Annotated in this window: 51 protein-coding genes (2 of these 51 running past the window's edge); 48 read left to right on the forward strand and 3 right to left on the reverse strand. The window is 30.0% G+C overall.

Annotated features, from left to right (window positions below):
• The 21 genes from LQE93_RS06270 to LQE93_RS06370 form a co-directional block, all read left to right on the forward strand.
• Positions 1–143, forward strand: partial view of a glycoside hydrolase family 25 protein gene (locus LQE93_RS06270; RefSeq protein WP_055264455.1) — the end only. 799 nt of this gene lie to the left of the window's left edge; 143 of the gene's 942 nt are visible here — the last part of the coding sequence; its start codon lies beyond the left edge, outside the window; it ends in the stop codon at positions 141–143.
• 325 nt (positions 144–468) lie between these two features.
• The gene (locus tag LQE93_RS06275; protein ID WP_442870536.1) at positions 469–1,947 is read left to right on the forward strand and encodes a VanW family protein; all 1,479 of its coding nucleotides are present in this window, start codon (positions 469–471) and stop codon (positions 1,945–1,947) included.
• A 137-nt stretch (positions 1,948–2,084) separates the two neighbouring features.
• Positions 2,085–2,927 carry a Cof-type HAD-IIB family hydrolase gene (locus LQE93_RS06280; protein ID WP_186838589.1) on the forward strand — a complete coding sequence of 281 codons (843 nt, stop codon included), beginning with the start codon at positions 2,085–2,087 and terminating at the stop codon, positions 2,925–2,927.
• A 65-nt stretch (positions 2,928–2,992) separates the two neighbouring features.
• Positions 2,993–4,018, forward strand: coding sequence for a spore photoproduct lyase (gene splB, locus LQE93_RS06285; protein WP_055264449.1), 1,026 nt, complete (start codon positions 2,993–2,995; stop codon positions 4,016–4,018).
• Positions 4,019–4,129: 111 nt separating this feature from the next.
• Complete coding sequence (locus LQE93_RS06290; RefSeq protein WP_055264447.1) at positions 4,130–4,591, forward strand: tRNA (cytidine(34)-2'-O)-methyltransferase; 462 nt, start codon at positions 4,130–4,132, stop codon at positions 4,589–4,591.
• 19 nt (positions 4,592–4,610) lie between these two features.
• Positions 4,611–5,447 carry a DegV family protein gene (locus LQE93_RS06295; protein WP_231072656.1) on the forward strand — a complete coding sequence of 279 codons (837 nt, stop codon included), beginning with the start codon at positions 4,611–4,613 and terminating at the stop codon, positions 5,445–5,447.
• Between the two features lie 139 nt (positions 5,448–5,586).
• Positions 5,587–6,960: an RNA polymerase factor sigma-54 gene (rpoN, locus tag LQE93_RS06300; protein ID WP_231072658.1), complete on the forward strand. Its 1,374-nt coding sequence runs from the start codon at positions 5,587–5,589 to the stop codon at positions 6,958–6,960.
• Positions 6,961–7,142: 182 nt separating this feature from the next.
• On the forward strand, positions 7,143–8,189 hold the full coding sequence (locus LQE93_RS06305; RefSeq protein WP_055264441.1) for a sugar-binding transcriptional regulator: 1,047 nt from the start codon (positions 7,143–7,145) through the stop codon (positions 8,187–8,189).
• Between the two features lie 45 nt (positions 8,190–8,234).
• Positions 8,235–9,254, forward strand: a complete 1,020-nt coding sequence (gene gap / locus LQE93_RS06310; RefSeq protein WP_055264439.1) for a type I glyceraldehyde-3-phosphate dehydrogenase — start codon at positions 8,235–8,237, stop codon at positions 9,252–9,254.
• Between the two features lie 141 nt (positions 9,255–9,395).
• A complete protein-coding gene (locus LQE93_RS06315; RefSeq protein ID WP_055264437.1) occupies positions 9,396–10,574 on the forward strand; it encodes a phosphoglycerate kinase in 1,179 nt (392 codons plus the stop codon).
• A gap of 325 nt (positions 10,575–10,899) precedes the next feature.
• Complete coding sequence (gene tpiA, locus LQE93_RS06320) at positions 10,900–11,646, forward strand: triose-phosphate isomerase (protein ID WP_055264435.1); 747 nt, start codon at positions 10,900–10,902, stop codon at positions 11,644–11,646.
• Between the two features lie 494 nt (positions 11,647–12,140).
• Positions 12,141–13,679, forward strand: a complete 1,539-nt coding sequence (gene gpmI / locus LQE93_RS06325; RefSeq protein WP_055264433.1) for a 2,3-bisphosphoglycerate-independent phosphoglycerate mutase — start codon at positions 12,141–12,143, stop codon at positions 13,677–13,679.
• 279 nt (positions 13,680–13,958) lie between these two features.
• Positions 13,959–16,148, forward strand: coding sequence for an alpha-galactosidase (locus LQE93_RS06330; protein WP_231072659.1), 2,190 nt, complete (start codon positions 13,959–13,961; stop codon positions 16,146–16,148).
• 231 nt (positions 16,149–16,379) lie between these two features.
• Positions 16,380–18,284 carry an ABC transporter substrate-binding protein gene (locus LQE93_RS06335; protein WP_231072661.1) on the forward strand — a complete coding sequence of 635 codons (1,905 nt, stop codon included), beginning with the start codon at positions 16,380–16,382 and terminating at the stop codon, positions 18,282–18,284.
• Positions 18,285–18,359: 75 nt separating this feature from the next.
• Positions 18,360–19,334 carry an ABC transporter permease gene (locus tag LQE93_RS06340; RefSeq protein WP_055264427.1) on the forward strand — a complete coding sequence of 325 codons (975 nt, stop codon included), beginning with the start codon at positions 18,360–18,362 and terminating at the stop codon, positions 19,332–19,334.
• Between the two features lie 3 nt (positions 19,335–19,337).
• Positions 19,338–20,246: an ABC transporter permease gene (locus LQE93_RS06345; protein WP_231072663.1), complete on the forward strand. Its 909-nt coding sequence runs from the start codon at positions 19,338–19,340 to the stop codon at positions 20,244–20,246.
• Positions 20,247–20,258: 12 nt separating this feature from the next.
• Positions 20,259–21,281, forward strand: coding sequence for an ABC transporter ATP-binding protein (locus LQE93_RS06350; protein ID WP_055264423.1), 1,023 nt, complete (start codon positions 20,259–20,261; stop codon positions 21,279–21,281).
• A 1-nt stretch (position 21,282) separates the two neighbouring features.
• A complete protein-coding gene (locus tag LQE93_RS06355) occupies positions 21,283–22,296 on the forward strand; it encodes an ABC transporter ATP-binding protein (protein ID WP_055264421.1) in 1,014 nt (337 codons plus the stop codon).
• Entirely contained in the window at positions 22,239–22,505 is a 267-nt protein-coding gene (locus LQE93_RS06360; protein ID WP_055264419.1) for a hypothetical protein, read from the forward strand. The genes LQE93_RS06355 and LQE93_RS06360 overlap by 58 nt, the downstream gene beginning before the upstream one ends.
• Complete coding sequence (locus tag LQE93_RS06365) at positions 22,502–23,509, forward strand: glycosyl hydrolase (protein WP_084758953.1); 1,008 nt, start codon at positions 22,502–22,504, stop codon at positions 23,507–23,509. The genes LQE93_RS06360 and LQE93_RS06365 overlap by 4 nt, the downstream gene beginning before the upstream one ends.
• A gap of 28 nt (positions 23,510–23,537) precedes the next feature.
• A complete protein-coding gene (locus tag LQE93_RS06370; protein WP_055264415.1) occupies positions 23,538–23,729 on the forward strand; it encodes a hypothetical protein in 192 nt (63 codons plus the stop codon).
• A gap of 56 nt (positions 23,730–23,785) precedes the next feature.
• On the opposite strand, the gene LQE93_RS06375 is transcribed toward LQE93_RS06370, so the two are convergent.
• Positions 23,786–25,549, reverse strand: a complete 1,764-nt coding sequence (locus LQE93_RS06375; RefSeq protein WP_231072665.1) for a sensor histidine kinase — start codon at positions 25,547–25,549, stop codon at positions 23,786–23,788.
• 175 nt (positions 25,550–25,724) lie between these two features.
• Between LQE93_RS06375 and LQE93_RS06380 the strand changes: the two genes are divergently transcribed.
• The 22 genes from LQE93_RS06380 (at position 25,725) to LQE93_RS06485 (ending at position 49,188) form a co-directional block, all read left to right on the forward strand.
• A complete protein-coding gene (locus tag LQE93_RS06380) occupies positions 25,725–26,507 on the forward strand; it encodes a response regulator (RefSeq protein ID WP_231072667.1) in 783 nt (260 codons plus the stop codon).
• Positions 26,508–26,603: 96 nt separating this feature from the next.
• Positions 26,604–26,966: a helix-turn-helix domain-containing protein gene (locus LQE93_RS06385; protein ID WP_231072668.1), complete on the forward strand. Its 363-nt coding sequence runs from the start codon at positions 26,604–26,606 to the stop codon at positions 26,964–26,966.
• 40 nt (positions 26,967–27,006) lie between these two features.
• On the forward strand, positions 27,007–28,311 hold the full coding sequence (locus LQE93_RS06390) for an ABC transporter substrate-binding protein (protein WP_231072670.1): 1,305 nt from the start codon (positions 27,007–27,009) through the stop codon (positions 28,309–28,311).
• 131 nt (positions 28,312–28,442) lie between these two features.
• The gene (locus LQE93_RS06395) at positions 28,443–29,348 is read left to right on the forward strand and encodes an ROK family protein (RefSeq protein ID WP_055264405.1); all 906 of its coding nucleotides are present in this window, start codon (positions 28,443–28,445) and stop codon (positions 29,346–29,348) included.
• A gap of 199 nt (positions 29,349–29,547) precedes the next feature.
• Positions 29,548–30,147 carry a serine/threonine-protein kinase gene (locus LQE93_RS06400; RefSeq protein ID WP_055264403.1) on the forward strand — a complete coding sequence of 200 codons (600 nt, stop codon included), beginning with the start codon at positions 29,548–29,550 and terminating at the stop codon, positions 30,145–30,147.
• Positions 30,148–30,558: 411 nt separating this feature from the next.
• Complete coding sequence (eno, locus tag LQE93_RS06405) at positions 30,559–31,854, forward strand: phosphopyruvate hydratase (RefSeq protein WP_186838469.1); 1,296 nt, start codon at positions 30,559–30,561, stop codon at positions 31,852–31,854.
• A 204-nt stretch (positions 31,855–32,058) separates the two neighbouring features.
• On the forward strand, positions 32,059–33,165 hold the full coding sequence (locus LQE93_RS06410) for an SGNH/GDSL hydrolase family protein (RefSeq protein WP_231072671.1): 1,107 nt from the start codon (positions 32,059–32,061) through the stop codon (positions 33,163–33,165).
• Positions 33,166–33,178: 13 nt separating this feature from the next.
• Positions 33,179–34,261, forward strand: a complete 1,083-nt coding sequence (locus tag LQE93_RS06415; protein WP_231072672.1) for an electron transporter RnfD — start codon at positions 33,179–33,181, stop codon at positions 34,259–34,261.
• 155 nt (positions 34,262–34,416) lie between these two features.
• Positions 34,417–35,430, forward strand: coding sequence for a glycoside hydrolase family 130 protein (locus LQE93_RS06420; protein ID WP_231072674.1), 1,014 nt, complete (start codon positions 34,417–34,419; stop codon positions 35,428–35,430).
• A gap of 230 nt (positions 35,431–35,660) precedes the next feature.
• On the forward strand, positions 35,661–35,891 hold the full coding sequence (gene secG / locus LQE93_RS06425; protein ID WP_055264393.1) for a preprotein translocase subunit SecG: 231 nt from the start codon (positions 35,661–35,663) through the stop codon (positions 35,889–35,891).
• A 178-nt stretch (positions 35,892–36,069) separates the two neighbouring features.
• Entirely contained in the window at positions 36,070–38,295 is a 2,226-nt protein-coding gene (gene rnr / locus LQE93_RS06430; protein ID WP_231072675.1) for a ribonuclease R, read from the forward strand.
• Between the two features lie 158 nt (positions 38,296–38,453).
• Positions 38,454–38,924 (forward strand): SsrA-binding protein SmpB, encoded by a 471-nt coding sequence (gene smpB, locus LQE93_RS06435; RefSeq protein ID WP_055264389.1) that lies wholly within the window; start codon positions 38,454–38,456, stop codon positions 38,922–38,924.
• 267 nt (positions 38,925–39,191) lie between these two features.
• Positions 39,192–39,779, forward strand: coding sequence for an RDD family protein (locus LQE93_RS06440; protein ID WP_186838474.1), 588 nt, complete (start codon positions 39,192–39,194; stop codon positions 39,777–39,779).
• A 63-nt stretch (positions 39,780–39,842) separates the two neighbouring features.
• A complete protein-coding gene (locus LQE93_RS06445) occupies positions 39,843–40,175 on the forward strand; it encodes a PTS sugar transporter subunit IIB (RefSeq protein ID WP_186838475.1) in 333 nt (110 codons plus the stop codon).
• A gap of 33 nt (positions 40,176–40,208) precedes the next feature.
• Entirely contained in the window at positions 40,209–41,552 is a 1,344-nt protein-coding gene (locus tag LQE93_RS06450; RefSeq protein ID WP_231072676.1) for a PTS sugar transporter subunit IIC, read from the forward strand.
• Positions 41,553–41,564: 12 nt separating this feature from the next.
• The gene (locus tag LQE93_RS06455) at positions 41,565–42,086 is read left to right on the forward strand and encodes a GrdB-related putative oxidoreductase (RefSeq protein WP_186838477.1); all 522 of its coding nucleotides are present in this window, start codon (positions 41,565–41,567) and stop codon (positions 42,084–42,086) included.
• Positions 42,087–42,169: 83 nt separating this feature from the next.
• The gene (locus tag LQE93_RS06460) at positions 42,170–43,294 is read left to right on the forward strand and encodes a Sapep family Mn(2+)-dependent dipeptidase (RefSeq protein ID WP_186838478.1); all 1,125 of its coding nucleotides are present in this window, start codon (positions 42,170–42,172) and stop codon (positions 43,292–43,294) included.
• A gap of 23 nt (positions 43,295–43,317) precedes the next feature.
• Entirely contained in the window at positions 43,318–44,388 is a 1,071-nt protein-coding gene (locus LQE93_RS06465) for a M42 family metallopeptidase (protein WP_231072682.1), read from the forward strand.
• 37 nt (positions 44,389–44,425) lie between these two features.
• The gene (locus tag LQE93_RS06470; RefSeq protein WP_231072684.1) at positions 44,426–45,532 is read left to right on the forward strand and encodes a M42 family metallopeptidase; all 1,107 of its coding nucleotides are present in this window, start codon (positions 44,426–44,428) and stop codon (positions 45,530–45,532) included.
• 388 nt (positions 45,533–45,920) lie between these two features.
• The gene (locus LQE93_RS06475) at positions 45,921–46,763 is read left to right on the forward strand and encodes a fumarate hydratase (protein WP_055264372.1); all 843 of its coding nucleotides are present in this window, start codon (positions 45,921–45,923) and stop codon (positions 46,761–46,763) included.
• 2 nt (positions 46,764–46,765) lie between these two features.
• On the forward strand, positions 46,766–47,323 hold the full coding sequence (locus tag LQE93_RS06480) for a Fe-S-containing hydro-lyase (protein WP_231072686.1): 558 nt from the start codon (positions 46,766–46,768) through the stop codon (positions 47,321–47,323).
• A 482-nt stretch (positions 47,324–47,805) separates the two neighbouring features.
• Positions 47,806–49,188 carry an aspartate ammonia-lyase gene (locus tag LQE93_RS06485; RefSeq protein WP_231072688.1) on the forward strand — a complete coding sequence of 461 codons (1,383 nt, stop codon included), beginning with the start codon at positions 47,806–47,808 and terminating at the stop codon, positions 49,186–49,188.
• A 139-nt stretch (positions 49,189–49,327) separates the two neighbouring features.
• Here LQE93_RS06485 and LQE93_RS06490 read toward each other — a convergent pair whose 3' ends face one another.
• Complete coding sequence (locus LQE93_RS06490; protein ID WP_231072694.1) at positions 49,328–50,914, reverse strand: sigma 54-interacting transcriptional regulator; 1,587 nt, start codon at positions 50,912–50,914, stop codon at positions 49,328–49,330.
• A 213-nt stretch (positions 50,915–51,127) separates the two neighbouring features.
• Here LQE93_RS06490 and LQE93_RS06495 point away from each other — a divergent pair, with 213 nt between their 5' ends.
• The 3 genes from LQE93_RS06495 (at position 51,128) to LQE93_RS06505 (ending at position 53,974) form a co-directional block, all read left to right on the forward strand.
• A complete protein-coding gene (locus LQE93_RS06495) occupies positions 51,128–52,090 on the forward strand; it encodes a N(4)-(beta-N-acetylglucosaminyl)-L-asparaginase (RefSeq protein WP_186838480.1) in 963 nt (320 codons plus the stop codon).
• Between the two features lie 75 nt (positions 52,091–52,165).
• Positions 52,166–52,774, forward strand: a complete 609-nt coding sequence (locus LQE93_RS06500) for a copper homeostasis protein CutC (RefSeq protein ID WP_055264362.1) — start codon at positions 52,166–52,168, stop codon at positions 52,772–52,774.
• 24 nt (positions 52,775–52,798) lie between these two features.
• Positions 52,799–53,974 (forward strand): NAD(P)-dependent malic enzyme, encoded by a 1,176-nt coding sequence (locus LQE93_RS06505; protein WP_231072696.1) that lies wholly within the window; start codon positions 52,799–52,801, stop codon positions 53,972–53,974.
• Between the two features lie 123 nt (positions 53,975–54,097).
• On the opposite strand, the gene LQE93_RS06510 is transcribed toward LQE93_RS06505, so the two are convergent.
• On the reverse strand, positions 54,098–54,964 hold the full coding sequence (locus LQE93_RS06510; protein WP_186838482.1) for an amidase domain-containing protein: 867 nt from the start codon (positions 54,962–54,964) through the stop codon (positions 54,098–54,100).
• 617 nt (positions 54,965–55,581) lie between these two features.
• On the opposite strand from LQE93_RS06510, the gene LQE93_RS06515 reads away from it, so the two are divergent.
• Both LQE93_RS06515 and LQE93_RS06520 read left to right on the forward strand, forming a co-directional pair.
• A complete protein-coding gene (locus LQE93_RS06515; protein WP_186838483.1) occupies positions 55,582–56,568 on the forward strand; it encodes a Gfo/Idh/MocA family protein in 987 nt (328 codons plus the stop codon).
• Positions 56,569–56,690: 122 nt separating this feature from the next.
• A protein-coding gene (locus LQE93_RS06520; protein ID WP_231072698.1) for a LacI family DNA-binding transcriptional regulator crosses the window boundary here: on the forward strand, positions 56,691–57,671 show its 5' portion. The gene runs 18 nt beyond the window's last position; the window shows 981 of its 999 coding nt (coding positions 1–981); it begins with the start codon at positions 56,691–56,693; its stop codon lies off the right edge, out of view.

Consider the following 57,671-nt stretch of genomic DNA (forward strand, 5'->3'; position numbering starts at 1 on the left):
GAACAGTAGATGCTAATGATACAGAGTTTACTATTCCAGTGTCTTCATTGCCATTTACTCAAAGTGGACCAATAAAAATAAGTATTGAAGCATTTGATTTAGATGGTGAAACATCAAGAGTAAGAACCACAGTAACAGTTTAAAATAAAGCACGAAACACCTTTTAAATTAAGAGTTAAGAGTTAAAAGTGAAAAATTAAGAATAAAATTGATACTCAGTTTCTAAATTTATAGGTATTTAAAGTCATCTAAGGTGACTTTATTACTAAACTCTTAACTCTATACTCTTAATGTTCAACTAAGAAAATATTATTTGTAATATTTTTCGGTATGGGAAATAATTGTAAGGGTTTTGTAATTGTAATAAGAGGGAGAATAGTCTATAATTATAATAGATATTGTAAAAATATCTGTTTTTATATTGTACTAATAGCATAATTTTATATTTTATGTAAAAAGTGGGGAGGAATGAAGCTTTTGAGCAATAATAATTCTAATGGAACTAAAGACTTTTTTACTAAACATAAGAAAGTTATTGCAATTTCAGGAGTAGCAGTTTTAGCAGTAGCTGCAACTGTTGGAGGAGTAATGGCTAACATCAATAATAAAGTAAAGTCTTGGGAAGATAAAGTTTATCCTGGGGTACATGCTTATGGAGTAGATTTAAGTGGTAAGACTAAGGATGAGGCAGTTGCAATTTTAAATGATCAATTAGCTACATTAGTTAATGATAAAAGTATAACAGTAACTGTTGGTGACAAAAGTTTTAATATCAAGTACGCAGATATAGGTTCAACTATAAATGCGGATAAAACTGCAGAAGAAGCTTTAGCTTATGGAAAAGAAGAAGGGATGTTTAAAAAGAACTCTTACATAAAAGATGGAGTTGATACTGAAGTTAATACTGAACTAACTTATGATGAAGCTAAGCTTAAAGAATTCGAAGATAAGATAAATACAGAGGTAGAAATTCCTGCTGTAGATGCTTCGATAACTATAAATTATGGAGAGAAGTATATAACTCCAGAAGTTATAGGTAAGAAAATAAATGCAGAAGAATTACATACAAAATTAGTTGACTGTATAGATCCTGATCCAAATAAAATAGAAACTGTTTCTTTAGAGTTACAAGATTATAGTCCTAGAATAACTGCAGAAGAATTAAATAAAATTGATGGAATAATAGGAAGTTTTAGTGGCTCTTACACTAATGATGGAACTGGAAGAGTTACTAATATGCAATTAGCCACAGGATATATAAACGGAACTCTTTTAATGCCAGGAGATGAATTTAGTTATAATAAGACTATATTAGATACAACTCCGGAAAATGGATATAAGGAAGCTAATACATATGTAGGAAGTGAAGTAGTTCCTAATTATGGAGGAGGAGTATGTCAAATATCTACTTTCCTTTATAGAGCAGTAATAACATCTAACATAAGATCTACAATAAGATATAACCATTCAATGATGGTTGGTTATTCAGAGCCAAGCCTAGATGCTACAGTTTTCGAAGGAGATATAGATTACAGATTTATAAATACGTATAATTCTCCAATATATATAGAAGGCTATATGGGTGGAAGCACAATTACATTCAATGTATATGGAAATACTTCTGAAAAAGGCAATAAGACTTATGAGCTTGTCAATAATGTAATAGAAAAGTATGACTATACTACAGAATATGTAGATGATCCTACTTTAGAAGAGGGTAAGACTAGAACAAAGCTTAATGGAGCTCCAGGATATAAATCAGAAGGATATTTAATTACTTATGAAAATGGTGTGGAAGTTAATAGAGAATTAATATCTACAGATGTATATCAACCTATGAATGCAATAGTTTTAAGAGGAACTAAAAAGGTTGAAGCACCAAAACCAGAGGAAAAACCAGAAGAGAAGCCAACTGAAAATACAGAAGGACAAACACCAGCACAATAATAGAAAAAAGGAGCTTTTTAGCTCCTTTTTTTAAATTTTTGCTATATTCTTAGTAAAAATTTAGAATATTTTATGTAATTCTTAAGAGTTAGATGGTATTATATATTATAGCTAGTATTTGAACAAAGGAGTTAAGTATGAAATACAAAATGGTTTGCATTGATATGGATGGAACTTTACTTGGAAAGAGAAAAAAGATTTCGGAATTTAGTAAAGACATTATAAAAAAGGCGCATGATATGGGTGTAGAAATTGTTGTTACAACAGGAAGGCTATATAATAATGCAGCATATTTTTCACAGCTTTTAGGTGTGGACTCTCCAGTGATTGCAGCCAATGGGGCAATTGTTATAGATCAAAAGACTAATGATATTATATATGAAAGCGCAATACCAGAAGTAGAGTGTATGAAGGTGTTAAAAATATTAAATAAATATAAAGTACCGTTTCATTTTCATACTACCGACACTATATATTGTAATAACTGGTTCAGTAAACTGGGCACTCAAGTTTATATGACAAAACAAGTTTATTATGAACATTTAAATATAAATTACTATACTGTAAAGACTGAAAAAGAATGGGCTGAAATTTTTAAAAAAGAAAATGGACGAATGGCTAAATGTATAGCATTTTCACCAAGTAGTAAAGATATTTTAAAAGTAAGAAAAGAATTAGATAGCTTAGAAAATATAGTTTATTTTGGTTCAGGTAACCATAGTACAGAGATAAATTTTAAGGGTGTATCTAAAGGAAATTCAGTAAAAGTTTTAAGTGAAAAATATGGAATAAAAAGAGAAGAAATTATTTGCATTGGTGATAATGAAAATGATATATCCATGATTAAGTATGCTGGTCTTGGTATTGCTATGGCAAATGCTATTGATGAAGTAAAGTCAGCAGCTCAATATATTACAGATTCAAATAAAAATGATGGAGTAGCTAAAGCTATTAAAAAGTTTATATTAGATAAAGAATAGAAAATCACATTCCTAAGAATTATATTTTTAAATATACAGAAAATAATTCTAAGGAGTGTGATTTTATGTTTATTCCCAAAAGAATTATATTTGAAAAAGGCTCATTAGATTATGAAATAGGACAGAATGTATACAATTATTTTAAAGATAATACTAAAGTAGAGAAAATAATACTCACATCTAATAAAGTTAAACAAAACATTCCTTATAATGATTATTTGCCTGAATTCTACAAAGAAGGAAAGAGAACATTAGTAGTAGGAGTAAAGAAAGGACTGAAATTTCAATCTTGTAAACCGTCAGCTCATTATCAGTTACCTTTATATTCAGGATGCATGGGACAATGCCAATATTGTTATTTAAATACCAATTTAGGAGATAAACCATATGCTAAAATAAATTCAAATATTGATGATATATTAAAGCAAGCTCAAAAATATATTGATGAGAGGTTGCCTAGTATTACCATATTTGAAGGATCAGCTACATCTGACCCACTACCAATGGAACCTTATGCTGGATCGTTAAAAAAGACTATAGAATTTTTTGCTAACAATACTAATGGCCGATTTAGATTTGTAAGTAAATTTAATGATGTGGATACTTTGTTAGATATAAAACATAACGGCAAAACAGAGGTGAGGTTTACTTTAAATACAGATAAAGTTATTAATGAGTATGAAAATGCTACTGCATCTATCACTTTACGATTAGAAGCGTGTGAAAAAATAGCTAATGCCTGTTATCCTTTAGGGTTTATAATTGCACCGGTATTTTTATATAATAACTATAAAGAAGATTATAAAAAACTTTTATTAGACTTAAGAGAGAAATTACCGAAGAGTATGAAAAATCCACCATCATTTGAGGTAATATCTCATAGATATACAACAAGAGCAAAAAATGTAATAATGGAAGTTTTTCCAGAAAATACATTACCGATGAATGATGATGAGCGTAAATATAAATATGGACAATTTGGTTATGGAAAATATGTATATAAGACGGAAGAACTTGATGATATGAAGGAGTTTTTCAAAAAAGAGATAAGTGAAATTTTTCCGGAAAGTGAAATAAAATATATTATTTAACAATCTGTAAAAAACTTTGACTATTAAAATTGGATATAGTATTATTATTTTTATAAGAGATTATAGAGTAAGGTGTTTATCATCTTGCTTTTTGTTTTGGAGGGAAATTCCTTGAATTTGAATATTGTATTATATCAACCAGAAATTCCACAAAATACTGGAAATATAGCAAGAACATGTGTGTTAACTAATTCAACATTACACTTAATAAAGCCGTTAGGATTTAGTATTGATGATAAGGCAGTAAAAAGATCAGGATTAGATTACTGGAGTGAGTTAAAGTTAGAAGTTCATGAGTCATATGAAGATTTTATAAATAAGTATGGAGATAGAAGAATATTTTTAGCATCTACTCATGGTGGTAATTACTATAATGAGGAAAGTTATAAGCCGGGTGACTTCATAATGTTTGGAAGAGAGTCAAAAGGTGTACCACAAGAAGTACATGAAGCTCATACAAATATAAGAGTGCCGATGATTAAGACAAGTACTAGAAGTCTAAACCTTTCTAATACAGTTGCAATTATAGCATATGAAGCATTAAGACAAATGGACTTTCCGGATATGAAATAATGGATGGGGAGGAATTGTTATGCAAAAGATTAAGATAATAACTGATAGTACTCTTGATATACCAGTAGATTTAATAAAGAAGAATGACATAGAAGTTATGCCTTTATTAATTAATTTTGGTGAAGATAGTTATTTAGATGGAGTTGATATTACTCCAACTGAAATGATTGAAAGAATAAACAGAGAAAATGTTTTACCAACTACAGCACAAATTACTCCAACTAGATTTGAAGAAACTTTTAAAAAGTATTTAGATCAAGGATATAAAATAGTAACTTTAGTGCTTTCTTCAGAAATGAGCGGAACATATCAATCAGCTTGTATAGCTAAAGATATGCTGGAAACAGAAGATATAGTTGTAATAGATTCTAGAAATGTTACATCAGGACTTGGAATATTAGTATTAAAAGCATGTAGATTAAGAGATAATGGAGCTTCTATACATGAAATAGAAGAAGAAATTTTAAATACAAGAGATAAGGTTAAATGTACTCTTAATTTTGAATCATTAGATAACCTTGTAAGAGGTGGAAGGCTTCCAAAGGTTGCTGGTGCTATAGGAACAGCATTAGGATTAAGACTTATATTAGAAATAAAAGATGGTAAGATGGCTGTTAAGGATAAAGTAAGAGGAAGTAAAAAAGCTTTTAAGAAATTAATATCTGATTTTGAAAGTGCAGATGTTGATTTTAAAGAACCAGTTATATTAACAGACTTATTAAATGAAGATGTATATTTTGAATTAAAGAAATACTTAGAAGAAAAAGATATAGAATACGTAGATGCAAAGGTTGGATGTACAGTTGGTATACACTCTGGAATTAAACCTTGTGGATTATTCTTTATTGTGAAATAATAAAAGGCTTGTGCTTATGCACGAGCTTTTTTTATAATTTTTCCAGTAAACTTTTACAAAGAATATATTGGAATATATTAAAAATAAAGGTATACTAAAAGTGTGGTATTTATAAAAGAAAACAAAAGAGGGATGTTATATGAAGTTAGATTTTAATCTGAATTTATCTCAGCAGCAAAAACTTGTAATGACACAAAATATGCAATTATCAATAAATATTTTACAGATGTCAGCTTGTGAGTTAAGAGAATTTATCAATAAAGAATTAGAAGAAAATCCTATTATTGATAGTGATTTTAATTTGAAGAAGAATACTGAAATCGAGCAATATAAAAAGATGATAGAATCTATGGAGTATGATAATAGTATTTACAATTCATATTCTAAAGGAGAGTATGATGAAGAGGGAGTATCGCCTTTAAATTTTGTGTCTGAGAAAAAGACTTTGAAAAGTTATTTGTATGAGCAATTACATACTAATAAAGAAGTAAAGAACTTAAGAATTATTATAGATTACATGATTGAATCTTTAGATAGTAGAGGATACCTTGACGAAACTGTAGAGAACATATGTAATAAATTTAATATTTCGGAAGAAAAATGTGTACAAGCGCTAGAGATATTACAAGATTTAGAACCAGCAGGTATTGGGGGAAGAAATCTAAAGGAAAGTCTTTTAATCCAATTAAAAAGAAAAAAGAAATTAGATTTAAATCTGGAGAATATAATAAATAATTATTTAGATTTAGTGGCTGATAATAAATTTAAAGATATAGCAAAATATTTAAATATATCTCAAATAGAAGCTCAAAATTATGGAGATATAATAAGAGAATTGGAACCCAAGCCATCTAGAGGGTATTATACAGGTGATGACGTGAAATTTATAACTCCTGATGCTTATATAAAAAAGATAGATAAAGAGTATATAGTTATTATGAATAATGATATAGTACCCCAATTATCTATTAATGGAGTATATAAAAATTTACTTCTTCATGGAAGTGATAAAGAAGTTGAAAGTTATATTAAAGAGAAAATTGGAAGTGCTATGTTTTTAATAAAAAGTATTAATAATAGAGAAAATACTTTAAGAATAATCTTAGAAGATATAATAAAAAGGCAAAAAGAATATTTAGACAAAGGAAAAAAATATTTAAAGCCAATGATGCTTAAAGATATAGCAGAGGATATAAACATGCATGAATCTACTGTAAGTAGAGCTATTAAGGATAAATATATTTTAACTAGTTACGGAACTGTTAAGATAAAGGATTTATTCACAGTGGGATATAGTACAAAAAGTTCTTCTGATGGTAAAAATGTATCTGCAAAGAATATAAAAGATATCATAAAAGAGATTATTGATAGTGAAGATAAGAAAAAGCCTTTTTCCGATGAAATGATATGTACAGAACTTTCTAAAAAAAATCTGAATATATCAAGAAGGACAGTGGCAAAATATAGAGAGGAAATGGGAATAAAATCTTCTAGCAAGAGAAAAAGGATATAGCAGACGTAGGGAAGACAGGATTTTGGAGAAGAATATTCCTATTTCTATTTTTCTCAATTATAAAAATATTATAAAAAATTTACAGAAAGCCTTTTAAATTTAGTAAAGATGCTTTATAATGAAATAGGTGGGACATGAAAAGATAGTAGTGGGACATAAATGGTCCAAAAGGAGGGTTAATAGTGCAGGAAATATTAAGCTTACAAAAAAAGATAGTTCCTGAGCTAGTTGAAGTTCTTGAAAAAAGATATAATATTTTAAGAACTATATATTATAACCAACCAATTGGAAGAAGAGTTTTAGCAAGTGAACTTAATTTAGGTGAGAGAATAGTAAGAACTGAAATAAGTTTTTTAAAATCTCAAGGCTTAATAGAAGTGAATACTCCAGGTATGAGTGTTACTGAAGATGGGAAAGTAATAGTCAAAAGACTAAAAGAGTTTATACATGAACTTAAAGGTCTTGCTGATGTTGAAGAGTGTTTAAGATCTTGTTTAGGATTAAAAGATGTTATAATAGTCCCGGGAGATGTAGATAGTAATCCTACTGTTTTAAAAGATTTAGGAAAAGCAGCGGCAACTTATGTTAAGAAAATTTTAAAAGATAATAACATAATTGCTATAACTGGTGGATCTACGATTAAAGAGGTTGTAGAAGCATTTCCTAAAATCAACAATGTTTCCAATGTATTAGTAGTACCAGCTCGTGGTGGTATGGGGCGAAAAGTAGAGAGCCAAGCTAATACGCTAGCAGCTTCTTTAGCTAAAAAAATTAATGCATCATATAAACTTCTACATATTCCAGAGAATGTTAGTGCAGAAGTTCTTGATGGTTTACTTAAAGAAAGTCAAGTTAAGGATGTAATTGAGTCAATTCAAAAGGCAGATATACTTATCTATGGAATTGGTAATGCAATCCATATGGCTAAAAAAAGAGAAGCATCCGATGAGTTTATAAAAAAACTTGAGGACATGGGAGCTATAGGAGAGGCTTATGGATGTTATTTTAATAAAGATTGTCAGATGATATCTGAAAATAACTCTATAGGAATAAATTTAAACAATGCTAAAAAAATTAGAACACATATTGCAGTTGCTGCTGGGAAGAATAAGATTGATGCGATAATTGCAACAGAAATGTATAATCGTAATGCTGTATTGGTTACAGACGAAAATACAGGAAAAGAAATATGTGAGATAATAAAAAGCAACAATTTAAACAAGCTTTAAAATTTAATTTTAAATATAAATATCTAATTTTAGGAGGTAACTTTAATGGCAAATGTTAGAGTAGCAATTAATGGTTTTGGACGTATTGGACGTCTTGCATTTAGACAAATGTTCGGTGCAGAAGGGTATGAAGTTGTAGCAATCAACGACTTAACAAGCCCAAAAATGTTAGCACACTTATTAAAATATGATTCAGCTCAAGGTAGATACGAATTAGGTGATACAGTTGTTGCTGGTGAAGATTCTATCACTGTTGATGGAAAAGAAATCAGAATCTACGCTGAAGCTGATGCTAATAAACTTCCTTGGGGAGAAATCGGAGTAGACGTAGTATTAGAATGTACTGGATTCTACGTATCAAAAGCTAAGTCTCAAGCTCACATCAATGCAGGTGCTAAGAAAGTTGTTATATCAGCTCCAGCTGGAAACGACCTTCCAACAGTTGTATTCAACGTAAACCAAGATATATTAACAGCTGAAGATACTATAATCTCTGCTGCATCTTGTACAACAAACTGTTTAGCTCCAATGGCTAAAGCTTTAAATGACTATGCACCAATTCAATCTGGTATAATGTCAACTATCCACGCTTACACTGGAGATCAAATGATCTTAGACGGACCTCAAAGAAAAGGTGATTTAAGAAGAGCTAGAGCTGGTGCTGTTAACATAGTTCCAAACTCTACAGGAGCTGCTAAAGCTATCGGATTAGTTATTCCAGAATTAAACGGAAAATTAATCGGTTCTGCACAAAGAGTTCCAGTTCCAACAGGATCATCTACAATTTTAGTTGCTGTAGTTAAGGGTGAAAATGTAACTGTTGAAGGAATCAACGCTGCTATGAAAGCTGCTTCAAACGAATCATTCGGTTACACTGAAGAAGAATTAGTTTCTTCAGATATCATCGGAATCAAGTACGGTTCATTATTCGATGCAACTCAAACTATGGTTTCTGAATTAGGAAATGGTTTATACCAAGTTCAAGTTGTTTCTTGGTACGACAACGAAAACTCATACACTAGCCAAATGGTTAGAACTATTAAATACTTCTCTGAATTAGCTTAATATTTAATAGTTAATTAAATACGGATTAGATGCCTATAAAGGCACTTTTATAAGATCCTAAAAAACGGGTCCGGTCTCTAAGGTATACCTATAGGACCGGGCTCATTTTAAAATTATTTATAAAATTATGAGGTGAAGAGAATGAACTTTAATAAGAAGACTATCGAAGACGTTCAAGTAAACGGTAAAAGAGTTTTAGTTAGATGTGACTTTAACGTTCCACTAAAAGATGGAGTTATAACTGATGAAAATAGATTAGTTGGAGCTCTTCCAACAATCAAATATTTAGTAGAAAATGGAGCAAAAGTTATACTTTGCTCACACTTAGGAAAAGATGCTTCTAAGACTTTAGCACCAGTAGCTGTAAGATTAAGCGAAATGTTAGGTAAAGAAGTAGTATTCGCTAGAGACGAAGAAGTTGTTGGCGAAAACGCTAGAAAAGCTGTTGCTGATATGAAAGACGGAGACGTTGTATTATTAGAAAACACTAGATGCAGAAAAGAAGAAACTAAAAACGGAGAAGAATTATCTAAAGAATTAGCTTCTTTATGTGATATCTACGTTAATGATGCTTTCGGAACTGCTCACAGAGCTCACTCTTCAACAGAAGGTGTTACAAAATTTGTTGACACTGCTGTTTGTGGATACTTAATTCAAAAAGAATTAAAGTTCTTAGGAGAAGCTGTAAATGCTCCAGTTAGACCTTTCGTTGCTATATTAGGTGGATCAAAGGTTTCTGATAAGATAGCTGTTATCAACAACTTATTAGAAAAAGTTGATACAATAATCATCGGTGGAGGAATGGCTTACACATTCTTAAAAGCTCAAGGATACGAAATCGGAACTTCTTTATGTGAAGACGATAGAATGGACTACGCTAAAGAAATGATAGCTAAAGCTGAAGCTAACGGAGTTAAATTCTTATTACCAGTAGACCACAGAATTGCTGATGGATTCAAGGATGTTGAAGCTACAGTTACTGAAGATCAAAACATTCCAGCAGGATTCATGGGATTAGATATCGGACCAAAGACAGAAGCTTTATATGCTGATGCTATAAAAGATGCTAAGACTGTTATCTGGAACGGACCAATGGGAGTATTCGAATTCGAAAACTTCAACAAAGGAACAATAGCTGTTGCTAAGGCTATGGCTGATGCAGATGCTACAACAGTTATCGGTGGAGGAGACTCAGCTGCTGCTGTTAACATCTTAGGATTTGGAGATAAGATGACTCACATCTCTACAGGTGGTGGAGCTTCATTAGAATTCTTAGAAGGTAAAGTATTACCAGGAATCGCTGCTTTAAACGATAAGTAAGAGCCAAAATCTTCGATTTTGTAGCTCGCACTTATGCAGGGCTAAGTAAGAGTCCAAATTTTAATTTGGGTACTCGAACTTACACCTACGAACATATGTGAGTAGGTGTTTCCTTAAGCCACTAAATCTCTGATTTAGTGAGGCGAACTTAACTGATAATCAAAATTTTATGTTTTGTTATTGGAAGTTATACAAGTGTGTACACCTACACACGTATGTGAGTAGTGTGCTACCTTAAGTGAAAATCCAAATTTTAATTTGGTTATTTGAACTTACTCCTCCGATAGGAGGAGTTTCATTAAAAAAATTGTATGAGGTGATTATAATGAGAAAAGCTATTATTGCTGGAAACTGGAAAATGCACTACACTCCAGAAGAAGCTGTTAAATTAGTAAATGAATTAAAGCCATTAGTAAAGGATGCTACTTGTGATGTAGTAGTTTGTCCTACTTTTGTTTGCTTAGATGCTGTATTAAAAGCTGTAGAAGGATCAAACATCAAAGTTGCTGCTCAAAACATGCACTTTGAAGAAAAAGGAGCTTTCACTGGTGAAATCGCTCCAAGAATGTTAGAAGCTATGGGTGTTGACTATGTTGTTTTAGGACACAGCGAAAGAAGAGAAATGTTCAACGAAACAGATGAAGCTTTAAACAAGAAAGTTAAAGCTGCTTTTGCTCACAACTTAACTCCAATTCTTTGCTGTGGAGAAACTTTAGAGCAAAGAGAAAACGGAACAACTAACGAAGTAGTTGGAGCTCAAATCAAAGCTGACTTAGAAGGTTTATCAGCTGATTTAGCAGAAAAAGTTGTTATAGCTTACGAACCAATCTGGGCTATCGGAACTGGTAAAACTGCTACTGATGAGCAAGCTAACGAAACAATAATGGCAATCAGAGGAATCGTTGCTGAAATGTTCGGTAAAGAAGTTGCTGATAAAGTAAGAATCCAATACGGTGGATCTGTTAAGCCAGGAACTATAAAAGCTCAAATGGCTCAATCTGATATAGATGGTGCTTTAGTTGGTGGAGCTAGCTTAGTTGCTTCAGACTTTGCTGCAATAGTTAATTACTAAAATAGATATAACTTAAAAGAGATAACTCTAAGTGGGTTATCTCTTTTTTATGCAATTTATTAGATTAGCATATATAATTGATTTTGAAAATTCAAGAGCAGTTAAAATTACATTTGTTAAAGATTCTATTTTTTATAGAACCAGCTTAGAAAATATATAGTTTTTAGAGGACCTAAAAATAAGTATTAAAGTAAAATAAAAGCAATTAATACAGTGTAATTAACAATGATGTAAAGATAAGAAAAAAGGTCAAATATTATAAAATTTACTAAAGAAATTTCATAGGAAAAATTTTCAACAAACGTTTACAAGAATAGCTATTTAGTTGTGAAGGTTATATAATTATAGTATAATAAAAAAGAATTTGATTAAAGATATATATATTATACCAATTATATCTTAAAGCTAAGAAATTTGTTAAAATGATGCTTTATTTCAAATTCAGCTTTTACGAGTCAAAATAGATGAAATTTTTATATAACTTGGAGGGAATTATGGCGAAGAAACCTGTAATGTTAATGATATTAGATGGATTTGGAATAGCTCCAAATGGTGATGGTAATGCTGTAGAAAAAGCTAAGAAGCCAAATTACGATAACTTACTTGCAAAATATCCACACACTGAAATACAAGCAAGTGGTATGTTTGTAGGATTACCAGATGGACAAATGGGTAACTCAGAAGTTGGTCACTTAAATATAGGTGCAGGAAGAATTATATACCAAGAATTAACAAGAATAACTAAGGAAGCAAATGAAGGCGGATTCGCAAAGAATGAAGCTTTATTAAAGGCTATAGAAAATGTTAAGAAGAATAATTCTGCATTACATTTAATGGGATTATTATCAGACGGGGGAGTACACTCTCATATAGAACACTTAAAAGGATTATTAAAGTTAGCTAAAGATATGAACATAGAAAAAGTATATGTTCACGCATTCATGGATGGAAGAGACGTTCCACCATCATCAGGAAAAGATTTTATAGTTGAATTAGAAAAAGCTATGGAAGAAATCGGAGTTGGTGAAATAGCTACAGTATCAGGAAGATACTATGCTATGGATAGAGACAACAGATGGGAAAGAGTTGAACTTGCTTATAATGCAATGGTATTAGGTAAAGGTGAAACTGCTTCTTCAGCTGTTGAGTGTATGGAAAAATCATACCATGATAATAAGACTGATGAATTCGTATTACCATGCGTTATAGAAAAGAATGGAGCTCCAACAGCTACAATTTCTAACCATGATTCAGTAATATTCTTTAACTTTAGACCAGATAGAGCTAGAGAAATAACTAGAGCTATAAATGATAAGGTATTTACTGGATTTGAAAGAGAAAACTTAGACTTAGTATTTGTTACTATGACTCAATACGACAAGACATTAGAAGGTGTTGAAGTTGCTTACAAGCCACAAAGTATAAATAATACTTTAGGAGAATTCGTTGCGTCTAAAGGATTAAAACAATTAAGAATAGCTGAAACTGAAAAGTATGCTCACGTTACATTCTTCTTCAATGGTGGAGTTGAAAAAGAAAATGAAGGTGAAGATAGAGCTCTTATTGCATCTCCAAAAGTTGCAACTTATGACTTAAAGCCTGAAATGAGTGCTTATGAAGTAACTGAAGAATTAATAAATAGATTAGACCAAGATAAATATGATATGGTTATCTTAAACTATGCTAACCCAGATATGGTTGGACACACTGGTGTTATGGATGCTGCTGTTAAGGCTATAGAAACAGTTGATGAATGTTTAGGAAAAGTAGTTAACAAAGTATTAGAATTAGATGGAACAGTATTTATAACTGCTGACCATGGAAATGCTGAAACTATGATAGACTACTCAAATGGTCAACCATTTACAGCTCACACAACTCAACCAGTTCCATTTGTATGGGTATCAAACCACACAGAAGGAAAGAAATTAAACACAGGTAAGTTAGCTGATATAGCTCCAACAATGTTAAGTGTTATGGGCTTAGAAGCACCAGAAGAAATGACTGGAGAAAACTTAATAGTAAGTAAGTAGTTTATAATAAATAAAAAAGAACTATCGCTGGATTAGGCGATAGTTCTTTTTGCTTTATAAATTATATATTTTTCTTGAATGAGAAATATAAGTATTGGTAAAATATTGATATATATATATATAAAGAATAGGGAATTTTAATTAAAGAAAGATATACAAAAAATCAGTAATATTGACTAATATTATTAACTTTATAAATACTATGGAATAAAATAAATAACTATAATATCTTAAGGGTAAAAGATAAATAATAAATTATTTAATATAGGAGAATTTAATATGGGAATAAAATTTATTGAGGATAAGAAAATATTCAAACTAGATGCAAAAGATACATCATATATCATTTCTGTGATAGATGAAGAGCAATTTGTTGGACATGTGTATTTTGGAAAAAAGATAATTGACGAGGATGTAAATTATCTTTTACGTTTAGATGAGCCACCATATGTACCATCAAAGAATAATCGTGATAGAGTATCATTCTATGATAGTTTCCCCACTGAATACTCCACTCATGGTATAGGAGATTTTAGAGAAAGTTGCCTTCAAGTGAGGGATAAAAATGGAAATACAAGTTGTAGACTACAATATTTATCTCATGAAATATATAAAGGTAAGAAAAAGTTAGCGGGATTACCAGCAACATTTGGAGATGATAATGAATGTACAAGCCTTGAAATAACATGTATAGATAATGATTTAAATCTTGAGGTTATTTTAATTTATACAGTATTTGAAAACCTAGATGTAATTACAAGAAGTGTAAGAGTTAAAAATTGTGCAGAAGATTCAATAGCGTTAACAAAGGTTTTATCAGCGTGTATAGATTTCGATGGGATTAATTATGATATGATTTCTCTTCATGGATCATGGGCAAGAGAGAGACACATATCAAGAAAAAAAATAAGTTATGGGAAGGAAGCTGTATCGACTGTACGAGGTGAATCAAGTCATCAAGATAATCCGTTTATAGCTCTTTTAGATAGTTCAGCAACAGATGAAAGTGGAAATGTATATGGATTTAATTTTGTTTATTCAGGAAACTTTTTTACTCAGGTTGAAGGATGTCAATTTGATACTACGAGAGTAGTTATGGGAATTAATCCAGTTGATTTTACATGGGTTTTAGGTAAAGACGAAGAATTTCAAGCTCCAGAAGTAGTTATGGTTTACTCAGATAAAGGAATAGGGAAAATGACTAGAACCTTCCATGATTTATATCGTAATAATTTAATTAGAGGTAGATTTAAAGATAAGAAACGTCCAATATTAATAAATAACTGGGAAGCAACTTATTTTGATTTTAATACAGAAAAGTTATTATCTATAGCTAAGGAAGCATCATCTTTAGGAATAGAGATGCTAGTAATGGATGATGGATGGTTCGGAAAGAGAAATAAGGATAATTCATCATTAGGAGATTGGATAGTAAATGAAGAAAAAATACAGGGTGGATTAAAATATCTTGTAGATGAAGTAAATAAGTTAGGAATGGAATTTGGTATATGGTTCGAACCAGAAATGATATCACCAGATTCAGATTTATATAGAGCTCATCCAGATTGGTGTATTCATATTGATGGTCGTACACCTGCGTTATGTAGAGAACAATATGTTTTAGATTTATCTAGAAAAGAAATAGTAGACTATATTTATGAAAGTGTTAAAAAGGTTCTTTCAAGTGCTAATATAACTTATGTTAAATGGGATATGAACAGACAAATAACTGATTTAGGTAGTAAATGTATTCCGGCAGAAAGACATGGAGAGTTATTACATAGATATGTTTTAGCTGTTTATGAAATGATGGATAGATTAACTACAGATTTTCCTCATATATTATTAGAAAATTGCTCAGGTGGAGGGGCAAGATTTGATCCAGGTATGTTATATTATAGTCCACAAATATGGTGTTCTGATGATACAGATGCTATTGAAAGATTAAAGATTCAAGAAGGAACAGCTATGGTATATCCACTTTCTTGTATTGGGGCTCATGTTAGTGATTGTCCTAATCATACAGTCGGAAGAAGTACACCTTTTGAAACAAGAGGTCATGTAGCATTAGCAGGTACCTTTGGATATGAATTAGACGTTACTAGAATACCTAAAGAAGATAGAGAGATGATTCCAAAACAAGTTGAAATGTATCATAAATATAATGATTTAGTTAGAACAGGAGACTATTATCGTATAGAAAATTTCTCAGAAAATCATAGTTTTGATTCTTGGGAAGTTGTATCTAAGGATAAAAAAGAAGTTTTAGTTACTTGTGTGCAAGTATTGGGAAGAGCAAATTATCATAGTAGAAGAATAAAGTTAAAGGGATTAGTAGAAGATAAAATGTATAAGTTAGAAGGTACTAAAGAAGTATTTTCAGGTGGAGTCTTAATGCATGGAGGACTTAATATTACAGATTTATATGGAGATTATTCAAGTAAGCTACTACATCTAATTCAAGTATAAATTTAATAAAAATATGCTAAGCGTTAAAAAGTTTAGCATATTTTTTTATTTTTAAGTATTTAGTGAAACTAATATTTATAAAAAGTGACAATAAAAAATATACAAATCTTAATATATATATACGATAATTATTCCCTATACTCAGAAACGTTTACAGAGGATTTTACGAGATTTATACTAAAAACATCAAATAAATAAATTATAAATCTTTTAAAAAGTAGGGGGAGAATCATGAAGAGAAATAAGTTAAAAGGGATTATAGCAGTAGCTATAGCGCTGACTTTAAGTGTTACATCATTAATCGGATGCGGAAATCAAAATGCAGGAACAGCAACAGATGAAAATGTTACATCTGAATCAATTTTAGACTCAGTAATAAGTGTAGATACTGTGTTAAAGAATGCTAAGCTTGAGGGTGAAAAAGCTGATGTAGCAGGAACTGTATTAAGTACAATGGTATCATTTACGCCAGGAGCAGCAGCTCATGGTAATCCATTAGTAAATGGTGGACCAGATTGGTCAATGCAACCATTAATATTCGATTATCTATGTGATTACAGCTCTCAACCAGAAAAAACATTTAAACCTTCATTATTAGAAAGTTATGAGTTTGAAAATTGTGTATTAACTATGAAATTAAAAGATGGTCTTAAATGGAGTGATGGTAGTGCTATTACTGCAGATGATTTAATGTGTAATCTATTTATAGAAATGACTGTAAACAATATAGCGTACTACGCTGAATCGGTAACTAAAGTAGATGATTTAACGGTAGAAATAAAGTACAACAAGGACTCTGCGTTATTACTTGATTATGTATTAAAATCACCTTTGATGTATCCAGCTGAAAACTATGGTGAATTTGCTAAGGTTTTTGAAGAACAATTTAATAATAATAGAGAGCTTGATGATGATGGAAACTTTAAATTCACTACTGATGGAGATTTAAAAGTTAATGAAGCTACTACAGAGCTTAATAATTACTTACCAGATTTAATGAGTATAAAATGTTCAGGTGCATATGTTCCAAAGACAATGACATCAGCTGAAATTATATTTGAACAAAATCCTAATTATAGAGTACCACTTTATATAGAAAAAATTAGAGGTATAAGACCAACAAGTACAGAATCAAATGCATTAGCAATTTCGAATGGAGATTATGATGCAGAAGGTATGGGATTATCTCCTGATTTAGCTCAAAAGGTAGCTGAGAATAATGCAGATACAATAAGACAAATGGTAGTTCCAGAGTTTAGTTCTTTAGGTTTCTGTATGAATACTCAAACATACCCAACTAGCGATGTAAATGTTAGAAAAGCAATAGCGTATATCATAGATTCAGCTCAAATAGCTCCAGTATCTGAACCAGGAATGGTAAAAGGGGATGAGTATGCAGTTGGACTTCCACCTTCAATAAGAGATAAGTATCTAAGTCAGGATTTCTTAAATACACTAGATAATTATGATGTTAACTTAGAAAAAGCAGCTGAATGCTTAGAAGCTGCTGGATGGAGCAAAAAAGGTGATAAGTGGGTTGATGCTAATGGAGATAGTCCAGAAATCATAGTAGCTGGTGTTGGTGAATATCCTGCATATGTTGTAATGGGAGAAGCAGCAGCAAATATGTTAACATCATTTGGATTAAATGCAGTATTTACACCAAAAGAAGCAGCAGCGTATAACGATTATGCAACATCTGGACAAGGACATATGGTTATAGATGGATTTGCGTCAGCAACTAATACTCAACATCCATTTGAAGCTTACAACGGAATTTGGTGGTATGGACAAAGAGGTATGAACTTAGTATTCCCAGAGCAAGGTAAATTAGTTTGGAAAAATGATGAAACTGGAGAAGAGTTCCAATACTCAGATAAAATGACAGAGTTATTTGATGCAGCAAATGATGAAGAAATAACAGCTGTGACAGAAGAATTTGCACAATTTTTTAATGATAATGTGTGGTTTATTCCTGTAACTGAAAAGTACTATGTATTTAGAATTCATAATCCAAAGCTTTCAATGGCTGAAGCTCCAACAGGAGAACAATTAAGTGACTTCTACTGGTCAGGTACAACTAGTGCTCTTATAGGAAAGATGATAAGAGGGGAAGAATTATATTACATTAAATAATTATTTATAAAAAAGTTAAAGTAAATAGGGCTGTTAGTTAACAGCCCTATATTTAGAATTAAGAGGTGATTTGACATGAAAAGATTAGCTACTTGTCTTGCAACAATGCTAGCTTCGCTATTATTAATATTTTTCGTAATACAAGCAATGCCAGGAGATCCAGTCGATACATTGACGCAAGAATATATGAGATCAAGTCAATTATCATATGAACAAGCCTACAACAAAGCAAAATTAGCTTTAAATTATGACCCAGATGAACCGGTGGTTGAGAGATTTGTATCATATGTAAAGGGAATTGCAACAGGAAATTTAGGACAATCTATGTCTTTTAAGGAATCAGTGTCTAAAATAGTTTTAGGGGCACTACCTTGGACATTACTTGTATGTTCAATATCATTATTACTATCATTTACTGTAGGAGTAATTCTAGGAATTTATGTAGCTTGGAAGAGAAGTAAGTTGTTAGATGGTGTTCTTACTGGATATCAAGCAGTTTTAGGATCTATTCCAGATTATATAGTTGCATATTTATTAGTTTTATTATTTTCATTAACACTTGGATTATTTCCATCAAAAGGTGCATATGACTCATCAGTTACACCAGGATTTAACTTAGAATTTATATTAAATGTATTAAGTCATGCAGCATTACCAATCTTAGCATATTTCTTAACTACATTAGCTGGATGGATAATGGGGATGAAAGCAAACTGTATGTCAGTTTTAGGTGAAGATTATATAAATTATGCAAAAGCTAGAGGTATATCAAATAAACGTATTATATTTAGCTACTTAGGAAGAAATGCAATGCTTCCGATGGTAACAAGCGTTGCTATATCATTTGGAATGATGTTTGGAGGATCACCTTTAATAGAAAATTTATTTGTTTATCCAGGTGTTGGATATTACCTAACCACAGCTATTTCAAGGAGAGATTATCCTCTTATGCAAGGAATGTTCCTAATGATAATTGTAATGGTATTATTATCAGGATTATTTGCAGAATTCTTGAATACTAAATTAAATCCAAGATTAAGGGAGAAATAAGATATGAATAGTACAGCAAGTGTAAATAAAATAAAAACCTTTGAAAAAGAAGGAACATTTTTAACATCGCTAAAGGAATTCTTTCAAGTAATTTGGAGAAATAAGATGGCGAGAGTAGGATTTTTAATTTTAGTATTTTTCTTATTACTTGCTATTTTTGGACCAATGGTGGTGCCTGCACCGGAATCAAACTACTTAGCAAGATTAAAACCACCTTCTGCAGCTCATATTTTAGGAACAGACTATGCAGGAAGAGATATTTTAGCATTATTTATAAATGGATCAAGATCGGTTTTATTAGTTGCTTTTTATGCAGCATTATTTTCAATAGTATTTGCATGTGGAATTGGTATAACAGCAGGTCTTGTTGGAGGAAAAGTTGACGAAATATTAATGTTAATAACAAATATAGTTTTAACTATGCCAACTTTACCTGTAACAATGGTGCTTTCAATGGTTATAAACGTAAGTAATGATATATTATTTGGATTAGTATTAAGCTTATGGTCATGGGCTGGTCTTGCAAAGGCTATAAGATCTCAAGTGCTTGTAATAAGGAATAAGGATTTTATTGAGGCAAGTAGAGTAATGGGAATAAGCACAATTAACATTATTATAAAAGATGTAGTGCCAAATATAACTTCATTTATAGCTATAAACTTTATAGCAATAATGAAGGGAGCTATAATGACATCAGTTTCATTAATGGTTTTAGGATTAGTTCCTTTTAAAGGCAGCCATTGGGGAATGATGATACAGATGGCAATGTCACAATCAGCAGTTTTATATGGTGGTCTTGGACCAATAGTTTATTTTATGACACCTATTATGGGAATAGTTTTATTCCAATTAGGATGTTATTTCTTCGCAAATGGGTTAGATGAAGCAATGAATCCAAGATTACGTAAATAGGGAGGGTACATTATGAAACCTTTAATAGAAGTTAAAAATCTTACAATAGAATTCTTTTTAAAAAATGGAAAGCTAAGAGCATGTGACAATGTTTCTTTTACAATATATAAAAATGAAGTATTAGGAGTAATAGGTGAAAGTGGAAGCGGAAAATCAACTTTAGCTTCAGGGATATTAAATCTTGTACAAGCACCTGGAAAGATAACATCGGGAGAAGTTTATTATTATGATGAAGATGACAAGAAAGTTAATTTATTAGAGCTAAGCACTGATGAGTTTAATGAATATAGATGGAAAGAGATAGCTACAGTATTTCAAGCTGCACAAAATGCTTTAAATCCTGTATTAAAGATAAAGGAGCATTTTATTGAAACTGTGTTAGCTCATGATCCAGGCAGAACAGTCGAAGATATTATAAAAAAAGCAGAAGAAGTATTAAGATATGTAAGACTAGATACGAATGTACTTGAATATTATCCACACCAATTAAGTGGTGGAATGAAGCAAAGAGTATTAATAGCTTTAAGCCTTGTATTAGATCCAAAGGTAATATTACTTGATGAACCTACAACTGCTTTAGATGTTATAACTCAATGGTATATATTAGATTTATTAAAAGATATTCACGAAAGACTAGGAGTAACTTTAATATTTTTAACTCATGATATTTCAGTTATATCAGGAGTAATAGATAGAATTGCAGTTATGTATGCTGGAGAGCTAGTAGAATTTGGTGAAGTTGCCGATGTATTTGAAGAACCATCTCATCCATATACTAAAGGGTTATTAAATGCAATACCAACATTAAATGATGACGTTACACAGCGTAAAGCTATACCAGGAAATCCTCCAAACCTTACTCAAGAATTTAATGAATGTAAATTCTCTCCACGTTGTAGTATTTTTTTAGCTGGTGAATGTAAGGGAAGTAGAGAAAAGACTAAAGTAATGTACTTTGTAAATGATACTAAATGCACTAGATGTTATGAATTTGCAGAACGTCTAACTACAGTAAAGTCAGAGGAAGGTGCGTAAAATGAGTTTATTAAAAATAGATAATATAAGCATAGAATTCGATAATAGAGTTAATAAAAAGGAAAAAGTTAAGGTATTATCTGATATCAACTTAGAGGTTGGAGAAGGAGAAATTGTAGCGGTAGTTGGAGAAAGTGGATGCGGAAAAACTACATTAGGCAAATTAATTGTTGGAATTCATAAACAGACTAAAGGAAAAATATTATATAAAGGAAAAGATATAAGTAAGCTAAAGAGAGCTGAGTTTAAGGATTATAGATTAGGAGTTCAGATGGTTCATCAAGATTCTTTTGCTGCTTTAAATCCAAATAGAACAATATTCCAATCTTTATCTATGCCGTTATTACAGCATAAAATAGCTAAGAATAAAGCAGAAGCTGAGAAAATATTAAAAGAATATTTTGCTGAAGTTGGATTAGTTCCACAAGAGCAATTCTTATATAAATATCCTCATCAATTAAGTGGAGGACAAAGACAAAGAATTTTACTTGCAAGAGCATTATCTGTTAAGCCTAAATTAATAGTTGCTGATGAACCTGTATCAATGGTTGATGTATCATTAAGAATTTCACTTATAGATTTAATGACTAAGATGAATAAAAAGTACAATATATCTTTTGTTTATATAACACATGATTTAGCAACTGCAAGATATATCGCTAAAAATGGAAGACTTGTTGTAATGTATTTAGGAAAAATTATTGAGTTAAATAATATATATGATGCTATCGATCATCCTAAACATCCATATTTCCATGCCTTACTTGCAGCGGTGCCTCAAAGTGTTGGAAAGAGATCCGATGGAGGTTCAAAAGAGTTACCTTTAAGAACTTTAGATATGCCGAGCATAATTAATCCACCATCAGGATGTAAATTCCATACAAGATGTCCTTACTATACAGAAAAGTGTGAAAAGGAAGAACCAGAACTACTTCAATATAAGGGAGGATATGTAGCATGTCATCATGTGGAAAGGATAGAAAGAGAAAGGGAAAAAGTAAAAGAAGTGATATAGATTTAACATCTATACTTACATTTATAAAACTTATACAAGCTATAGGTTGTGGAATGCTAGGCATATCAGTTTTAGGATTAATATTAGTAGGGAAAAATCCATCAGCACAAGTTCTTTATATTATGGTTATAGTAGTAAATTTGATAATAGTATTTGGAGGATTATTTCCTATAAGATATTTAACAAATAAGGTTAGTAATGAAAAATGAGCAAAAAATTGATGGAAGAAAAAGAGATAAGTGAATTAGATATTCCTAACTTTAGTTTATCTAATAAAAATGCTAGCATTGAATGCAAAAAATTGATGAAATATTTTTCAAGTATATTTGAAAAAGGAATAATAAGTGGACAACATTGTAATAAAGCAACTATGCCAGATATTGAATATATAAGAAGAGTTACAGGAAAGGTTCCAGCTATATTGGGATTTGATTTTCTAAGTTATTCAGGGGAAATAGAAACACCAGAAAGTACATTTGAATGTATAGATGAATTAGTCAATAATAAAGGAAGTGTAGAGGCTGCTTTATATTGGGCAAAGAATACTAATGCAATAATTACTTTTTGTTGGCATTGGTTTTCGCCTTTGAATGGAAAGGATAAAAGTTTTTATACAAAAAACACAAGTTTTGATCTTGTTAAAGCACTTATTGATGGGACTGAAGAAAATTTAGCTTTGATTAGAGATTTAGATATGATTGCTTATGAATTAAAAAAATTTAAAGATGCTAATGTACCTATACTTTGGAGACCACTTCATGAAGCTTGTGGTGGTTGGTTCTGGTGGGGAGCATATGGAAAAGAAGCTTATATTAAATTATATAGATTAATGTATGATAGATACGTTAATTATCATAATCTTAATAATTTAATATGGGTGTGGAATTCCCCGGATAAAGAGTGGTATCCAGGTGATGATGTGGTAGATATAAATAGTGCAGATTATTATTCATCATTAGGAGATAATAGACCATTAATTGAAGAGTATAATACTTTTTATAGTATTCCAACTACTAAAAAACCGTTAGCATTAGGAGAGAATGGCCCAATACCTGATCCTGAACTTATAAAATCATCAAAAGCTTATTGGCTTTGGTTTATGGTTTGGAATAATGTATCAGAAAAAATTGTATGGAACTCAAATGATGTTTTAAAAAGATTTTTTAATGATGATTTTTTAATAACTCTTGAAGATTTACCAAAGTTAAGGTAGTTTAAGAGGTTTATGGGAGGATATTTTTATGAAAGAATCTAAAAATGCTCTAGAGTTAGCTTTACATCTTTTTAAGATAGGAGAACTAATAAGAGATATGGATGAAAAGATTAATAATGAAGATGATAATGAGTTAAAAAGGATATATATAAATGAAAGAGAAGATATGTATAGTACTCAAATAGATATGATTCATAAGTTAAGATCATTAAATATATAATCTGAAAACCCCATGGATAAGAATCCATGGGGAAAATTTTGGGGTAAATATAAAGATTATTTAATTATGAAAGGAAGAGTTAGAACCATAGATGTCCCTTTACCTTTAATACTGAATATTTCTAACCCATAATTAGAGCCATAATTAAGCTTTAATCTTCTATTTATATTTCTTAAAGCGATGCCTTTAAAATTATTATTTTTATCATTAATATAGTCGTTTAGATTATCACGAGTTGATTCATCCATACCAATACCATTATCAGAGATAGATAATAATAAATTATTATCTATTTTTTGACCTTGAATTATTATTTTACCATCACCACTACATTCACTAAGTCCATGGTAGATAGCATTTTCAATTAAAGGTTGGATTATCATTTTGATTATCTCGCAATTTAATAATTCATCAGGAACCAAATTCTCAATGGTGAATAGTTGATCAAAACGTATTTTTTGTAGATATATATAATTGTTTATTATTTCTAATTCTTTATTTAATGTAACTGTATTGATTTTTCTATTCATACTATATCTAATTATAGAACCAAAGTATTCTGCCATTATTGAGGTTTCTAAATCATCATTAATTTCAGCCATCATGTGTATAGATTCTAAGGTATTATATATAAAATGGGGATTAATTTGGTTTTGTAATTGTCGTAGTTCCAATTCTTTTTGCTCAATTTGGTTTTTATAATTTATATTTATTAAGTCATTTATACGGATCTTCATTTTATTATAAGAGTTAATTAATAATCCTATTTCATCATCTTTATTATATAAGATAGTAGAGTTAAGATTTTTTTCTAAATTATTTGCCACCATATTAACTATTAAGGATTTTATTGGGTTAAATATTCTTCGTATAAAGAATATATATAAAATTATAGTTAGTATTAAGAAGAAAATTAAGTTTATAAAAAATAATATTATATATAAACTATTAACTCTAAATACTTCAGATTTTGGCATAGTATTAGTAAGAATCCAATTAGATTCAGGAATATAATTTTTACAGTTAACATATTTTATTCCTTCGGTTATATAGCTAATTGTGGGCTCTGAACTTTTATAATCTGTGTTAATAGAATAGTTATCTATAATAAAATCTTTATTGGTAGTCATTATCAGATTACCATCAGAATCATGGATAGAAATAACTTGTCTATTAAAAGGTAAATCGTTAGTTAATAGGTTTAAAAAGTTTTCTACAGGTACTGTCACAAGGATTAAACCAGTAGGTTGATTTGTTGTTAAATCAATAATCTTCCTAGTTAATGCTATTAATTTAGTAGAGCTATCAATTTCGATATCAAATATATTATTTTCAGTTATATTTGTAAAAATATTAGTTTGGCTATCTGATAATAAAGCTTCTTGAAACCAATTTTCTAAGGTTGGATTGATTAATTTAAAGTTTGAACTATTTCTGCTGGAGAAAACTCCACGACCTTTTAGGTCATATATATAAGCTCCGTTTATAGAATCATTTTGGATTAACATCATTTCACAGATATATTTTAAATAGTTATAATCAGTAATTTCACTATTGTTATTATCATTTAGAATAGCATTAAGTTTGCTTACTTCTGGGATAAGTAATGGGTATTTAGATACATCAGAAATATTGTTAAGTTTTTCTATTATCTGTTGGCTCAGACTTGAATTGAAATTTTTAACTACTTTTTCTGTTTTGTTAAATTCATATTTAGAATATGAATATAAGTTTAATGAAGTAGCTAAAAAATATATAACATACATAAAAATTAAAATAAATATAGTGAGTCTTTTAATTGATAAATTCATTTTAAACATAATAATTGCCATCCCATAGAGTTAAATATGATTAGAAATTTTATTTAATTTAATTATACATAATATAGTAAAAAAAATAAAATTTATTTAAAAAGTAATATATTTAAAAATGTAAACATTTAATGTATAATTTTAGTATGAATTATACTATAATTTATAAGCTTCAGGAGGAATTATGAAAATAGTAGTAGTAGATGATGATAAAATTATTAGATTAGGATTAACTAAGATAATAAAACGATTATTTGAACAACATGAAGTAATTTCAGACTTTAATAATGGGGCAGTTGCACTAGAATATTTAAGAGATAATAAAGTTGATTTGGTCATTACAGATATAAAGATGCCTATAATGACGGGAAGTGAATTAATAGAGAAGTCAGCAAAAGAATTGGACAACCCTCCTATGTTTGTGGTTTTAAGTGGATATGATGAATTTACATATGTAAGAGATACAATGAAATCAGGAGCATTTAATTATTTACTTAAACCTATAAAGCAAGAAGAGCTTAAAAAGGTGATTCAAGAAGTAGAAGTTAAAATTAAAGAAAATAAGAAACAAGATAAGTTATTAAGTAAATCAATAGAGGTATTAAAAAGGGACTTTTTTAAACATATATTATTTTCAAATGTTGAAACAAATTATAAAACAGACCGATCACTTTTAGAGAATATACAGTTAAATGAAAATTATAAGTATAAGATGACAATTGTTCAGAGAGATGGAAATAATGATAAAACAATAATAAGTAATTTTATAAGAGATATATTAGAGTTAAATAAAGATGTAGAATATTTATCTTTTTATTTTGAAGATAACGTATATATAGTGTTCTATCTAGAATGTAGCGAAGTAAATTTAATTAATAAATTAACAGAAGATATTATAAGTAAAGCTGACAGCTTAGTTGAAAACGATAAGAATGTATTTATTATTGAATATACTGATAAAGTTTAGCAGTTACGTGAACAGTCAAGGCTTTTTAGAAAGTTAAAAAATAATATTAGTAGTGAAAGTAAGGCCAAAAAGTATATTTTAAGTTTATCAGAAGAAATGAATAATAATATATATGATGAGAATGAAAAAACAAATGTTACAGCTATAAAATTGGCGAAGCAGTATATTATTAAAAACTTCAATAAAAATATAACACTTAAAGAAGTGGCGGATGAAGTGTTTTTAAGTCAGAATTATTTATCAGAGCTATTTAAAAAGGAGATGGGGGAAGGGTTCTATGATTTCCTTTCTAGATATAGGATACAGGTTGCAAAAGATTTATTATTAACAACAAATCTGAGGGTTTATGAAATAGCAGAAAATGTGGGATATAACGATTCTATAACTTTTGGAAGAGCATTTAAGAAGATAACAGGAGCAACACCAAATAGTTTTAGAAATAATAGGGTGAGTGAATAAGAGTAATATTTATTAAGTATTATGAAAGAGGTTAGAATTTATGAATAAACATAAAATGAAGAGAATCTTACTAGGTGTATATCTTATGATTATTAGTAGTATTTTTATTAGTTGTACAGCTATATATAAAAATAATATTAATGATATAACTGCTAAAGGTGATGAGGAATTAGAAGGAACAATACGGTTTGTTAGTAATAGAACTGATAAAAAAGCAGAATTAGAAGCTTTAATTAGTGATTTTGAAGAAATGCATCCAGGGGTAAAAGTTGAACTGGAGCTTATCGGAGATGCAGAAGAGATACTTCAAAGAAAGGCTACAGTAGGTGAATTATCAGATATAACGTTAGTTCCTGCAGCTATAAAGATAAGTGAATATAGTAAGTATTTTATGCCTTTAGATGGATTGGGGTTTGATGAAGATAGTATATATAATTATTCTAGTGGGATTGGTAGTGATGGGAAATTATACAATATAGATAGCTCTATATCATGGAATGGAGTTTTATATAATAAAAAAGTTTTTGAAGAAGCAGGTATTGAAGGTATACCAAGGACAAATGAAGAATTTTTTGAAGTTTGTAAAAAAATAAAAGCAATAAATAAGGTTCCTATGGCTATAAATTATAAAAATAGTTGGACAATGAGTACGTGGATAGATACATTACCATATGCATTTAATAATAAGTTTGAAGATGAAGTTATATTAAATTCAGTAAATATACTAGAAGAAGGGAATGGATTATATAAATCTTTAAACTTCATAAGGACAATAGTTCAAGAGGGATATTGTGAAGAGGATTTATTAAATTATGAATGGGAGCAATGTAAAAAAGATATAAAAAATGGAGAAGTAGCTATGATATTTTGGAATTCTAACTATAAATATCAATTAGAGGATATAGGAATGAATGTCGAAGATATAGGAATTTTTCCATTACCAGAAATTAATGAAATAATAGTTTACGGTGATTATAGGTTTGGAATTTCTAAGAATACAAAGTACCCTGAAGCAGCAAAAACATTTTTAAAATTTATTTTTGAAGATGATAGATATGCAGATGCAGTGAATATATTATCAATATCAAAGAATAGTGATAAAAGTAAAAATTTTCTTAAGGAAATTCAAAGTTTTGATATACCTGTTATAATTCACGATAATATTATTGATTATGGAGAAGATTATATAAATATTAATCATGAAAAATATGATAGCTTAAGAAAGCTAACTGGATTAAATTATACCTTTGTACAAGAGTATATTGTAAGTGATAATGTAGAAGAATTAAGTAATGATTTAAATAATAGATGGAATGAGCTAAAGTCTAAAGAAATGTTAAATTAGATAAATATATACTGTGCTTAAGAAAATATATACAAAAATAAAGAGTTGTCTAGCACAATATTGTATTTTTGAATATTAGATAATAAATTTTAAGTAAAGGTTTAAAAATATAAATAGAATGGAGTTATAGTATGAGTAATTATATTGCATTTGATATAGGAGGATCATCTGTAAAATGGTCTATAATAAATTTAAATGGAGAATTTTTAGAGAATGGAAAGATATCTATTCCTAAAACTATAGAGGAATTTTTTAAAGCTATTGCAGATAAGGTTAATGAGTTAAAGGACAAGTATCAGTTAGAGGGAGTAGCTATAAGTGCACCAGGAGCTGTAGATTCAGTAAGCGGAATAATAGGAGGAATGAGTGCATTACCATATATTCATGGGCCAAATTTTAAAGTCATTTTAAATGAAATGACTAGCTTACCAATTGAAATCGAAAATGATGCAAATTGTGCAGCTTTAGGTGAATGCTGGAGAGGGGCTGCAATGGATGCAAATGATTCTGCTTTTGTAGTTTGTGGAACTGGTATTGGAGGAGCCTTAATTAAGGATAAAAAAATTCATACAGGAATCCATAAACATGGTGGAGAGTTTGGATATTGCTTCGTAGATATAGATGTTGTAAATAAAAAATATTTATCTTGGAGTAGAGCGGGATCAACATTTGCAGTAGCAAAAGCTATCGCAGATAGAAAAGGGATAAATATAGATGAATTTAATGGAGTTAAAGCATTTGAATTGTATGATAATGGTGATGAGATAGCTATTGAAGAGGTAAATAAATTCTTTAGATATATGGCTATTGGAATATATAACATTCAATATACTTATGATCCAGAAGTAATAATACTAGGTGGAGCTATTTGTGAAAGAGAAGGATTTTTAGAAGAGGTTAATAAGAAGATAGATGAAGTAATGAATAATAATGATGATGCAACAATTAGACCATTAGTTAGAATATGTAAATATGGAAATAATGCAAATAAGTTAGGTGCATTATATAACTTCCTACAAAAACAAGATTTAATTTAAAATTAGGCTCTGTTAGATTTTTTCTAACAGAGCCTAAACCTTTAATAAGAATTATATACAAATAAGTTATTGGTCTTGGAGTAATGCATATAAGAATAGATATAAATTTATATTTGTCATAATAGATAAATATCACTAATTGAATATTATATTAATATTAATAATATAATAGTACAAATACTTAATAAGGTAGGGTGTGATGGCTAGAACATATGCATATTCAGCGGATTTTGATAAAGAAGTGGAAAACCTTTTTAGAGAAGCAGAATTTTTAGGTGAAGGTCATAATGGGATTGTATATGAGGTACCAGGAAATAAGGCATTAAAAATATTTTTAGAAAAAAAGATTTGTAAGGAAGAAGCTGATATTTTAGAAAAAGTAAGGAGATCAAAATATTTTCCCAAAATATATAGCCGAGGAGATTATTATATCTTAAGAGAAAAAGTTGATGGTATGAGATTAGACCATTATATTGAGCAATATGGATTGACTGAAAAATTATCATATAACCTATATAAATTGATTAAAGAGTTTGAGGAATTAAGATTTACCAAATTAGATATAAGATGTAGAGATGTTTATGTAGGTGATGATGAAAGGGTAATGGTTATAGATCCTAAGCAATGTTATAGAAGGAAAGTATCTTATCCAAGACATTTGATGAAGGGGCTAAATGGAATAAATGTACTTGATCAGTTTCTAAACTATGTGGAGAGATTTGATAAAAAAACCAGTCTTGAGTGGGGAAAGAAGATGGAACAATATTACTATAAGCAAGATAATGAGGAAATAGTTTAACTGATTAATAGAAAATGTAGAATTTATAATTACTTAGTGAGTTTGAATTGCAACTTCTAAAAATAAAGCTAGCATTTGTGTTAGCTTTATTTTTTATACCTTAAAAAATTTTATAAAATAAGATAACTGTTTTTTAACATTATCAGGGTATTTTTAATGAATATTATCCTAGGCTGTGGATAAAATAAACAAGAGAGATTTATTGGAAGTTACATCTTTGACCATAAAGGAGAAGATGTTTCATAAGTGAAGTTCCAAATTTTAATTTGGTAAGCTGAACTTACACATTCGACATTAAGGAGAAGGTGTTTCATAACTGAAAATCAAAATTTTATATTTTACAATTGAAAGTTACATCTTCGACAATAAAGGAGAAGATGTTTCACTTATAAATTAAGGAGGAGACATGTAATGAAAAATTTCGTGGAAATAGTTGATGTAGTAGCAAGACAAATACTTGATTCAAGATGTTTTCCAACTGTAGAAGTTGAGGTATATCTAGAAGATGGAACTGTAGGAAGAGCTGCTGTACCATCAGGAGCATCAACAGGAATATATGAAGCTGTTGAATTAAGAGATGGTGATAAATCTAAATTCATGGGTAAAAGTGTACTTAAAGCTGTTGAAAATGTTAATGATACAATAGCTGAAGAATTAATAGGATGTAACGTATTTGACCAAACTTATATAGACAAAATGTTAATAGAGTTAGATGGAACTAACAATAAAGGTAAGTTAGGGGCTAATGCAATACTAGGAGTATCTCTTGCTGTTGCTCAAGCTGCTGCAAACTATTTAGGATTACCTTTATATCAATACGTTGGTGGAGTAAATGCGAAGGTTTTACCAGTTCCAATGATGAATATTATAAATGGTGGATCTCATGCAGATAACTCTGTTGATTTACAAGAATTTATGGTTATGCCTGTAGGGTTTGATTCTTTTGATACAGCAGTTCAAGCATGTGCAGAAGTTTATCATGCATTAAAGAAAACTTTAAACGATAAAGGATATGCTACTGGTGTTGGAGATGAAGGTGGATTTGCACCTAACTTAAAGTCAAATGCAGAAGCTATCGAAGTTATTTTGGAAGCTATTAAGAAAGCTGGTTATGAACCAGGAAAAGAAATGTTTATAGCTATAGATGCAGCATCTTCTGAATACTATAAAGATGGTAAATATGTTTTAGAACATGAAGGAAAGACTTTAACAGCTGCTGAAATGGTAGATTTCTTAGAAGATTGGGTTAACAAGTATCCAATCATATCTATTGAAGACGGTATGGCAGAAGAAGATTGGGAAGGTTGGAAGCTATTAACAGAAAGACTTGGAAAGAAAGTTCAATTAGTTGGTGATGACTTATTTGTTACTAACACTGAAAGATTAGAAGAAGGAATTAAAAAGGGAGTTGCAAACTCTATTCTTATAAAATTAAACCAAATTGGTACTTTAACAGAAACTTTAAATGCTATAGAAATGGCTAATAGAGCAGGATACACAGCAGTTATTTCTCATAGAAGTGGTGAAACAGAAGATACAACTATCGCAGATTTAGTTGTTGCTGTTAATGCTGGTCAAATTAAGACTGGAGCACCTGCAAGATCTGAAAGAGTTGCTAAGTACAATCAATTAATAAGAATAGCTGAAGAACTTGACGATGTTGCTGAATATCGTGGAAGAAAAGCATTCTTTAATATTAAAGAATAATATATTTAGGAGCTACAAAAGTAGCTCCTTTTTCATTCAATTAATATAAACAGTAATTACTATTTATAGTATAAAAATATGATTTTAATAGATGTAATTGTTTAATATGTATAATAAAAATATAAAAATAACTATTTTAGATTTCAAATTATAATGAAATATTTCTATAAGAATATTAATTAGTAGAAAGCGTAGGTGGATATTATGGGGAGAATAGCAAGTGAAGAAATGTTAAAAGAATCTTTAGTATATAGAGGAGATACGTATAAAGTTAAAAAGGTATTTGAAAAAGCTGATAGAGGAGAAGATATTACAGTAGCTTTTATAGGTGGATCAATAACGCAAGGATGTAATGCTACAATTCATGAAAACTGTTATGCAAACAGAACTTATTTATGGTTTAAAAATAGATTCCCTAAAATTAACGTAACGTATTTGAACGCAGGAATAGGGGCTACAGGTTCTATAATAGGAGTTCATAGAGTAGAAAATCAAGTTTTAAGTAAAAATCCTGATATAGTATTTGTAGATTTTGCTGTTAATGATAAAGATAATAAATACAATAAAATAGCTTATGATAGTTTGATAAGAAGAATATTAACTCATAATAGCAAGCCAGCTGTAGTTGAGGTATTTATGAGTACTGATATTTTAGGAAATGTTCAAGAGCAACAGATAGAGATAGGAAAAAGATATAATGTTCCAATGGTTAGTTTTAGAGACGCTATTAGAACTGAGATAAGTAATGGAAATTTGAAGTGGAATGAAGTTGCTTCTGATGAGGTCCATCCAAATGATAGAGGACATAAGATAATTTCTGAGTTATTGATTAATTTATTAGAAAGCATAGATAGAGATAATGATATAAAGGAAAATGAAGATAAAATAATTGGACAACCTGTTTTTGGCGAAGATTATATTAAAGGACAGATTTTAAACTCTGATAGTGTTGAAGTTATATGTACTAAAGGAATGGTAGTAGATACTGAAGGATTCCAAGGTTTTAAAAATGGTTGGACTATTGATTCGGATTTCTCTAGTGAAGGTAACTTAAAGTTAGAGATAGAAGGAAAAAATGTATTTGTACTATATAAGAAATTAATAAAAGACACTGCAGGAAGTTTTGATGTTAAGATTAATGGAAATTATATTAAGAATATAAATAGCTATTTTGAAGGTGGATGGGGTGATTATTCAGAAACTGAAGTTTTAATAGAAGGAGATAAGAAAGAAAGATATACAATTGAGTTTTTAGTAGATAGTAATAATATATATAAAGAAATATATATTATGGGGTTATTAGTATCATAGAAGGAGAGAATTTATGCGTTTAGAAAACCTTGATAAAGATAAATATGCGTTAATAGAAGCAGATAATCCTAATTATCAATATATGGGGAGAGTAGATTTTGAAAATCCTAAAGCTCCGACTATCATTTATGCTGGAAGTACAATTAGAACAAAATTTACAGGAACGTCATTAAAGATAGCTATTAACAATAATGGTGGAGGGTACGAAAGTGCCATTGGATTTATTATTGATGGAAATATTACAGGGAAAGTAGTTATAGAAGAACATGGCAAAGATATTATTTTAAATGTTGCGGAAGGACTTAAAGAAGGAATTCATGATTTAGTCCTATATAAGAGAGCTTCCGCTTGTCATTATTTTGATTTTTACGGAGTAATTTTAGATAAGGGGTGTTGTATAAAAGCCCCAGAAGAAAAAAGTAGTAGAAGAATTGAATGCTTTGGAGATTCTGTTTCGGCAGGAGAAGTTTCAGAAGCTCTAGATTATGTAGGAAAAGTAGATCCAGAAGGACATGAAGGAACATTATCTAATTCATGGTATTCATATTCTATGATGACAGCGAGAAATTTAGGAACAGAAATTAATAATATTGCTCAAGGTGGAATTGCAGTAATGAATGGAACTGGATACTTTAATCCTGATAGGGGATATTTAGGATTAGAATCAACTTATGACAAATTAAGATATAATCCAGAATTAGGCTATTGCAATGAGTGGGATTTCTCAAATTATATTCCTCATGTAGTAATAATGGCACTTGGGCAGAATGATGCACATCCATATGACTATATAGATGAAGATAAAGAAAAAAGAGAACTATGGAAAGCAAAATATAAAAATATTATTTTAGATTTAAGAAGCAAATATCCAGAGGCTTTATTTGTTATTATAACTACTATTTTATGTCATAACAAAGGTTGGGATGATGCCTTAGATGAAATGACAAATGATATAAATGATGAAAAGATAGTTAGATTTAAATTTAAAAGAAATGGTTTAGGAACACCAGGGCATATAAGAATACCAGAGGCAGAGGAAATGGCTAATGAATTAACTAGTTTTATAAAAAGCTTTGGAGATGATATTTGGAGTTAATAAAATATGTAGTTTTTATGATATATATACAATAATTATGGTGATATATAAAAGTAGTTAAATTAATAAATTAAATATAGTAAAGTTTAGACATAGGTTATTATTTTATTATTGAATATTGTGCAAAACGTATACAGATTGAGGGGGAAAAGAAAATGGTAAAAATAATAGGTAGTGAATTAAAAAACATTCCTTGGCAAGATAAACCAGAAGGGTATGAAGGCGTTGTTTGGAGACATAGTGCAAATCCAATTATAGGATGGAACCCTACAAAGAAAACAGCAAGAATTTTTAATAGTGCAGTAGTACCATATGAAGATGGATTTATAGGAATATTTAGAGCAGACCATAAACATGGTAAACCACAATTGCATTTAGGAAGAAGTAAAGATGGATTAAAATGGGATATTGAAGATGAAGAAATTCATTGGAAAGATGAAGCTGGGAATGATTATCAACCAAATTATTCTTATGATCCGAGATTAGTAAAAATAGAAGACACTTATTATATAGTTTGGTGTGCTGAATTTGGAGGAGCAGCCTTAGGGTTAGGAATGACAAAGGATTTTAAAGAATTTACAAGACTTGAAAATCCATTTATTCCATTCAATAGAAATGGAGTATTATTTCCAAGAAAGATTAATGATAAATATATGTTATTAAGTAGGCCAAGTGATAGTGGACATACTCCATTTGGAGATATATTCTTAAGTGAAAGTCCAGATTTAGTTCACTGGGGTAAACATAGAAGAGTAATGTCTAAAGGTGGTTCAGGTTGGTGGCAAGGAACTAAGATTGGTGGAGGAGCAATTCCAATAGAAACTACTGAAGGATGGTTACTATTCTACCATGGTGTTTCAGGAACTTGTAATGGATTTGTGTATAGTATGGGTGCTGCAATCTTAGATAAAGATAATCCAAGCAAGGTTTTATATAGAACTAGAGATTACTTGTTAACTCCTGAAAAGGAATATGAAACTACAGGATTTGTACCTAATGTGGCATTCCCTTGTGCAACTTTACATGATGCAGAAACAGGAAGAATAGCGATTTACTATGGAGCAGCAGACACATATGTAGCTGTAGCTTATGCTCAAGTTGATGAGTTAGTTAAATATATTAAAGAAAATTCAGAGCTAGTATACGGTGATGATATAGAATTTAGATAGTATAAAGAGGTGATCTTTTAATAGGTCATCTCTTTTATGCTCAGTAAAATTATAAACATAAAAAGAATGGAAATATTAACATAAAATCGTAGGAGTAAGAGCAAATAAAAAATATTAAATTTGCTGCTCGATTATGGATGTATTTGTAAAATGACTTGTGTTTTAATTATTATTATGTTATCATTGATTCATATGAATACAAATAAAAGTGATAATTGGGAGGTGTAACCGTGAAAAGTTTTTTATTTGTTTTAGAAGCGGTTTTAGGATTAATAGTTGTAGTATCAATATTAATGCAAAAAAGTAAAGCTGATGCTTTAAGTGGACTTATACAAGGTAGTAAAAGCGAAACTTTCTTTGCTAAAAATAAAGCAAAGACTAAGGAAGCGATGTTAGCAAAGATAACTATAATCTCAATGCTTTTATTTGCTATAAATACAGTAGCTTTAAATTTACTTTAATATATGATAGACCGCCTACAACTAGGTGGTCTATTTTATTTTGCAATAAATTATAAAGGTTAGAATTTACAACGAGTGCTTTGAATAAAAATATATTACTGTGGTACTATAATAAATGACTGGGGAATGAAAATTATGGGAATAATTATAGTGATGAAATATGGAGGAAAATTTATATATGGGAATTAAAGAAACGTTATTAAATTTTATGAGAGAAGAAGCGTATAGACCTATGGATATTCAGGAACTAGTTTCAGTATTTGATATAAATCCTGATGAATATAAGGATTTTAAAAATGCTCTAAAAGTAATGGAGTTAGAAGGTCTTATTGTTAGAACTAAAAAAGATAGATTTGCAGTACCAGAAAGAATTGGATTAGTGCAAGGAAGAATAGAAACTCATAAAAAGGGATTTGGATTTTTAATAGCAGAAACTGAAGGAGAGCCAGATGTATTTATACCGAGTTCTTCAATGAATGGTGCTATGAATGGTGACAGAGTTATTGTACAAATAACTAGAGAAGATAGAAATGGTAGAAAGAAAGAGGGAGAAGTAGTAGAAGTTATTGAAAGAGCTAATACTACTATAATTGGAGTTTACGAAGATAGCAGAAACTTTGGGTTTGTAGTTCCAGAAGATACAAGAATAAATCAAGATATTTTTGTATCTAAAAAAGATAAAAATGGAGCTAACCATGGAGATGTAGTTATAGTTAAAGTAACTAAGTGGCCAGATGGAAGAAGAAGTCCAGAAGGGATAGTTAAAGAGGTACTAGGTAAAAAAGGTGATAGAGGATTAGATATATTAACTATAATTAAGAAGTTTGGATTACCAGAAGAATTTCCACCAAAGGTACTAAGTTATGCTGAGGGAATTTCAGAAGAGATAGATGAAAAAGAAATTAGAAGAAGAAAAGATATAAGAAATTTAAGAATGGTTACTATAGATGGAGAAGATGCTAAAGATTTAGATGATGCCGTATCTATAGAAAGAATGGATAATGGAAGATATAAATTAGGAGTGCATATAGCTGACGTAACTCATTACGTAAAAGAAAAGAATCCTCTAGATAAGGAAGCTTTAAAAAGAGGAACTTCAGTATATTTAATAGACAGAGTTATTCCAATGTTACCAAAGAAACTTTCTAATGGAATATGTTCATTAAATCCTAAGGTAGATAGACTTGCATTAAGTTGTTTTATGATAATTGATGATAAAGGTAAGGTTTTAAATCATGAGATAGCAGAAACTGTTATAAGAACTTCTGAAAGAATGACTTATACAGACGTTACTAAAATATTGAAAGATAAAGATGAAGAACTTATAAAGAAATATGACTATCTTGTAGATGACTTCAAGACAATGGAAGAGCTTTGCTTAATCTTAAGAGAAAAGAGAATGAGAAGAGGAGCAATAGACTTCAACTTTGAAGAATCTAAGATAATATTAAATGAAAATGGTAAGCCGATAGATATTAGACCTTATGAAAGAGAAATAGCAAATAGAATAATAGAAGAGTTTATGCTTGTATGTAACGAAACTATTGCTGAGGCTATGTTCTGGAATAATATACCGTTTGTTTATAGAGTTCATGAAGATCCAGATGAAGAAAAACTAGATAGATTCAGAGAGTTTATTTATAATCTTGGATATACTATGAAGCCAACTCAAGATATACATCCAAGAATGTTACAAGAGGTGTTGGAAAAAGTAAAAGGTAAAAAAGAAGAGGTAGTAGTTAGTACCCTTTTATTAAGAAGTATGATGAAAGCAAAATATACTCCAGAATGTACTTCACACTTTGGATTAGCTGCTAGATATTATTGTCACTTTACTTCACCAATACGTAGATATCCAGATTTACAAATTCATAGAATTATTAAAGAATTTTTAAATGGTAAGATAGATGAAAAGAGAACTGAAAAGCTTACTACTATAGTAGAAATTGCAGCTAAGATGTCTTCAGATACAGAAAGAATAGCTGAAGAAGCAGAGAGAGAAGTTGATGACTTAAAGAAAGCTGAATATATGATGGATAGAATTGGAGAAGAATTTGAAGGTATTATATCTTCTGTTACATCATTTGGAATATTTGTAGAGCTTCCTAATACAGTAGAAGGACTTGTTCATATAACAGATTTAGATGATGATTACTATGTTTATGATGAACAACACTTAATGCTTTTAGGTCAAAGAACTAAAAAAATATATAGACTTGGAGATTCAGTAAAGGTTGTTTGTAGCAGAGTAGATATAGACAACAGAGAAATATTCTTCGATATACTTGAAAGTGAAAATGATAGACAAGAAATAATTCCAAGTGATGAAACAGCTTCGATAATAGCAGAAGTTAAAAAGGAATTTGGGGTTCAAGAAACTATAGATTCTGAAGATGAAGAATAATTAAGGTTTAAATGGAAAGAGTTAATAGTTAATGAATAAAGCCAGCTGTTGTTGACTTTAAGCAACAACTATTAACTTTTCTCCCGTAACTATTAACTTTTTAATAATATGCATGTTATAATTAATAAAAACGTATTGTAATGAAGTGGGTGAGATTAATGGCAAGAATTAAAAATAGTAATTCTTTAGCTGAAAATAGAAAAGCTCGTCATGATTATTTTGTTGAGGAAACAATGGAGGCGGGAATTGAATTAGTAGGTACAGAAGTTAAATCTATTAGAAATGGAAAATGTAACTTAAAGGATTGTTATGCAGATGTTAAAAATGGCGAGATATTTATTTTAAATATGCATATAAGTCCTTATGAACAAGGTAATATATTTAATGTAGATCCTTTAAGAGAAAGAAAGTTATTACTTCATAAGGAGCAAATAGGAAGATTAGCAGGTTTAGTATCTAGAGAAGGATATACATTAGTGCCTCTATCTTTATATTTAAAAAATGGTAGAGTAAAAGTTGCTCTTGGAATTTGTAGAGGTAAAAAGAACTACGATAAGAGGGACTCTATGCTTGAAAAAGCTCATAAGAGAGATATTGAAAGAGAAATGAAAAATAGAAATAGATATTAATTTATAAAACAGATCAATTAAAATTGGTCTGTTTTTTTGTGCGCGCAGATAATGTATCATTTTGCCGAAAAATAATGTGTAATTACAATAACAAAAACAATACACTATGACTTGAAAACTTGTGTAAACATTTAATTAGTGTGTTTATATGGATACAGTTTCTAAAAATGTATTAAAAATGTTGTTGATTTGTAAGGGATTTTAAGTTTGGCATGGTAATTGCTTTATATATTTGCAAGAAAAAATAATTAATATAGGGGGTAGGATATGGCTAAAAATAAGAAGATGACATTAAGAGAGAAATTTATGGAATATACCAAAATAAAAAAGGTAAGTAAGGTTAAAAGAGCTGTTGCTTTTTTGGCAGATTGGTATATATCGACATTGCTTGCAGGTATTCCACTTCTATATATGTATAGTGTTCAAAGTGGTAGTACAGAGGTACCAGCATCATTAACTCAGTTTAGTGGAAGCTTAGGGGTAATTGCTGGATTAATAGGAGTAGTGATTATAACACTTTACTATGTTGTAGTTCCATTAAAATTTAATAAAGGACAAACATTAGCTAAAAACGTCTTAGGTGTTAAAATAGTTCAAAATGATGGAAGTGAGGTTACAGCTAAAAGTCTTATAAAGAGAGAAATCTTAGGCGTAATGCTTATTGAAGCTGGACTAGTTAGTAGTAGTAAATACTTAAGAGAAATATTTTTAATAGCCGGAATGGATAATGTTTATAGAATATTAGCTATAGTTGCTATAGTAATACCATTTATATCAATTGTGATAATGATGTTTAATAAAGAAAGCAAAATGATTCACGATATTATTGGTGGAACAAAAGTAGTTAATGCTTAATTACAAATTATGTTAGAACTTATTTTATATAAATTCTTAAAAAATTAGAGGAGGAGAAATGAGATGAAAAAGTTTTATTTATTCTGTAGTGCAGGAATGTCTACAAGTTTATTAGCAAGCAAAATGCAAAAGGTTGCAGATGCAAACAAAATTCCAGTTGAGGTTAAGGCTTTCCCAATAGGGACTATGGCAGAGATAATTGAAAAGCATAACCCAGATTGTATTTTACTTGGACCACAAGTTAAGTATCTATATGAAGATACTAAGAAGAAGTTTGCTGATTTAAACAAACCAATATTTGTTATTGATTCTCAAGATTACGGTGTAATGAACGGAGAAAAAGTTCTTAAGACTGCAATAATGGGTTATAAAAAACATATCAAAGAAAACGCATAATAAAAAACAAGAGGATAAAAGGGGGACAATATTATGTTTTCAGCATTTGAAAGAATTCTTATGCCAGTAGCCGATAAATTAGGTAAAAATAAAATACTAGTTGCTATCCGTGATGGTTTCTTAGTTACAACACCACTTATCATAGTTGGTTCAATATTCTTATTAATCGCTAACTTCCCAATTCCAGGGTGGAGCGAAATGGTTGCAAAGCTTTTAGGTGAAGGTTGGGAAAGTTGGTTTACTAACGTTTCTAGAGCTACTTTCAGTGTAACGGCATTATTAAGCTGTATGGGTACTGGGTATGCTTACGCTAGAGAACTTAAAGGTGATAAGATTCAGGGTGCAGCAGTTGCGCTAGTATCATTCTTTATAGTTATGCCTACAAGAATACCATACGTTGGTGTTGATGGACCTGCTACTGTAAGTGGATTAGGGTTTGAATATGTAGGATCTAACGGCCTATTCTTATCTTTAGTTGTTGCTTTAAGTTCAGTTTGGGTATTTAACTGGGTTTACAAAAAAGGTTGGACAATAAAGATGCCAGATGGTGTTCCACCAGCTGTATGTGATTCATTTGCAGCTCTAATACCATCAGCAATAGTTATGACTTTATTCTTCTTAGTAAGAATAGGATTTGAATTTACTCCATATGAAACTGCTCATAACTTCATTTACCAAGTACTACAAACACCATTAAAAGGTTTTGGTAATACATTAGGTGCACAAATTGTTTACTCATTAGCTTGTTCATCATTCTGGTTCTTTGGAATTAATGGACCGGCTGTTGCAAATACAGTATTCTCACCAATATTAAAAGTATTAACAATGGAAAATTTAGAAGCGTTACAAGCTGGTTTACCATTGCCAAATATATTCACTGGACCATTTACAGACTTCTTTACAACATTTGGTGGTGGAGGAAGTACACTTTCACTAGTAATAGTAATGTTATTATTCTGTAAGTCTAAGAGAATAACTCAATTAGGTAAATTATCAATAGTTCCTGGTATCTTCGGTATCAATGAACCAATAATATTCGGTTTACCAATCGTATTAAACCCAATATTAATAATTCCATTCATAGGAGTACCATTACTTAACTTAGTTCTTTCAACAGTGGTTACTAATATGGGATTAATTCCTTATACAACAGGAGTTTCTCTACCATGGACAACTCCGATAATATTCTCAGGATACTTATCAACAGGAAGTATAATGGCCAGCGTATGGCAAGTTGCATTATTATTAATTGGATGTGTAGTTTACTTCCCATTCATTAAGATATTAGATAAACAATATTTAAGAGATGAAGAAAATGCTAAAAATAACGATGATGAAGATATTTCATTCGAAGAGTTAGCATTCGACGATCTATAGGAGGCAATAATAATGAAGGTTTTAATGATATTTGATCAAATCCAAGCAGGGATGGGTGGAAAAGAAAATGCTCATCAAGCTTTAGGAGGAAAAATGATGCCTATAGGTTCTGCAAGTATGTTAGAACCTGCATTAAAAGCTGAAGACGGAAAAGTTATAGCGACTATTTACTGTGGTGATGCATTCTTCGCTGAAAATGAAGAAGAAGTTACTAGAAAAGTTGTGGGAATGACTAAAAAGATAAATCCAGATGTAGTTATATGCGGGCCAGCATTTAACTATAAAGGATATGCATCTATGAGTGCTAGATTAGCTAAGGCTATTGAAGCAAATTCAGATATTCCTGCAGTAGCAGCTATGTCACAAGAAAATGATGAGACAATTGCAGAATTTAAAGATTTAGTTAATATAGTAAAGATGCCTAAAAAGGGTGGAACTGGATTAAATGATTCTTTAAGACATATTTGTCAATTAGCTCATAAAAAAGTTAATAAAGAGAACATAGAGGATTTAGTAAAGACTATATGTTATTAATAAGAGTGGTAGCCTAAGAAAATCTTAGGCTACCATATTATATATAAAAAATTGCAAATATAAAATTTTAGGTGGAGAGCAGTATGGAGAATATATTAAATATTAAGATTGATGAAAATAAAGATAAAATGATTAGTCATATTATAGATGTAGTAAAAATACCAAGTGTTGAAAGTGAAGCTGTCGATGGTGCACCATTTGGTGAAGAAGTAAATAATGCTCTTCTTAAAGCACTTGAAATATCGGAAGAACTTGGATTTAAAACCAAAAATATAGATGGATATATGGGATATGCAGAGTTCGGAGAAGGTGAAGATTACGTTGGTGTTTTTGGACATTTAGATGTAGTTCCTGAAGGAGAAGGGTGGATTAACCCACCATATAGTGGACATATAGAAGATGGGAAGATATTTAGTAGAGGTGTTTTAGATAATAAAGGGCCTATAATGTCAGCTTTATATGGATTATATGCAATAAAAGAAAGTGGCTTAAAGTTAACTAAGCCAGTAAGAATAGTATTTGGTACTGATGAAGAAAGTGGATTTGAAGATTTAAATTATTATTTAAGTAAGGAAAAACCACCAGTAATGGGATTTACTCCAGATTGTAAATATCCTGTTGTATATGGTGAAAGAGGAAGAGCGAAAATAAGAGTTAAAGTTGATATAGATAATGAAAATAGAGTTCAAAGAACAAGAGAGTTCTTTGATTTTGTAAATAAATACATTTTAAGTAGTAAAGATAATGGGGAAAGACTTGGTATCAATTATGATGATAAAGAGTTTGGAACTATGGTTATGAGAGGATACTCATTAGATAACGATGAAAATAGCTTAGGATTTAATTTAGCATTAAGTTATCCAGCAGTAGCAACAATAGATGAAATAATGAAGCAAATAAGATCAAAAGCTACAGATAATGTAGAGATTGAACTTTTACACAACTACAATCCAGTAAAGTTTGAAAAAGACTGTTTCTTAGTTAAATCACTTCAAGATGCATACGAAGATATAACTGGATTAGATGGAACTCCTGTAACTACAACTGGAGGAACTTATGCGAAAGCTATGCCTAATATAGTTCCATTTGGACCATCATTCCCAGGACAAAAGGGAATAGCTCATAATCCAAATGAGTATATGGATATAAGCGATATTATTTTAAATGCAAAAATTTATGCACAAGCACTTTATAGATTAGCAAAATAATTAACATAATAGGGGGATAAATAATGATTACAAATAAAACTTTAGAGTTAATGAGAGAGTTAACTCAAGTTATAGCTGTATCTGGAAATGAGATAAAAATATCTAAAATACTTCAAAATTATTATGGAAAGTATACAGATGAAATTGTATACGATAACTTAGGTTCAGTATACGGGGTTAAAAAATCTAAGAAGCCAAATGCACCGAAAGTTATGATTTCATCGCATATGGATGAAGTAGGATTTATAATAAAGGATTTTACTAAGAATGGATTAATAAAAGTATTATCTTTAGGTCCAGCTTGTAAGCAAGGGTTACTAGGGCAAAGAGTTAGAGTTATGACTAATGACGGAGAAGAGTATAAAGGTACAATAGTAGCTAAATCAAATAGTGATAAGGATAAAGTATTAGATGCCGATAAGATATTAATAGATATAGGTGCATCATCAATAGAAGATTTTTCATCATTAGGAATTAGACTTGGTGATTCTATAGTCATTGATGGAAGTTTTGAAGTTCTTGCAACAGGAAAAAGAATTATGTCTAAAGCGTGGAATAGCCGTTATGGATGTGCTTTAGGTGTAGAAATATTAGAAGCATTAAAAGATGTAGAACTTGATGTTGATTTATATGTTGGTTGTACAGTACAACATGAAGTAGGACTTAGAGGATCACAAACTGCTACAAATTTAATTTCTCCTGATTTAGCTATAGTTCTAGATTGCTTAACTGCAGATGATATAAGTGGAGATTCTGATGCTGTTGGTAAGCTTGGAGAAGGTGTACTTATTAACTTCTATGATAAATCAATGATGCCAAACAGAGCTTTATTAAATCATTTAATGACTATATGTAAAAATAATGGTATACCAAATCAATTCTACTACTCAATGTGTGATGGAGATGGTGGTTGGATACATAAATTACTAAGAGGATGTCCTACACTAAATGTATGTATTTGTGCTAGAAATGTTGAAAATAATAGTTCAATAATTGATGTAAATGACTATTTAGCTGCAAGAGAATCTGTTACTAAAGTTGTTAAGTCATTAAATACAGAGATGATAGAGATGTTTAGAACTGAAAATAGATAATTTTTAGTTTTATGAATCTTCATGGAGGAAATTTAAGATGAGTTTATCAAAGGAAAGTTCAATATATGATGTAGACTTAGATATGTTAAGGGAACTAAGTGAAGCAGATGGTATTTCAGGATGTGAAAAAGAAGTAAGTAGAGTTATGAAGAAATACTTGGAAAAGTATTCTGATGAAATCTCTTACGATAACCTTGGGTCAATAATAGGACTTAAAAAAGGTAAAGAAGATGGGCCTAAGATAATGATAGCTGGTCATTTAGATGAAGTTGGGTTTATTGTTAGATATATAGATAAAGATGGGTATGTTAAACTTTTACCTGTAGGGGGATGGTGGGGGCATGTTCTTCCATCACAAAGACTTATAATAACTACATCTGAAGGTAAGAAAATAGTAGGAGTTGTGGGTTCTAGAGCTCCTCATGGTATGCCTGCAAAAGAGAAGGAAAAAGTTATTTTACCTAAAGACTTACATCTAGACTTAGGTGTAGATAATAGAGAAGAAGTAGAAGCTTTAGGAATACAAATAGGTGATATGATAACACCTGATACTAAGTTTGAGGTTATGAATAATCCTAATTATTTACTTGGTAAAGCTTGGGATGATAGAATAGGTGCAGCTGTTGCTATTGATGTTTTAAGAGAGTTAGATGGAGTAGAACATGATGCTAATGTATATTCTGTAGGAACTGTTCAAGAAGAAGTTGGGATAAGAGGCGCTAGGACAGCTACTGCAAATATTAAACCAGATATAGCATTTGCTTTAGATGTTACTACTGCAAAAGATACACCGATGGATAAAGGTGGAGCTAAATTAGGTGGAGGAATAATTCTTAGTGTATTAGATTCATTATCTTTAGCTAATAGAGGATTATTAAACAAGCTAGAAGCTATAGCAAGCGAAGTGGGATTAGAGTTAAATTACGATTTTATGGTAGCTGGTGGAACAGATACTGCTAATATACATAAGAGCTTTGATGGAATAATAGCTATGACATTATCAATACCTACAAGGTATATGCATTCACACAGATTAGTTATACATCGTAGAGATTATGTAGAAACTGTTAAAATAATAGCTGAATTCTGTAAGAGGGTAGACAGAGAACTACTTGAAGAGATAAGATTAAATAATAGAAGATAAGTGAGATTCAAAATTTAAATTTTATAAATCGAACTTACTCATTCAACGAGAGGAGAAGGAGTTTCCTTCTTTATAGAGCAGATGTTGATATGCTATATCCACTTCGACACTGATTCAATAATATAAGAATTTCTATTATTTCTTACATAAGAATTGTTAAAGTTTTAAAACTCGCTAATCTCAAACAGTTAAAACTTTTAAATACAATTCTTATTCCAAAAATAATGTAATTCTAAATATTAGTTCATATGTGTCTGCGTAAATATATCCTATCAACAAAAGTTTATAAAAATTAATGTAAACTATAATTAGGAATTTAAATATATGAGGAGGTATAATTTATACCTCCTCATAAACAATATATTTTAAAAAGTTTTTGGAGGGGAAAATGAGAGAAGTTAGCGTTGAGAAGATAATTGATACAGTAAAAGAATTATGTATTGAGTCAAACTACTATTTAGGTGACGATATAAGAAATGGATTAAAAGATAGTATCGAAAAGGAAGAGTATCCTTTAGCTAATGATGTGTTAAAAAAGATATATTTAAATGCTGATATAGCAAGAGATAATAATATGCCTATATGTCAAGATACAGGGATGGCTTGTGTTTTTGTAGAGTTAGGACAAGATGTTCATATTACAGGTGGTAGCTTAGAGGATGCAATTAATGAAGGCGTTAGAAGAGGATATGAGGAAGGGTTTTTAAGGAAGTCAGTTGTAAAAGATCCTTTAAATAGGGTAAATACAAAGGATAATACTCCTGCAATAATATACTATGATATAGTTAAAGGTGATAAAGTAAAAATAACAGTTGCACCAAAGGGATTTGGTTCAGAAAATATGAGTAGAATTGCTATGCTTAAACCTTCAGATGGAATAGAGGGTGTTAAGAAATTTATATTAGAAACAGTTGAAAATGCAGGACCTAACCCATGTCCACCAATGGTTGTTGGAGTAGGTATAGGTGGAACTTTTGATAAAGCAGCATATTTAGCAAAGAAAGCATTACTTAGACCAATTGATCAAAGTAGTGAAATAGAATTTTATAAAGAATTAGAAGAAGAATTAATAGAAGAAATAAATAAATTAGGAATTGGACCACAAGGGTTTGGAGGAAGAACTACAGCATTAGGAATTAATATTGAAGTATATCCAACTCATATAGCAGGTTTACCTGTAGCAGTTAATATAAATTGTCATGCAACTAGGCATAAGGAAAGAGAGGTTTAAATATGGAAATAAGATTAGAAACTCCGTTAACTTATGATAAGATTAAAGATCTTAAAGCTGGAGACTCTGTATTATTATCTGGAGTAATATATTCAGCAAGAGATGCAGCACATAAAAGATTAATTGAATTATTAGAAGCGGGAAAAGAACTTCCTATTGAGATAAAGGACCAAACTATATATTATGTTGGACCATCGCCAGAAAAGCCAGGACAAGTCATAGGCTCAGCAGGACCTACAACTAGTTATAGAATGGATGACTATACCCCTCAATTACTTAACTTAGGCTTAAAAGGTATGATAGGTAAAGGTAAGAGAAATGACGAAGTAGTAAAATCAATAGTAGAAAATAAAGCTGTATACTTTGGAGCAATAGGTGGAGCTGCAGCTTTAATGGCACAAAGGGTAGAAGAGTGTGAAATTGTAGCTTACGAAGATTTAGGAGCAGAGGCTATAAGAAAAATAAGAATAAAGGAGTTACCGCTTATAGTTATTATAGATTCAGAAGGGAATAATCTTTATAAGATAGGAAGAGAGGAGTACTTGAAGTTAAAAAGATAGTATAGAATAAACTGGGCAGAATAAAGAAAGTATGCATTTTATTTATATAAGTGATTATTTTACTGACTTTAATTAAAGTTATTAAATATAAACAAATATATTAACGCATTAAAAAAACGCAGTTTGAAAATATAAAGATAAAATTACAAAAACATTTATAGGTTAAGCAGATTAAAGAGAATAATCTATATAAGATAGATCTATCACTGTAACGAATATTTTATGGTTAAGGATAGATGGTATGTAAATAGTGTATTTTATCTAAAAGTCACAAGATTTAAGTGTGTTATCTTAACCAAATAACTCTTAAAAATCTACACAGTATTTTTTAGTGTGTAGGTTTTTGTTTTTATGTTGAGTTAAAAGAGTTATTTATTAAAAAAATACTAAGAAAAACCGTAGGAAAATTAAAATGGCACGGCTTTTGCTAAAGTAAATAGTATAGATATTTATTTTAAAGATTACTTTAGGAGGAAATAACAATGGATTTTAGAGTAGAAAGAGATTCTATTGGAACTAAGGAAATAGTTAAGGACGCTTATTATGGAGTACAAAGTTTAAGAGGGTATGAAAATTTCAGAATTACAGGTTTAAATGTTGATGAAAGGTTTGTAAAGGATTTAGCTATTGTTAAAAAGGCGTGTGCTATTGCAAATATGAAAGCTGGTGAATTAAAAGAAGAATTAGCTAATGCTATTGTAACAGCATGTGATGAAGTTATTGCTGGACAATTTATAGACCAATTTATTATAGATCCTATTCAAGGGGGAGCAGGCACCTCTTTAAACATGAATATGAATGAGCTAATTGCAAATAGAGCAAATGAGATATTAGGTCATGCAAAAGGTGAATATTATCCAATACATCCAAATGATCATGTAAATATGGGACAATCTACAAATGATGTTATACCAACAGCAGGAAGTATAACAGCCTATAAATATTTAGTTAAATGTGTTGATAATCTTAAGGCATTAGAAATTGCTTTTAGTGAAAAAGCAAGAGAGTTTGCAGATATAGTTAAAATGGGAAGAACAGAAATGCAAGATGCAGTTCCAATAAGTTTAGGAGCTGAATTTAAAGCTTTCTCAAGAGCTATAGGAAGAGATGTTAAGAGAATAGATGCTGTTAAAGAAGAGCTATTAGGAGTTAACTTAGGTGGTACAGCAGTAGGAACTGGTATTACAGCAAGTAGAAAGTATATGGATACAGTTGTTGATGAATTAAGCAATGTATCTGGATTAAATGTTTATCAAGTGGAAGATTTAATTGATGGAACTCAAAATTTAGATAAATATTCAGAAGTATCATCTCAATTAAAGACTTGTGCAGTTAATATAAGCAAAATTGCTGGAGATTTAATACTTATGTCTTCAGGGCCAAGAACAGGATTTGGAGAGATAAAGTTGCCATCAAAACAGAATGGTTCTTCAATAATGCCAGGAAAGGTAAACCCTGTTTTACCAGAAGTAATGAAGCAAATAGCGTTTCAAATAATGGGAAATGATTTAACTATATCTATGGCTGTTCAATCAGGACAACTAGAGTTAAATGCATTCTATCCAGTATTAATATATAACCTATATCAATCAATTAATATTTTATCTAATGGGGTAGATACATTTATAAATAATTGTGTTTTAGGAATTGAACCAAATGTTAAGAGATGTAAAGAGTTGGTTGAAGGAAGTATAGGGATTGTAACAGCTTTAGCTCCAGTATTAGGATATGAAAAAGCTGCAGCAATAGCTAAAAAAGCACTTTATACAGGAAAACAAGTTAAAGAAGTTGCTGAAGAAGAATCAGAGCTTAGCTCTTCAGAAATTGTAAGCTTACTAAATGTTGAAAAAATGCTAACTTACTAAAACTTAAACATAAACATGATAAAAGGCTGTTGTGTAAGCACAGCCTTTTATTTTATTTAAGAGCTAACAGTTAATAGTTTAGAGTTAATTCTTAAGTGTTTGATATGAATCTGCTATAGCTAACCTTTATCTAACGTAGTTACTGATTTATATAAATACAAAATAGTACTAAAAATAGCACTTCAACTGAAGAAATATTTATATTATATGTTTTTTCCATAACAGATGTAATATCAAATGCTAAATTGTATTCTTTATTGAAACAAGACTTTAATCTATTTAGTACAGGTAATGGATTAAAGTTTAGCAAATTTATTCTGTCATAAATTAAATCAATATGAATCTTGAAAAATTCTTCGATTCTACTAGTTTCAAAAGCTCTTTTTATAGACTCGTTGCTTAATGAAGCTTCATCTACAAATTGCTTAAATGCAGAGTCATTTAATGAAAATCTATAATTACTTTTATTATCATTAATAATATTTAAATATATTTCAAAAAGATTATTTATAGTTTCTCTAGGAGTATCCTTATTTATCACGATATTATCTATGTTTTTTATTAAGTTTGTAAAACAACCTAATATAACATGACGTTGTTTTACATAAGAGTGACTTGTGATTTCTGTACTTGCATCATATGTAATATATCCATGTTCAAAGTTTAGAGAATTTAATAATTCTTTTTCTTCTATTAATGGAGAGTTAGACATACTCTTAATAAGCTCTGGTAAATCAGGACTATTAATTTTAAGTTGTTTCTTATTATTTATAAAATAATCAGAGAAGGCATTTGCAACAACTAAGGTAATATCGTTTTTTAGCTGACCTATATTATATTGGCAATGATATGATAATAGACATAACATTGCGTTGTATGAAACTAATATTGGTTTATCTAATTTCAAACTTTCTTCTTTTAAAAAGTACTCAATTAAAGTTAATCTTTCTTCAAGAAGTCTTTCATTAAGTCCGGGAAGACTTATTTTTATAGGTATTCTTCTTATGAAAGTATCTAATAAAGATGAGTTTATATCTTTATTAGTTGCACAAATAATTCTTGTAGTTGATTTTAGCTGTTTAGAAACTTCACCAAACCTTTTGAAATATCCTGTATCCATATATACAAATAGCATTTCTTGACCTTCGCTTGGAAGGTTGTGTATTTCGTCTAAGAATAAGAAGCCACCATCAGCTTGTTCAATTAGACCAGGTCTATCTTCATTAGCTCCAGTAAATGTACCTTTTTTAACTCCAAAAAGATGTGCACTTAACAATTGTGGATTGTTAGAGTAATCTGAACAATTAAAATGTACAAAAGGCATCGTTTCAGATGGCGAAAGTGATTGTGCATATTCGTACATAAGCTTTGCTAGCATTGATTTACCAACGCCTGTATCACCTATTATAAGTGAATTCATACCATTTGGTGGATAAATAATAGAAGTTTTAGCAAGTTTAATTGCTGGTGCTAATGATGGATATAAATAAGCAAGATTATCTATAGAAGATCTCGCAGAAAAATTTATGACATTAGGCGAATTTAAAAAATATTTTACTGGCCTTGATGAATTTTTGTAAAGTTTACCTAGTGAAACTAGTTTGTTTAAATCTTTACTAACGTTAGAACGTTCTAGGTTTAATGTTTTACTTATTTCTATAGTAGTAACACCTTGTCCTTTATCAAGACGTTCTATAGAGTTTAGGATTAGATCAATTCTCTTCATAAAGCTCACCCCTCAGATGTAATTGTATACAACGAATCTTATCTATAGTGTTAATTTGTGTGTTAATTTAAAAAAGTGTGTCGATTTTCCTAATAAACAATTGAATATGTATTATTTTACAACACTCTTACAATAGAAATCAATGGGTAATTATGTTGGCATAAAAATTGCTAAAATATATTATATAAGATGGACGTTTGGGAGGATGATATTATGAAATATGGAATGATTGCAACATGGAGAATGGCAGTAGAAGGAATCACGGAAGCTGCAAAAGATTTAAATAATGGAGCTACAGCAGGAGATGCTATAGAAAAAGCTATAAAAATGGTAGAAGATTATCCATTATACAAATCAGTTGGATATGGTGGACTACCAAATGAAAACTGTGAAGTTGAATTAGATGCAGCATATATGGATGGTAATACTTTATCTATTGGAGCTGTTGGAGGAATTAGAGATTTTAAGAATCCAATAAGCATAGCTAGAAAGTTAAGTGAGGAAAGATTTAATTGTTTCTTAGTTGGAACAGGGGCCGAAGAATATGCTCATAAAAATGGATTTGAAAGAGTTAACATGCTAACAGATAGAGCTAAGCAATTCTATGAAAAGAGAAGAAAAGAAACAATAGAAAAAGGATTAAGCCCATATGATGGACATGATACAGTAGGAATGATATCATTAGATTCAGAAGGTTCTATGGTGGCAGCTACTTCCACAAGTGGATTATTCATGAAGAGAAGAGGAAGAGTTGGGGATTCACCAGTTTCAGGATCAGGATTCTACTGTGATAGCGAAGTTGGAGGAGCTTCTGCAACAGGTCTTGGAGAAGACTTAATGAAAGGTTGTATATCTTATGAAATAGTAAGATTAATGAAAGAAGGAATGACTCCACAACAAGCTGCAGATACAGCTGTTTCAAAGTTACATGATGAATTAACAAGAAGAAGAGGAAAATCAGGAGATTTATCAGTAGTTTGTATGAATAACAAAGGTGAATTTGGCGCAGCTACAAATATAGCTGGTTTCTCATTCTCAGTAGTAAGAGATGGAGAAGAGCCACAAGTTTATGTATGTAATAAACAAGAAAATGGAGTTACTACATATGAACCAGCTAGTCAAGAATGGTTAGATGCTTATATTAAGAGAATAAACTCACCAGTGACTTTTGATTAGTTAAGAGTTAAGAATTTATGTAGAAACTTCTTAGGGAGTTTCTATAATACTATTATTTAGTGGGAGGATAGGAGTATGGCTATTTATGAAGCTTGTGTTGGTAACTATATTGAGGCAATAGAAGCTGAAAAGCGTGGCGCTAATAGAATAGAGTTATGTGATAACTTAATGCAGGATGGTACTACACCAAGCTATGGTACTATAAAGCTTGCAGTTGAAAAAACTAATATACCAGTGATGGTTATAATAAGGCCTAGAGGTGGAAATTTTGAATACTCTTCTGATGAAGTTGAAATTATGAAGGAAGATATTAAAGTATGTAAAAAACTAGGAGCTCATGGAGTAGTAATAGGTGCTTTAAAGGAAAAAGAGATAGATTTAGAAACTATAGAAGCTTTGCTAGAAGAATGCGAAGGTTTAAGTGTTACATTCCATATGGCATTTGATGAAATAGATGATAAATATAAAGCTATTGATAAATTGGCTGAGTTAGGAATAAATAGAATTCTTACAAAGGGTGGAAAAGCAAATGCTATAGAAGGTAAAGATGAATTAAAAGCATTTTCAGAGTATGCAAATGGAAGAATTTCAATAATGCCAGGTAAAAGTGTTACTAAAGAAAATAGAGATTATCTTTTAGAATATACAAATACAGTAGAGATTCATGGTAGTAAAGTAGTTTAATTAAAGAAATAGAGGTGCTTTAATATGAGTATATATGAAGAATCATTAAAATTTCACGAAGAATTAAGAGGAAAATTTGAAGTAGTTTCAAGAGCTAAGGTAGATAATGAAAAAGACTTAAGCTTAGCTTATACTCCAGGTGTTGCAGAACCTTGTAGAGAAATTGCAAAAGATCCAAACAATGCTTATATCTATACAAGAAAATGTAATACAGTTGCTGTAATTTCAGATGGTACAGCTGTTTTAGGTCTTGGCGATATTGGACCATTAGCTTCTTTACCAGTAATGGAAGGAAAAAGTATACTATTTAAAAACTTTGCAGATGTAGATGCATTTCCAATAGTTTTAAACACTAAAGATACTGATGAAATAGTAGAAACAGTATCTAGAATTGCTGGGTCTTTAGGTGGAATAAACTTAGAAGACATATCTGCTCCAAGATGTTTTGAAATAGAAAGAAGACTTAAAGAAAAGTTAGATATTCCAGTATTTCATGATGACCAACACGGAACTGCTATAGTAGTTTTAGCAGGAATAATGAATGCTTTAAAGATAATTAAGAAAGAACCTTCAGATTTAAAGGTAGTAATGAGTGGAGCTGGAGCAGCAGGAGTTGCTATAGCAAAGCTTTTATTAAGCTTTGGAGTAAAGAATATAGTTATGTTCAATAAAGAAGGTATTATAGATAGAAATAAAGAGTACACTGATCCATCTTTAGTTGAGATTTCTAAAATAACTAATCCTAACAATGAAAATGGTACTTTAGCTGATTCAATTAAAGGAGCAGACGTATTTGTAGGGGTATCTGCACCAAATCTTCTTTCAACTGAAATGGTAAGTACAATGAATAAAGATGCTATAATATTTGCAATGGCAAATCCAGTACCAGAAATATTCCCAGAGGATGCTAAAAAAGGTGGAGCTAGAATAATAGGAACTGGAAGATCAGACTTTCCTAACCAAGTTAATAATGTGCTTGCATTCCCAGGTATATTTAGAGGAGCGCTTGATGTAAGAGCAAGTGATATAAATGAAGAAATGAAGTTAGCGGCTGCACATGCTATAGCTAATGAAGTTTCAGAAGAAGAATTAAGTGAGGATTATATACTTCCAAAAGCACTTAATAAGAATGTAGCAAAAGCTGTTGCAGAAGCAGTAAAGCAAGCAGCAATTGATAGTGGTGTTGCTAGAATAAAATAATAAAGATAAGTAAATTAATAGTGAACTAGATAATTTAACGATGAAATAATAACTAGTAAAGAGATTGTATCTAATTATTTATATAATAAGAATACAATCTCTTTAAATATATATTTTTATTTATTATTCCTTATAAATATTTTTTTCTTTCCAGCCTAAATCAAAAGGTATGTTATTAGAATTAATAGTGGTAGAGTTTACTAATGGATAGTTTTTAGAATCATATCCACAAACCACCCCTTTATGATCAACAAAGTTGAACTTTTTATAAGATACTATGTCACCAATATTAAGGTTATCTGTAATAACAAAATTTTTATTAAAAGATTTAGAAAATTCTAAATGACTTCCATTTAGATTATAAGCATAATTATTAGAGGTATTATTTAAAAAGTCTAAGTAGTAGTCTTTTTCAATTTCAAAGCTATTATCTATTTTATTAAGAGAGAGTATATGAATTAAGTTTACATTAAATGTATTTACAGTGTTATCATCGTAGTAAACATAATTAAATTCACAATTTTCATCAGCTTTGAAAGTAATCATATCACCAGTATCTCTTAAATCCTTTATTGTAACACTAGAGGTTATAGAAGTGAATATTATACCACGTTCAATAGCCCAATCTCTTAAGTAAGATATACGTTTGAGTTCATTATTAAATGAATAGGTACTATTAGTATGAGTTAAGTTATAAAACATAGATAAATCATGTACCTCACCAGTTAAAAATGCATTATTTCTTTTTGAAAATAAATCTGAAATATATTCTGTAGCCTTTAATTCAAGAGAAATAGTATTTTTGTTAAAACTACCTACATCAAATGTTTCATCTTCTAAACCATAATTATTTGAACTTAAATTGCTTGTTTTAGAAATATTAAGAGCAAAAAGAAAGAAAAGAGTAATAATAAAAATACTATAAGCTATAAAATATAAAAAATTTTTAAGATGTGTTGAGAAATACTTATCATTATTAAAAAATTTCATTTTTATACCTTCTTTAAGTGAGATTCTAAATCTTTGATTTAGTTAATCGAAGTTAAGTGAAAGTCCAAATTTTAATTTGGTAACTTGAACTTACTCTGTAAGAGTACTCCTACGAATGCATATGAGTAGTGAGTTTCCTTAATTAAAAAATCAAATCTTTGATTTAGTTAATCGAAGTTAACTAAAAGCCCAAATTTTAATTTGGTAGCTTGCAGTTACGCTTTAAGTATACTCCTACGAATGCATATGGGTAGTGAGTTTCCTTAACTGAAAATCCAAATCTATGATTTGGTAATTTGAAGTTACTCCTACGAATGTATATGAGTAGCGAGTTTCCTTATAAAAATCAAATAATATTTATTATATTTCCCTTAACTATTGAGTATATACTCAATATAAAGGTAAAATTAATATTAATAGGAAAAATAAATCAGTACATTTTAAGTATATTTTGGGATAGGGTTGATTTATGAATAAAGTAGACAAAAACATATTATTAATTATTATGTTTATAGTCTAAGATACTATATTTACACTATGTAGATGTATTAATAAAGTAAAATATATTTAGTTAAAGTAGGATAATTATAAATTAATTTAAAGAGGTGTATGGCGAGATGATTAGATTTGGAATTGTAGGAACAAATAATATAACAACTTGGTTTTTAGATGGAGCAAGTTTAGTAAAAGATTTTAAACTAACAGCAGTTTACTCAAGGACAGAAGAAAAAGCAAAAGAGTTCGCTAATAGATATGGCGTACAAAATACATTTACTAGTCTTGAAGAGATGGCGAAAAGTGATTTAATAGATGCTGTATATATTGCATCACCTAATAGGCTACATGCAGAGCAAGCTATATTATTTATGAATAATGGAAAGCATGTATTAGGAGAAAAAGCATTTGCTTCAAATACAAAAGAAGTTAATAAAATGATAGAAGCTGCTAAGAAGAATAATGTAGTGCTAATGGAAGCAATGAAAACTACGCTTATGCCAAATTTTAAGGTTGCCATGGAGAATATTCACAAGATAGGTAAAGTAAGAAGATACTTCGCAAGCTTTTGTCAATACTCATCAAGATACGATAAGTATAAAGAAGGAATAGTATTAAATGCATTTAATCCAGAATTATCAAATGGAGCGTTAATGGATATTGGGGTATATACTATAGCGCCTATGGTAGCTCTTTTTGGAAGACCAAATGAAATAAAGGCAAGTAGTTATATGCTTGAATCAGGAGCAGATGGAGAGGGAACAATAATATTTAAGTATGATGATAAGGAGGCTTCAGTAATATATTCTAAAATATCTAATTCACATCTTCCTACAGAAATCCAGGGGGAAGAGGGGACTATGATAATAGATAGAATAAATACAATGGGCTCTGTTAAGATTATATATAGAGATGGGAATGTTGAAGATTTAACTCAATATCAAGAAGAACATAATATGTGCTATGAAATTGAAGAATTTATTAATATAATACAAAGTGGAGAAAAAGAATCAAAGATTAATTCTTTAGAATTCTCTAAAAATGTAATGGAAATAATGGATGAGGCAAGAAGACAGATTGGTCTTGTATATCCAGCAGACAGAAATTAGTTTACTATGAAAAACTGAAAAGTTGACTAATTCAAGGTGAAAGGTTTAGATTTCGCTAAAAGGGAAAAGTCTGCTTCGTAAAAGAAGAAATGTTACTGTGTAAGGAAAAAGGAGAAAAGAAAATGGCTTTAAATATAATTGATATTGCTAAGTTGGCTGGGGTTTCAAAATCAACAGTATCTAGATATCTTAATAGTGGATATGTTAGTGAAGAATCTAGAAGCAAGATACAGAAAGTACTTGATGAAACTGGGTTTCAACCACAGAGACATGCTAAGAGCATGAGAACTAAGAAGACAAATTTAATAGGAGTTATAGTTCCTAAAATTAGTTCTGAAACAATAGCAAGAGTTGTTGAAGGAATGACAGATATATTTTCTCCTAAAGGATATGATGTTCTTATTGCTAACACAAATTTATCTATAGAAAAAGAAATTGAATATCTAAACATATTTAAAAATAATAATGTCGATGGAATTATATTTATAGCAACGAAGGTGACAGATGCTCATATTAAGGTAATGAATGATGTTCAAGTTCCGATTGTAGTAGTAGGTCAAGAAATTAATGGTTATCCATCAGTTTACCATGATGATTATAATGCTGCAAAAGATAGTGTAAAGTATATTATAGATAAAGGTCATAAAAATATAGGCTTTGTTGGAGTATATAAAGAAGATATATCAGTTGGACATTATAGAACAAAAGGATATATTGATGGAATTATAGAGTCAGGAATAAAGGTAAACGAAAATTATATAAAGATTGGAGAGTTTTCAACTGAAAGTGGATATAATCTTGCTAAAGAAATAATGGAAAATGATAAAGATGTTACTGCAATTTTAGCAGTTACTGATAATATTGCAGTTGGGGTAATAGAGTATTTAAGAGAAAATAATTATAGAGTACCTGAAGATGTTGTGGTAATGGGAATGGGAGACTCTAGAATATCAAAAGTAATAACGCCTAAATTAACGACAATTCACTTTCATTATAAAACTTCAGGAAGAAAAAGTGCTGAAATAATGTGCGAAATTCTAGGAAATGGAATAAACTCCTCAAAAAACTTGTATAAAAATATTAAACTTAACTATGGACTTATA

The organism is Clostridium sp. NSJ-145, from assembly GCF_021044725.1.
Lineage (GTDB): Bacteria > Bacillota > Clostridia > Clostridiales > Clostridiaceae > Clostridium > Clostridium disporicum_B.

Excerpts from the sequence above, each read along its gene's own strand:
- LQE93_RS06275 (WP_442870536.1), top strand. The coding sequence starts at position 469 with ATGAAGCTTTTGAGCAATAATAATTCTAATGGAACTAAAGACTTTTTT.
- LQE93_RS06280 (WP_186838589.1), top strand. The coding sequence starts at position 2,085 with ATGAAATACAAAATGGTTTGCATTGATATGGATGGAACTTTACTTGGA.
- splB (WP_055264449.1), top strand. The coding sequence starts at position 2,993 with ATGTTTATTCCCAAAAGAATTATATTTGAAAAAGGCTCATTAGATTAT.
- LQE93_RS06295 (WP_231072656.1), top strand. The coding sequence starts at position 4,611 with ATGCAAAAGATTAAGATAATAACTGATAGTACTCTTGATATACCAGTA.
- rpoN (WP_231072658.1), top strand. The coding sequence starts at position 5,587 with ATGAAGTTAGATTTTAATCTGAATTTATCTCAGCAGCAAAAACTTGTA.
- gap (WP_055264439.1), top strand. The coding sequence starts at position 8,235 with ATGGCAAATGTTAGAGTAGCAATTAATGGTTTTGGACGTATTGGACGT.
- LQE93_RS06315 (WP_055264437.1), top strand. The coding sequence starts at position 9,396 with ATGAACTTTAATAAGAAGACTATCGAAGACGTTCAAGTAAACGGTAAA.
- tpiA (WP_055264435.1), top strand. The coding sequence starts at position 10,900 with ATGAGAAAAGCTATTATTGCTGGAAACTGGAAAATGCACTACACTCCA.
- gpmI (WP_055264433.1), top strand. The coding sequence starts at position 12,141 with ATGGCGAAGAAACCTGTAATGTTAATGATATTAGATGGATTTGGAATA.
- LQE93_RS06330 (WP_231072659.1), top strand. The coding sequence starts at position 13,959 with ATGGGAATAAAATTTATTGAGGATAAGAAAATATTCAAACTAGATGCA.
- LQE93_RS06335 (WP_231072661.1), top strand. The coding sequence starts at position 16,380 with ATGAAGAGAAATAAGTTAAAAGGGATTATAGCAGTAGCTATAGCGCTG.
- LQE93_RS06340 (WP_055264427.1), top strand. The coding sequence starts at position 18,360 with ATGAAAAGATTAGCTACTTGTCTTGCAACAATGCTAGCTTCGCTATTA.
- LQE93_RS06345 (WP_231072663.1), top strand. The coding sequence starts at position 19,338 with ATGAATAGTACAGCAAGTGTAAATAAAATAAAAACCTTTGAAAAAGAA.
- LQE93_RS06350 (WP_055264423.1), top strand. The coding sequence starts at position 20,259 with ATGAAACCTTTAATAGAAGTTAAAAATCTTACAATAGAATTCTTTTTA.
- LQE93_RS06355 (WP_055264421.1), top strand. The coding sequence starts at position 21,283 with ATGAGTTTATTAAAAATAGATAATATAAGCATAGAATTCGATAATAGA.
- LQE93_RS06360 (WP_055264419.1), top strand. The coding sequence starts at position 22,239 with ATGTCATCATGTGGAAAGGATAGAAAGAGAAAGGGAAAAAGTAAAAGA.
- LQE93_RS06365 (WP_084758953.1), top strand. The coding sequence starts at position 22,502 with ATGAGCAAAAAATTGATGGAAGAAAAAGAGATAAGTGAATTAGATATT.
- LQE93_RS06370 (WP_055264415.1), top strand. The coding sequence starts at position 23,538 with ATGAAAGAATCTAAAAATGCTCTAGAGTTAGCTTTACATCTTTTTAAG.
- LQE93_RS06375 (WP_231072665.1), bottom strand. The coding sequence starts at position 25,549 with ATGTTTAAAATGAATTTATCAATTAAAAGACTCACTATATTTATTTTA.
- LQE93_RS06380 (WP_231072667.1), top strand. The coding sequence starts at position 25,725 with ATGAAAATAGTAGTAGTAGATGATGATAAAATTATTAGATTAGGATTA.
- LQE93_RS06385 (WP_231072668.1), top strand. The coding sequence starts at position 26,604 with ATGAATAATAATATATATGATGAGAATGAAAAAACAAATGTTACAGCT.
- LQE93_RS06390 (WP_231072670.1), top strand. The coding sequence starts at position 27,007 with ATGAATAAACATAAAATGAAGAGAATCTTACTAGGTGTATATCTTATG.
- LQE93_RS06395 (WP_055264405.1), top strand. The coding sequence starts at position 28,443 with ATGAGTAATTATATTGCATTTGATATAGGAGGATCATCTGTAAAATGG.
- LQE93_RS06400 (WP_055264403.1), top strand. The coding sequence starts at position 29,548 with ATGGCTAGAACATATGCATATTCAGCGGATTTTGATAAAGAAGTGGAA.
- eno (WP_186838469.1), top strand. The coding sequence starts at position 30,559 with ATGAAAAATTTCGTGGAAATAGTTGATGTAGTAGCAAGACAAATACTT.
- LQE93_RS06410 (WP_231072671.1), top strand. The coding sequence starts at position 32,059 with ATGGGGAGAATAGCAAGTGAAGAAATGTTAAAAGAATCTTTAGTATAT.
- LQE93_RS06415 (WP_231072672.1), top strand. The coding sequence starts at position 33,179 with ATGCGTTTAGAAAACCTTGATAAAGATAAATATGCGTTAATAGAAGCA.
- LQE93_RS06420 (WP_231072674.1), top strand. The coding sequence starts at position 34,417 with ATGGTAAAAATAATAGGTAGTGAATTAAAAAACATTCCTTGGCAAGAT.
- rnr (WP_231072675.1), top strand. The coding sequence starts at position 36,070 with ATGGGAATTAAAGAAACGTTATTAAATTTTATGAGAGAAGAAGCGTAT.
- smpB (WP_055264389.1), top strand. The coding sequence starts at position 38,454 with ATGGCAAGAATTAAAAATAGTAATTCTTTAGCTGAAAATAGAAAAGCT.
- LQE93_RS06440 (WP_186838474.1), top strand. The coding sequence starts at position 39,192 with ATGGCTAAAAATAAGAAGATGACATTAAGAGAGAAATTTATGGAATAT.
- LQE93_RS06445 (WP_186838475.1), top strand. The coding sequence starts at position 39,843 with ATGAAAAAGTTTTATTTATTCTGTAGTGCAGGAATGTCTACAAGTTTA.
- LQE93_RS06450 (WP_231072676.1), top strand. The coding sequence starts at position 40,209 with ATGTTTTCAGCATTTGAAAGAATTCTTATGCCAGTAGCCGATAAATTA.
- LQE93_RS06455 (WP_186838477.1), top strand. The coding sequence starts at position 41,565 with ATGAAGGTTTTAATGATATTTGATCAAATCCAAGCAGGGATGGGTGGA.
- LQE93_RS06460 (WP_186838478.1), top strand. The coding sequence starts at position 42,170 with ATGGAGAATATATTAAATATTAAGATTGATGAAAATAAAGATAAAATG.
- LQE93_RS06465 (WP_231072682.1), top strand. The coding sequence starts at position 43,318 with ATGATTACAAATAAAACTTTAGAGTTAATGAGAGAGTTAACTCAAGTT.
- LQE93_RS06470 (WP_231072684.1), top strand. The coding sequence starts at position 44,426 with ATGAGTTTATCAAAGGAAAGTTCAATATATGATGTAGACTTAGATATG.
- LQE93_RS06475 (WP_055264372.1), top strand. The coding sequence starts at position 45,921 with ATGAGAGAAGTTAGCGTTGAGAAGATAATTGATACAGTAAAAGAATTA.
- LQE93_RS06480 (WP_231072686.1), top strand. The coding sequence starts at position 46,766 with ATGGAAATAAGATTAGAAACTCCGTTAACTTATGATAAGATTAAAGAT.
- LQE93_RS06485 (WP_231072688.1), top strand. The coding sequence starts at position 47,806 with ATGGATTTTAGAGTAGAAAGAGATTCTATTGGAACTAAGGAAATAGTT.
- LQE93_RS06490 (WP_231072694.1), bottom strand. The coding sequence starts at position 50,914 with ATGAAGAGAATTGATCTAATCCTAAACTCTATAGAACGTCTTGATAAA.
- LQE93_RS06495 (WP_186838480.1), top strand. The coding sequence starts at position 51,128 with ATGAAATATGGAATGATTGCAACATGGAGAATGGCAGTAGAAGGAATC.
- LQE93_RS06500 (WP_055264362.1), top strand. The coding sequence starts at position 52,166 with ATGGCTATTTATGAAGCTTGTGTTGGTAACTATATTGAGGCAATAGAA.
- LQE93_RS06505 (WP_231072696.1), top strand. The coding sequence starts at position 52,799 with ATGAGTATATATGAAGAATCATTAAAATTTCACGAAGAATTAAGAGGA.
- LQE93_RS06510 (WP_186838482.1), bottom strand. The coding sequence starts at position 54,964 with ATGAAATTTTTTAATAATGATAAGTATTTCTCAACACATCTTAAAAAT.
- LQE93_RS06515 (WP_186838483.1), top strand. The coding sequence starts at position 55,582 with ATGATTAGATTTGGAATTGTAGGAACAAATAATATAACAACTTGGTTT.